This is a genomic window from Helicobacter sp. 12S02232-10, from assembly GCF_002272895.1.
GTDB lineage: Bacteria > Campylobacterota > Campylobacteria > Campylobacterales > Helicobacteraceae > Helicobacter_J.
The window spans coordinates 1-57671 of record NZ_MLAQ01000007.1 but is presented as its reverse complement, the minus strand read 5'-3'; the positions used below and the strand labels follow the sequence as shown (position 1 = coordinate 57671).

The window sequence follows — 57671 nt, the reverse complement described above, 5'->3', positions numbered from 1 at the left end:
TAAGGGCAAAACACTCTTTCCGCTTATCCCACCCCAATCAAGAGCTAGAAGCAAAAAACAAACTCCAAAAATTTTATAAACCCTCTTAAAATAAATCAGCGCCCACACTCCTGAAACAATGCAAAAAAAACTCAACTTATCCACACCAAATACGCTATAAGAAAAAAAGGAATCAATCACAAGCCAATCAAACCCAAAAGGATGGATATAGCTCATTACCATCAATGTAAAAATTCGATAAAAAGGCGAGTTAAAAAACAATAAAAAATAAAAAATAATCCCATAAACCAAACCCACAAAAACCATTACAAAGGGGATCAAAAACACTGATGGAGAATATCGAAAGCTAAGTCCAGTCCAATAAAACAACCCCAATCCAACAAAAAAACCAAACCAGAACCCTAACTTTTTTGGCACTCCAAACCAAACCCCTATGCTTAGAAGAGCAAAAATACTCTCATAAATAATCAAACCAATTTTCCAATCTTTATAAAAAAACAATGCACTCCCATACACCGGAATTAAAAAAATTGCCGCCAAAACAAAAGAACTTAAAAGATAAATGCCCAGAATTTTGAATGAAAATAAGGTTTTTAATCCCATCTGTCTTTGCTTTAAATCAATTGATTTTATCTTGCTGTCCATATCTCTCTCAAATTTAATATCTTGATGCAAAAAACAAAATTTCAATTTTTGGGTCACAATTTTTATTTTTAGCTTATTTATTGTAGAATGATAGCCTTTTAAAACTGAAAATTACAGGTAACAAATGAGCTATATAGACTTGATATTGATCGTTATCATCATAATAATAGGACTAAGAGGGTTTTACAACGGGTTTGTAAATGAAATTTCGGGCGTATTAGGCATCGTACTTGGAGTTTTTTTCGCTTCGAGATTTGCCTCTAGTATGGGGAATTGGTTCACAACAAATATCCATAATTTCAATAGTGTTTCTCTTGCAAGCCTCATAGGTTTTGTAATTATTTTAGCAGTTATTTGGGTGACTTTTTTGATTTTGGGCGTGATTATTGGCAAATTCGTTAAAATCAGCGACTTTGCAATTGTAGATAAAACACTCGGTTTCATTTTTTCGTGTTGCAAGGTATTTTTAATCATCGGTTTTATTCTTTTTGGAATTTCCAAACTGAATTTTATGAAAGAACTTGATGTACATATGAGTCAAAATAGTAAAATCTATGGCATTATGAACACAATCTCTTCCTCTGTTATGAAGCTCCAAAGCGTTCAAGAAACTGCAAACAATATAAAAAATATTAGCCAACCTGCAACAGATTCAGCCCAAAAAACCATAGAAGAAACCAACCAAAACATCACCGATTCCATTAAAAATTCAGCCGAAAGCATCTATAAAAACATTCCTTCTCAAATCAAAGAAAAAACGCAGGAATAAAGCTATGTTCGAAAACCAATACATAAAACAAAGAATTCAAAAAGCCCAAGATTTAAAGCAAGAGAATAAGAATCCTTACCGAAATGATGCGAAAAAAACAATTTCAAACGCTGTATTTATCCAAAATTTCGAACATCTCAAAACCCTTGAAGAGCCAAAAGACCCTTCAAAAAAATACTCTGTCGCTGGCAGGGTAAAATTTTTGCGCTTAATGGGCAAGGCTTGCTTCATCAAGATCGAAGACCAAAGCGGCATTCTCCAAGCCTACTTGTCTCAAAATGATCTTGGAGAAGATTTTATTTTGATAAAAAAAAATCTTGAAGTTGGCGATATTGTAAATGTCTATGGCTATCCTTTTGTTACTAAAACAGGGGAACTCAGTATTCATACTTTAGAATTTAAAATACTCACCAAATCCATCATTCCTTTGCCTGAAAAATTTCACGGTCTCACTGATATTGAACTCAGATATAGACAACGCTATCTTGATCTCATTGTCAATCCCAATGTAAAAGAAATCTTTAAAATACGTAGCCTCATCATCTCCAATATAAGAAAATTCTTTGAAGAAGAAGGATTTTTAGAGGTTGAAACACCGATGTTGCACCCTATTCCTGGAGGAGCAAACGCCAAGCCTTTCATCACTCATCACAACGCTCTTGATGTCGAAAGATATCTAAGAATTGCCCCTGAACTCTATCTTAAGCGTCTTATTGTGGGTGGTTTTGAAGCCGTATTTGAGATCAATAGAAATTTCAGAAATGAAGGGATGGATCATTCACATAACCCTGAATTTACAATGATTGAATTTTATTGGGCATATAAAACTTATGAAGACTTGATTGGACTGACACAAAAACTATTTGCTTATCTTTTAGAGAAGCTCAATCTACCTAAAAAAATTCAGCACGGGCAACATCAAATTGATTTTGAAGATTTTAAAATTATCCCTTATAAAAAAGCCTTAGAAGAAATTGGAGGCATCTCAAAAGAAGTTATCGAAAATGAAACCAAACTCAAAGCTTTCCTCCAAAGCCATCAAATAAAAATCGATCCTACAATGACTTATGGAAAACTTTTAAGCGAAGCATTTGATGAATTTGTCGAACCAAAGCTTATTAACCCCACTTTTATCACACAATACCCCATTGACATCAGCCCTTTAGCACGAAGAAACGACACCGATCCTCAAATTGCTGATAGATTTGAACTCTTTATTGGGGGAAAAGAAATTGCCAACGGCTTTAGTGAGCTTAACGACCCTTTAGATCAACTCGAAAGATTCAAAGCCCAAGTTAAAGCCAAAGATGCTGGAGATGAGGAGGCTCAATATATGGATGAAGACTATGTTTGGGCATTAGGATACGGAATGGCTCCCACAGCAGGGGAAGGTATCGGTATTGACAGACTTGTAATGTTATTAACCGATTCAAAAACAATCAAAGATGTGATTCTGTTTCCTGCAATGAAGCCAATTAAAATGAATTATGATGATTCAATCACACAAGAAGAAAAGGAATAGCCTATGGAATACTCTATGCAACATTCAGACAAAGAAATTTTCACCCTTATTGAAAAAGAACTTCAAAGACAAAACGATCATTTAGAAATGATTGCGAGTGAAAACTATACGTTTCCAAGCGTTATGGAGGCAATGGGAAGTGTCCTTACAAACAAATACGCCGAAGGTTATCCTGGAAAAAGATACTATGGGGGTTGCGAATTTGTAGATGAAATAGAAACGATTGCCATCAAAAGGGCTAAAGAACTATTTGGATGTGCATTTGCAAATGTCCAACCACATTCAGGCAGTCAAGCCAATGGCGCCGTCTATGCTGCCTTGCTCAAACCCTATGATAAAATATTGGGAATGGATTTAAGCCACGGCGGGCATTTAACCCACGGAGCAAAAGTAAGCGTAACAGGACAAATCTATCAAAGTTTTTTCTATGGAGTGGAGCTTGATGGAAGAATCAATTATGAAAAAGTAGCCGAATACGCTAAAGTCATTAAACCTAAAATGATCGTATGCGGATTTTCAGCCTATACACGCGAACTTGATTTCAAAAAATTCAGAGAAATCGCAGATAGTGTCGGGGCTTTACTGATGGGGGATATAGCCCATATTGCAGGTCTTGTAGTAGCAGATGAATACCCCAATCCATTCCCCCATTGCCATATTGTAACCACAACCACTCACAAAACCCTTCGAGGTCCAAGAGGCGGAATAATCCTTACAAATGATGAAGAAATATCCCAAAAAATCAACAAAGCAGTATTTCCAGGTCTGCAAGGGGGTCCATTGATGCATATTATTGCTGCAAAAGCCATAGGTTTTGGCGAAAATTTGAAACCTCAATGGAAAGCCTATGCCAAACAAATCAAAACAAATATCAAAAAAATGGCAGATGTATTGATCAATAGGGGTTATAATCTTGTAAGTGGCGGCACAGACAACCATCTGATTTTGATGAGTTTTTTAGACAAACCTTTCAGTGGTAAAGATGCCGATATTGCTCTTGGCAATGCAGGGATCACCGTCAATAAAAATACCGTTCCAGGCGAACATAGAAGTCCTTTTGTTACTAGTGGAATCAGAATAGGTTCCCCTGCACTCACAGCTAGAGGAATGAAAGAAAACGAATTTGAATGGATCGGCAATAAAATTGCTGATATTCTTGACGATATTAACAATGCATCATTGCAAAGCCGTATTAAAGAAGAAATCAAACAAATGACAAAAGGATTTAAAGCTTATGAAAAACCTATTTTTAAAGTGAATCTATGACCGAAATGGATTTAAAACTGATCAAAATGAACACATCTTGTTATTATCAGAAAAAAGATGGATTGGGTAAAAAGATTGCCCATATGGGCAAAACTTTTTTTGACAAATTTGAAAAAGTGGATTCTATGCTCACAAGCTCTCTAATACAGAAACATTTTAAAAAAGAAATAACAATTGCTCATTCTCTGATACTTCAAGAAACAAAAGTTGAAAACATTGTTTTTGATTACAATGGAAGAAATACTGAAAAGTTCTACCACAAGGCTCAATTAATGCTAAGAGAAGAAGGTTTTATCAACTTTACGGCCTATCATTCAAAAAGTCCAGGTCATCTTCATCTTTATATCCACAAAGGTCACACCGAATTGGGAGAAGGAAAAAGACTTGCTAGAATGCTTTCAATGAAACTTTCTCAAACTTTTCCGATAGAATGGAGGGTATTCCCCAATGATGAAATGCCTCAAGAATTCAACATATTAGTATTGCCCTATGAAGTTTATGCAAAAGAACGCGGTGCTTCGTGGGCCAGACATCTTTAATTTATGACAAGGAGTAGAAAATGGAAGAAAAAAAAGAGTTAAATAAGATTTTATTAGGTGATGAGAACAATCATCAATCATCAAAAACTAAAAAAATGATCTTAATGATCATTATAGCGATTGTGGTTATCTTGATTTTATTGATTATTTTTTGGAAAATGACTCGAGAAGAACCCAAAGAGCAATCAATGACTACAGATACTTCTATTGAAAAAATGGATGCGTTGCATAGCAATGAAGCTCTTGATAATAACGATGATTTTGAAAATATGTCCATTGATGATATGTCTAAAACAGAAGAGGAAAATAAGTTTGACAAAATCGTTCAAGATATCAAATCAAAACAATTAGCCAACAATCAAGAAGCTTCACAAAATAATACCGATCAAGCAAAAGTTCAACCAAAAGAAGAAAAGCCCTTAGTGTCTCAAAATGTTCAAAGCAATGCCCCTGAACAAAAGCCTCAGGCAAAAGAAACTCTCAAGGAGACTAAAAAAGTCACAAAAGAAACCAAACAACCCACCAAACAACCCCTAGCTTCAAAAGCTCACGAAGACAAAAAAGTCCAAAAACAAACCCCTCCTCCGGCACAAAAACCCAAACAAAAATCTACAGCAACTACACCAGTAAAAACATCAAGTGCCAAAAACGGATCTGCAGCTTCACCTGGGCATTACTTGCAAATTGGTGCATTTACAAAAACACCCAACAAAGAATTCCTTGAAAAAATCAGCAAATACAACTACCGCACACAAACATCTCTCATCAATGGACAAACCATTACAAAATACCTTATAGGACCCTATCAATCAAGAACAGATGCAAATAGAGATGTTTTAAAAATTACTACTGAGATTGGCAAACCTGTACATATTCAAATCAAATAAATCTCACAAATGAGATTTATTCAAAGATTTCAAACTATTTAGAAATCTTTGAAAGTGCGTCCAATACCCCATTTATAAACTTAGGGGCATTGTCCCCACCATATATTTTTCCAAGCTCTACAGCTTCATTGATGATCACAGGAATGTCTGTTTGTGTGAATTTGATCTCATAAGCACCTAAACGCAAAATAGATCTCTCCATACCCCCAAGTCTTTCAAAATCCCAATCTTTAAGCTGGCTTTTAATGATCCCATCAAGTGCTTCAAGATTTGTTAAAACACCCTCAAAAAGACCTAGTGCAAATTCTTGTTGTTTATTTTTAATCTTTTTTTCTTCCAACATACTCCCAGCAAAGTCTTTAATTTTCACATTCCCGCTGTCATAGGCATACAATAAACCTACTACAGCTTCCCTAGCCTGAGTTCTTGTCGCCATCTATCAAACCAACTGCTTATAGAGATTCACAAGCTCAATCAATGCATTCATCGCTTCAAAACCTTTATTCCCAGCCTTGCTTCCAGCTCTTTCAATTGCTTGTTCCACGCTGTCTGTAGTCAAGACACCAAAACTCACAGGGGTTGTATATTTAAGAGTCGTATTAGCAATGCCTTTTGTAGCTTCTGCACTGACATAATCAAAATGTGGCGTTCCTCCACGAATAATCGCTCCAAGAGTACAAATGCCATCGTATTTTCTGCTATCAAGCACCCTATCCAAAACAAAAGGCAATTCATAAGCACCTGGAACCAAAATCAAATCAAGTTTTTGCTTATCTCCATTATGACGCAAAAAACTATCTTCAGCCCCTTCTATAAGCCGATCTGTAATAATATGGTTAAATCTAGAAGCAATGATTGCAATCCTCTCATTTCCATTTAAGCCAATTTTACCTTCTATAGTATTCATTTCAAAACTCCTTGTATATCCAAAATTTGACCCACCAATTCAGGCAGTTTATCCGTAGGCACCATATTAGGACCATCACTTAAGGCATTTTTGGGATCTAAATGGGTTTCCATAAAAAATCCATCTACCCCCACAGCTGCAGCAGCTCTAGCAAGATAAGGGACAAATGAACTATCCCCTCCGCTTTTTCCTCCAGAACTTCCAGGCATTTGAACGCTATGAGTAGCATCAAAAATAACTGGGGCGAATTCACGCATAATAACCAAGCTTCTCATATCTACAACCAAATTTCCATAACCAAAACTTGATCCTCGCTCACAAAGCCAAATACCGTATTTTTCAGCCTCACTATATTTGACCTCATCCCCGCCTCTTGTACGAAGAGCTTTAAGAACAGAATATTTCATATCAGCAGGATTCATAAATTGACCCTTTTTGATATTCACGATTTTATCTGTTTTAGCAACCGCTACAATCAAATCCGTTTGCCTACACAAAAATGCTGGTATCTGAATAATATCGGCCACCATCGCTATTGTCTTTGCCTGATAGCTTTCGTGAATGTCTGTGATGATCTTATAACCAAACTCTTTTTTAATCTGTGCAAGCATTTCCATACCGCTCTCAAGACCTGGACCACGATAGCTCTCAAGACTCGTTCGATTTGCTTTATCAAAACTCGCTTTAAAATAAAAATCGATTTTTGGATCACTAGCTAAAGGCTTTAGCTTTAAAGCTGTAGCATAAAGATTTTCATAGCTTTCTATGACGCAAGGACCGCTTAAAAGTACCATTTTTTTCATTGCTTTTTCTCTTTATTGATAGGTTTAAATTCACGCGTAATCATATTGTAATTGAGTATTTCACCAGTTTCAATAATATAATACCAACCATAAATATTTAACTCCCCTCGATCAAAGCGTTCTTCTACAAAAGGATAAGTCATCAAGTTTTCAAGTTGTTGCTCAATATTAATCTGTTCAGTGAGCCAAATCTGCTTGGATTTACTGCTTGGATTTAAAGCGGCAACTTTTTTTTTCACCGGTTCTAAAAGTTCGATCCATTTTTTAACATAAGGGGCATTTTCAAGCTTAGCAGGAGGATCATAGATAGCACTGCAAGCCCCGCAATTGCTATGCCCGCAAATGATAATGTTTTTTATACCCAAAATATTAAGTGCGTATTCGATTGAAGCAGTTGTGGCTAAATACCCTGCACGAATCATATTGTCATTTTCCCTGTAAGGGGGGATAATATTTCCCATATTTCTCACAACAAACAAATCCCCTGGCAAAGTATTTGTGATCAAATTTGGCACCACTCTAGAATCCACGCAAGAAATAAATAAAGTATGAGGCTCTTGGTGTATTTTTAAACTTTCATAAAGATCTTTATATTTGATATAATCATCTTCTTGAAATTTCAATGCTCCTTCAAACAACTCTCTCAATCTGCACCTTTCTTCAAACGCTTTAAAAAGTCTTGAATTATACCAAAGTAATAGCATATAATACTAAACTTGCATTTAGCTCAATCTTGCGCATAAAGGACGGAGTTTGTCAGAAATCATCAGCTTTATCGTAGAAACTGTGGGGAGTTTGGGATATTTTGGTATCTTCATTATGATGTTTTTGGAATCAAGTTTTTTTCCTTTTCCATCTGAAGTGGTGATGATCCCAGCAGGCTATTTAGCATATAAAGGGGAAATGAATATTTATATTGCTATCGGATTTGGTATTTTAGGGAGCTTAAGTGGGGCTTTATTTAATTATTACCTTGCCTTAAAATTTGGCAGAAGTTTTATCGTCTCTTATGGAAAATACTTCTTTTTCAGTGAGAATTCAATGAAAAAGATGGAAAAATATTTTCAAAAACACGGCGAAATCAGCACCTTTTTAGGCAGACTTATCCCTGCTGTAAGACAATATATCTCCTTGCCCGCAGGTCTTGCAAAAATGAATCTGATCAAATTCTGTATCTATAGCATAGCAGGCGCAGGAATCTGGGTAGCGATCTTGACAATTTTTGGCTATTACATTGGCATATGGCTAGGTGATACAATCGATACTCAAAGCATCATTGAAGCATTTGCCACAAAGCCTTTAGGTGCAAACGAAACCGATATTAAATCACGCTTGCATTATATCGTGCTCATTACCCTCGTGATAGTTTGTATGAGTGCATTAGGATATATTTTATACCAAAAAAGAAAAAGGAAATAAATGCAGTTATGCGTTGCTTTAGACCTTGAAGAAAAGACTAAAAATCTGACACTTCTAAGAATTCTTAGAGGATTAGATATCTGGGTAAAAGTTGGATTGCGGGCTTATATTCGTGATGGCGCAGGTTTTATTGAAGAGATAAAAAAAATTGATATGAATTTTAAAATTTTTCTAGACTTAAAACTTTATGACATCCCCAATACAATGGCAGATGCTGCCCTAGAGTGTGCCAAAACAGGCATCGATATGATCACTTTGCACACAAGTAGCGGAAAAATAGGAATGCAAAGCGTGATGGAACGCCTGCAAAATTCCTCCAAACGTCCTTTGGTATTTGGAGTAACTGCTCTCACAAGCTTTGATTCACAAGATTTTCAAACCATTTATAATACATCTTTAGAAAAACACGCGCCTCTCTTAGCAAAAATAGCGTATGAAAGCGGGATTGATGGAGCAGTATGTTCGGTTTATGAAAGCCTTGCAATCAAACAAGCAACAAGTCCGAATTTTTTAACTCTCACCCCTGGAATTCGCCCTTTTAATGAAAGCACAAACGATCAAAAACGCGTTGCTGATCTTGCACAAGCAAAAAATGCTCTTTCGGATTTTATCGTTATCGGCAGACCCATTTATCAATCTGAAGATCCCCTTAAAACCGTTCAAAAAATCCTTCAAACCATACAAGGACTAAAAGAATGAAAACCCTACTTCTTCCCACAATCAAAGACCTCATCAGCTATCAAAAAACCTTGAATCAAAACTCTTACATCGGACTTGTTCCTACAATGGGAGCTTTGCACGAAGGTCATTTGAGTCTCATTAAGGCCTCCAAACAAAAAGATACCCACACGATTGTATCGATCTTTGTCAATCCTACTCAATTTGGACCTAATGAAGACTTCAGCAAATACCCTAGAGATATGCAAAAAGATCTACGTTTATGTGAAGAAAATGGAGTTGATGCAGTATTTGCTCCCCAAGTTTCTGATATGTATCCCAATCACGATGAAATATCTCTCAATCCGCCCAAAAATATGGGGTATGTCTATGAAGGTTTTATTCGTGAAGGGCATTTTAACGGCGTATTGGCAATCGTCTTAAAACTTTTTCATCTCATCAAACCCCATCACGCCTATTTTGGACAAAAAGATGCACAACAACTATTGATCATCAAAAGAATGGTGCAAGATCTTTTTCTCCCGATTCAAATCATTGCCTGCCCAACCCAAAGAGATGCCGACGGATTGGCTATGAGTTCAAGAAATATTTATCTCAGTCAAGAAGATAGAAAAAACGCCCTCAAAATCCCAAATGCTCTCAAAATTATCTCTCAAGCCATTGAAAGAGGTGAAACAAAATGTGCTTCACTCATTGAAGCGGGTAAAAAAGTACTTGAAAACATTGAGTTGGATTATCTTGCCATATGTGATTATAATCTCGCCCCGCTTGAAGAAATTCGAAAAAATGCAAGCATTGTCTTATTAGCTGCAAAAGTAGGCAAAACAAGACTGCTTGATAATTTGTGGATATGAAAGGAAATTTGTGAAAAAATTCTTAAAAATAGCTTTTCTTTGCACGCTGGGTCTTGACTCTGCTTATAGCTACGACAGCATTGATGAAGCTCTCAAAAACGGTGTCTCCAAAGGAGATGTTATTTTTTATGGAGACTATCAAGGATTGGGCAAGGGTCAAGCAACAAGCATCGGCAAAAATCTTGCCACTTACAGCTATCTTGGAAATACAGGTTACTTTTTGGGAAGCGTTGGCTTAAGTTATACTTCAGGATTCTATAAAAATATTCGTGCCGCTGTGGGTTTTAGAGCAGCTGCCCCATTTTATAATGCCCATAAAAACCTATTAATACCCCAAATACCCAATATCAGAAATGCTGGAAAAGGAGATGCTTCTAAGGATTTTTTTAACCACAATCAAGCCGCACTTGCAGAATCTTTTTTGGAATATTTTGATGGAGACACAAATATAAAAGCTGGAAGATTTATCATTCCCAATGAATGGATCAATACGATGAGCGATGGAGTTTGGATACGCAATCGCTCTATTGATAAATTAATGCTTGAAGGATTTTGGATCAATGATTATGGACGAATTGCCTACTATCAAATGACAGAATTTGACAGGGTCAATCCCTATTCGCGTTTTGGGCTTCTTAATTTAGCTCTCAAATACTATATTACCGAAACACTAACCATTAAAGCTTATACATTTTTCACTCCGAAAGTTTTCACTGCACTAGGAGCAAGGGCAAACGGAAAATTCAATATTTCAAGATTTTTTATCGGTGCAGATGTGGGCTATGCCTATAGTTTTGAAGGGAGTGAGCGTTATAGTGGCTATACCCATAATGCTTCAGCTTTGGACGCAAAAATTTTTTTTGGAATGGATTTTTTTGAAGTCGCAGCAGGCTATATCCATACCTCAAAAGATTCAGGATGGGGAAATCTTGATATTATGGGCGATAGCATTGATCCTTTTTTTATATGGGGTGGCAAGGCAATCAAAACTCAAAAAAATGGAAATCTGATCTATGCTGCCATCAGTGCAAACGTTAAAAGATTCAAATTTTCTCTAGCTTATGGCAGTACCTCTTATGGCATTTCTTCAAGACAAAATGAAATTAACTTTTCCACAGAAATCGGCTTTACCCATAATGTATTTGGGATTTTAAACGTTCTAAACACCCATAAAAGCTCTACTGGTATCCCAACCACTACTCAAATCAATGGCGGTATTCGATTGTCTTTTTAAAAATATAATAATAATTAATCTTAATTAGTTATAATTTTAAAAAATCCAAAAATCAGAGAATTGAATAAATGGAAGAAATTACCATAGTGCTTGTCGGACAGCCGAATGTAGGCAAAAGTTCTTTAATCAACAGCGTCAGTGGCGCACATCTTAAGGTTGGCAACTTTACGGGCGTTACCGTTGAAAAAGCAGAAGCTTCCCTATATTACAACGGCACAAAAATCACCATTATCGACCTTCCAGGAACTTATTCCCTAAGTGACTTCACGCTGGAAGAAAAAGTAACCAAAGAATTTTTAGAAAGCGGATCTTACGATATCATCTTAAATGTTCTTGATGCAACTAATTTGGAGCGAAATCTTGCTCTAACAACTCAAGTATTAGGGTTAAACAAAAAAACCATAGTTGCCTTAAATATGTGGGATGAAGCCCAAAAAGAAAAAATCATCATTAATGAAAAGCTCCTTTCAGAAATACTAGGAGTGCAATGTATCCCAACTTCAGCAAGCAAACACTTTGATATGAATTTTTTACTCCAATCAATCATTGATCTTTATAAAGCTGATTTCAAACCACCAAAAAGAATTTATACAGATTTTATTGAGACCCAAATCCAAACGCTTGTAAATTTCCTCACACAAAAATCATACCCTGAAATTTCAGTTTTTTTAACTCACGATAAAAATAAAGAACACTTCACCCTAAGACAAGTTGCTGTAATGCTGCTATCCCAACAAACCTTTATTTATTCATATTTACACGATAAGGCCTGTTGGCTTGAACTCTCTAAAGTTGTCAATTCTTCTATCCAATCCCTTTATAAATGCTCTGGAGAAAGCAATGTCCAAAATATATTTGCTTCAGATGCACTTGCTTTTGGTAAAGGAGCAGCTCAAGAAGTGATTTCATTCCCCAAAAAATCCTTGCGCCAAGCCCAAAGTATTGATTCGATTTTGCTAAACCAATATTTTGGCTTGCCTATTTTTTTACTCTTTATGTTTATTCTTTTTTACCTAAGCTTTATCATTGGAGGAACACTCCAAACCTATGCCGAAGATGGCATAGGATGGTTTGGTGATTGGGTCAAATCAAGCATACCTGATGAAAACTTTGCCTCTTTAATAGGAGATGGTATCATCGGGGGCGTAGGAGCAGTCATTTCATTTTTACCTTTGATTATCATCTTATATTTTGGCATTTCACTTCTAGAATCCACCGGTTATATGTCACGTGTCGCTTTTTTGCTCGATGGAATTTTTCATAAATTCGGGCTTCACGGAAAAAGTTTTATTCCACTTGTTACAGGATTTGGATGTAGCGTTCCAGCCTATATGGCGACCCGCACCCTCCAAAACAAAAACGAACGACTCATTACCTTATTTATCATAGGGTTTATGAGCTGTAGCGCAAGACTTCCGATCTATGTCCTATTTATCGGTTCTTTTTTTCCTGATAAATACGCTGGAATCGTGTTATTTTGTATCTATTTTTTAGGTTCTTTGGTTGCTCTTTTAATGGCAAAGATCCTAAAACTCAGTGTCTTTAAAGGAAAAAACGAACCTTTTGTAATGGAAATGCCCAAATATCGACTTCCAAGCTGGAGAATAGTCTGGTTTAGCATTTATACAAAATCCCTAATGTATCTCAAAAAAGCAGGAACTTTTATCCTGATAGGTTCGATGCTCGTATGGTTTGCATCCCAATACCCTAAAAATCCTGAACTAAAAAAGCAATACGACGATAAAATAACCTCTGTAGAAAAAAACAAAAAAATTCCTCAAACCAAAAAAGAAGAAATGATTATAGACCTTAAAAATGAGCTTGAAGAATTCAACTTACAACAAAGCTATGCCGGACAAATAGGAATATTTTTAAAACCAATTTTTGCACCAATGAATTTTGATTGGCGGCTTTCCATTTCTCTTGTAACAGGATTTGCTGCAAAAGAAGTTGTAGTTTCTACTCTTGGAGTGCTTTATTCACTTGGAGACAGCGAAGATGAAAACTCTCAAAGCTTCAGAGAAACCTTAAGGAAAAACGTCAGCATTCCCTCTGCCATCGCTTTCATTATTTTTATTATGTTTTATATTCCCTGTTTTGCAGCTACCATCACATTTGGCAGAGAAGCAGGCGGGGTTAAATTTGTTTTTTATCTTTTTGCATTCACGACAATCACAGCTTATGTGTTTTCTCTACTTGGTTTTTATGCGACAAAATACGCTATGCTTTGGATTTTTTAAACATTTTTGAAAGTTTTTCAATCTTGGCTTTCCTTGACAAAAATAACAGGGTTTGAGTATAATTCCGCCTTACAACTTTTTGTCGGGGCGTAGCGCAGTCTGGTTAGCGCACTTGGTTTGGGACCAAGGGGTCGAAGGTTCGAATCCTTTCGCCCCGACCATTTTGGTTTAAATGACAATTCTTTATGGTGGGTGTAGCTCAGTTGGTTAGAGCATCAGGTTGTGGCTCTGAGGGTCGTGGGTTCGAGCCCCATCTCCCACCCCATAAATTTAATTTTTAATCAATAACTTCTGCGTTCGTAGCTCAATTGGATAGAGCACCAGACTTCGGATCTGGGGGTTAGGGGTTCGACTCCCTTCGGGCGTACCACCTGACTTAAATTTTAACGCGCTCGTAGCTCAGTTGGATAGAGCAACAGCCTTCTAAGCCGTAGGTCGCAGGTTCGAATCCTGCCGGGCGCACCACTAAACCCTATATTTCAAATCTTACTTATGATCAATTCTGATTGCAAACTTTCATAATCATCACAAAATCCAAATCTTTTTTACAATATGATAATCATTCTCATTGTTGTAACAATATGTAACATAAAAAATAGCCTTTATGATTTAATATAATTATTTATTGACAATAAAATAAATTTTTTATATAGTTATTACATAAATCAATTATATTTTATATAGTTAATTTAAAATTAATATAAAAGGACTTAAAAAATGAAAAAAGTTTTACTAATTTCATTATTAATTTTTGGTATCGGAGGCAGCTTAAGCTATGCCCAGCCTGCCTATAACTCAAACCCATCTGGGGCAGCTTTGACTCAGGAATTAAGCCCATCGGATATGGATGCAATTTTTGGTGGTCAGGTCAATGTAAGTCCATTGAGCTTAGATGAAATGAAAAGCACACAGGGCTTTGGCTTTTGGAATGACTTTAAGCGCGGATTTAGCTGGGGCACTGGATTTGCACTGGCACTCTTGCTTCTTTAAGGGATTATGATGAAAAAATTGACCTTTTTAGCCCTTTTTATTTCACTTTTCATCGCAGGGGTAGCTCACGCCACCCCACCCATAGAAGGTGATGTGCTTGAAAGTAATAATTTTACATTTGGCGTCGATGTTTCTGCAATGGCACTTAATAGGGTTGAAGATACTGCAGTACCTTTTGCATACCGCAACTCGATCAATCCCCAATACATTCCCCTACCCTCTTATCAAAAAGACAATCCCAAAACATCTCAGGTATTCTTTAATGCCAACATCAACGCTCGATATGGGATTTTAGACCGCTTGGAAATATCTGCCAATGCAAACGGCTACTACCAACATAACGCTGCAAAAAGTGATGACAATGTCGCTGGTTCTTTTGCTTTCAACTCCGCTAACATCGGTTTGATGGGCAAAATATATCAAAGTGAGACTTATAAATTTATCATCGGGGATAATTCAGACATCATCAGCAATAGCTTGTTTGAGAATACAAATACCCATATGAACTTTTTCAAAGGACATACATTATTTTTTAACATCGTCAAAGAAAAAAAGAAAGATGATAAGTTTGTATCCGCAATAACACAAATCTACTATAGGCTGAATCTAACTCAAAATTACAAAGATATGAGTTTCAGAAACGGCGATGAGGTTGGTGTAAGACTTTTATTGCAAATGAACAATGGGAATCATATGAGTTTTCTCGGGTTAGGCTATTCCCAAAAAGATTCAGATACGCTCAATCATATCAGATTGCATAAAAATGGTTTTGAATCCTATGGTGTAGGTATTGAAGGAGGAGGAAAATACGATTTCAATGAGCATTTTGGTTTTAAATATGGCATAGAAATAATGACTCAAGCTTTCAACTCTAATGTCATTGCTTACAATGGAACTATAGGGATATATTTCAAATAAACAAAGAGATTTTCTCTTTGTTTCTAGATTACAATACTATCTTTAAAAGTCATAAAATTTAATTTTTTATCAATAGAATTTCAATCAATCATCTTTCTTCGTTCTTATGATGATGTCAATCTCATAAAATCAAAAAGGCGAGAGGGCGGAGGAATCGAACCTCCCAACATCCAGACACCTGAACGCTCTATGGGTTTGAAGCCCAAGGCACGCACCAGCTATGCTTGCCCCCCATTAAACAAAACTTAAAACCGCTTTCATTATAATTATATTTATTTTAAAATCCCATAAAAGGACTGCTTTGAGAGAATCATTATCCCAACTCCCAAAAATTGACAAACTCCTCAAAGAACCCCGATTTCAAACTAAAAATATTTTTCTTTTAAAACAAATCGCCCAAGAACAAATCCAAATTTTACGCCAAAAACTGCTTGAAAATCAAATCTTACCCCCTTATGAAGATATTTTAGAAACCATCGCCAAAGCCTATGAAAAACTTTTAACCCCCGATTTAAAACCCTTGATAAACGCTACGGGCGTGATCCTTCAAACAAATCTTGGAAGAAGTATTTTTTCCAAAAAACTGCTTGAAGAAGTTTTTCCACTGATGGGCGAATACAATAATCTTGAATACGACTTACAAAAAGGTCAAAGAGGAGAAAGATATGCGCACATTAAAAAATTTATCTGCACACTTTTTGAATGCGAAGACGCCCTTGTAGTCAATAATAACGCCGCTGCAGTCTTGCTCATCATCAGCACTTTTGCTAAAAACAAAGAAGTGGTTATCTCAAGAGGCGAACTCATTGAGATTGGCGGGAGTTTTCGTATCCCTGAAATCATACTTTGTGCCGGAGGAATTTTAAAAGAAGTCGGGACAACGAACAAAACGCATTTACAAGACTATGAAAATGCACTCAATGAAAATTGCAGCCTCCTTCTTAAAGTCCATCAAAGCAACTTCAAGCAAATCGGCTTCACTCAAGAAGTCCCATTTCAAGACTTAAGCGCGCTGGCAAAAAAGCATAATCTGATTGATTACTACGATGTCGGAAGCGGTTTTATCGCTCCGATTCCTGAAATTTCTGAACCCTCTTTGATTGAGATTGCTTCCAAAAATCCAAGCTTAGTGAGTTTTAGCGGGGATAAGCTTTTAGGAGGTCCTCAAGCAGGGATCATTTTTGGAAAAAAAACCCTGATAGAACAGCTCAAAAAAAATCATCTCTTACGGGCATTGCGTGTTGATAAATTTACTATTTTTGCCCTTATGGCAACTCTAAAGGCCTACTTGGAAAACAAGATCGAAATGATTCCTACTCTCTCAATGTTGCATCAAACCCAAGAGCATTTACATCAAAAGGCGATTGAACTTTCTAAAAAACTCACGATTTTACCAAACCTCAATTGTAAAATCATCGCTTTGACCTCAAAAGCAGGCGGAGGAGCATTGCCTGAAAAAGAATTTTCCTCATATGGGATTTCTTTAAGCCATAAATTCATAAAAACACAAGCCCTCAATGAAAAAATACGCTCCAAAGGTCTGATTGCAAGAATCCAAAGCGACAAAATTCTTTTAGATACGCGTTGCTTAAATCCCTCTCATTTCAAACAAATTCAAAATATTTTCCTTGAGATAGAAAATGAAAAATGACCTTATTATAGGGCTTGGCGGGCATATTGATCACGGCAAAACAAATCTTATTAAAGCCTTAAATGGATTTGATGGAGATGGGCAGCCTGAAGAAAAACAAAGGGGTATCACTCTAGATATCAGTTTTTCAAACCTGTCCCTTCCCCCAAGATCAGACGATGATAAAGGCAGGAATATCGCTTTCATTGATGTTCCCGGTCACGAAAAACTCATCAAAAATATGATTGCTGGGGCATTTGGCATTGATGTTTTTCTCCTTGTCATCAGTGCAAATGAAGGGATTATGCCCCAAACCATCGAACATCTCCAAATCGCAGATATTCTTGGAATAACACTTGGAGTTTGCATCATCACCAAAATTGACTTACTCAAAGATGCAGAGGCACTGACGGACTTAAAAAAAGAGATCCAAACTTTATTTTCCAAACTCAAAAATATCAAGCTTTATAAAATTGCAGAATTCAGCATTCATATCCAAAGCACAAAAGAACAGCTTATCAATCTACTTTATGCAATTCCAAAACCCCAAAAAGAATTCGCTGCATTCTTCAGATATTACATCGATAGAGTTTTTAGTGTCGCAGGAGCAGGGACTATTGCAACTGGAAGTGTCCTAAGCGGAAAAATCTCCAAAAACGACTCCGTTTATATCTGCGATCTTGATACGGAAGCAACCATCAAAAACATCACCAACCATAACGTTTTCATCGATGAAGCAACCTCAGGACATCGGATCGCTTTTAACCTCAAGGGAATAGAGTCTTCTGCACTAAAAAGAGGTTTTTTACTTAGCAAAAAAGGATATATTAGAGGGTTTGATACAATCGATGTTATCATTTATCCATTACTTCAAGCTGACTTCCATAATCTAGAGGTACAATTTTTCATCGGAACCAAAAAATGCAACGCAAAAATTTCCCTATTAAACCCCTCTATAGATAATGCCGATAAACCCTACTTGCTCGCGACCTTAAAAACAGATGAAAAAATTTTCAGCGTTTTTGGCGAAAAATTTATCCTAAGAAATGGAGATAAAACCATAGGCGGGGGAGAAATCTTAAATCCAATCACTGATCCGATGAAAAAAAAGCAAAAATACGCATACTGCAATTTTTTACTTCAAAAAGATTTTAAAAATGCTTTTTTATTTTGCTCTTGCGCACATAAAAAAGGCTTTGCTCTAATCAGCTCCCCGCAACGATTTAACCTTTCTCACGAAGAATGCTTAAAAATCGCCTCTTTAATCCCTGAAGTTTTTCTTGATTCCAAAAACCTTGTGATCTATCACCCCCAAACATTTGAAATGATTAAAAACGATATCTTAGAAACTTTTGGAAAAAACAAAAATGCGATCCTATCAGCTGCAAGTATCCGACAAAAAATCAAATGGGCATCTTTGGATTTCATTCAAAAAGCCCTATGGGAATTAGAGAAAGAAAGATTTATCTACCAACAAGATGGGCTTTATCTATCTAAACAAAATAACATCAAAAACATTGCCGAATTTCTTCAAGAAACACTTTTTACAACCATTCTTTCTCAAAAATTCTCCCCGATTGCCCCTTACAATATTTATGATGATCTTGATATCGATACAAAAAGCGGGGACAATGCCCTAAAAAAACTATGTGCAAGCAAAAAAATCATCCGGCTCCAACATAATCTTTTTATCGCCCAAAGTGCCTTAAAAGAACTACACACTCTAATGCGTACGCTCATAGAACAGCACGGCTATATCGATGTCACACTTTTAAAAGCTAAGCTCCCTTTAAGTAGAAAATACCTGATTGCCTATCTTGAGAACCTCGATCAATTTGAAGATATTCAAAACATTCAAGGCAAGCGAACCTTTAAATATAAAGGAAAAAAATGAGACTGGATTTTTTGCAAAACTACCCCACAAACTCACAAGCCAATCAAATCCTTATTTCTTTGACCCAACCCAATCTTTCTCCCATAGACCCCGAAGAAAATGCACGCTTAATGCAAGACTCCAAAACGCTTGCAACGATTTTTGGGGGTGAATACAGCATACCGTTTGGCTTTCTTTGTGCCCATTGGACAGAATTATTTTTAAGACTTGCCAAGTTTTATAAAATCGCGTGTGCCATTAGCAACCATCAGCAGAGTTATGAAGCGCTCAAACTCCTGAATTTTCCTATTCATAAGCTCATTCCAAATAAAAAAAGTGGCTTGATTGAAGTTGAAAACGTTTTAGAAGCCATCCAAAAAAAATATGAATGTTTTATCATTCCTCTTGCCAATGAAGATATCTTGACACGCAATCCCATCGAAGAAATCAAACTTGTATTAAAAAAGCACTTAAAAAAATTTGTTCTGATTGTTGATATCAGCTATGCTTCAAGTCTAAATCTCCCCATACCTGATATCTTGGATGCACACACTCTATTTTTGCTCAATGGCGAATCTTTGGGCGTTTTGCGTTCTCACGGAGTCATCATTGCCAAAAATTTCTTTGACACGCAAATATTCCCAAAAACCTTGCCAACCCCAAAACTCTTCGCCTCATTGATTAAAGGTCTTAAAGATTTGCAAGAAACTTCCCAAGAAGATAGCAAAAACGCATTTTATCAAGACTTAAAAGAAAAACTTAAAGATAATTTAAATTTATTTGCTCCCCTTGAAAACACGCTTCCAAACTCACTCCCCCTAAGGTTTGCCTCCATAAAAGCAAGAAATCTCTTGCAAGCACTCCTGATCCAAAAAATCTATGCTATCAACGGAACGCAATGCCTTTATGGTTTTTTCTCTCCCTCCTTTGTCCTCCAAGAGATGGGCTATACAGAACTTGAGGCAAGAGAATTGCTAAGTGTGAGCTATAAGAAAAATCCAAAAGCACTTTGTGAGACCTTAGCCCAAACATACCATCAAATCCGAACACTAGAAATCTAAATAATCCCGTTTTTATAGAGCTTATAAAATTCCTTTGCGCTTCTCCCACTCCTATTTCCTTTGATACCTGCATAATTCATCGCTTGATTTTTGATGGATAAAAACTCTTCTTCAGTAGCGCATAAGCTTCTCACAATCGCCAAATATTCCTCTGCTCCAAGCGCATAAACCCCCATAGACAGCCCGAAACGATCACTTAAAGAGATCAACTCATCAAATACATCATTTTGATGGATCTCTAAAACTTCTTCACTCTCAGCAACCAAATGGCGCCGATTGGAAGTCGCATATACCAACACGTTTTCAGGTTTCTTCTCAAGCGAACCCTCCAAAACGCTTTTAAGGGCTTTGTAACTTTTATCACCGACTTCAAAAGACAAATCATCACAATAAATCACAAATCGGAATGATCGCTCTCTTAAATCATCTATCAAAAAAGGCAGGATATGAATGTCGTTTTTTTCTATCTCAACCAAACGCAAAGGTGTATCAACCTCATAGAGGTATTTTGCAAACACTCCTTTCATCATTGAGCTTTTGCCACAGCCCCTCGCTCCCCATAAAAGGACATTAGAAGCACTTTTTCCCTCACAAAATGCTAAAGTGTTTTTTTCAAGTTTTTTAATCTCTGCCTCTAATCCCAAAAGCCCTCTCAAATCAACCCTGTCAAATTCTTTGATCAGATGAAAATACCCACCTAAAAAGTTTCGGAATACGCAAGCTTTACTCTTTTCCCAATCGCATTTTAAATCCATACTTTTACCCCACTTAAAAACACCATTTAAAATCTAAAAAACTCATCTTTGCAAATACTCTTCATAACTGCCTCTAAAATCAATCACTTTTGCCCCCTCTTGGCTTGGAACAAGCTCAATGATCCGATTGGCATACGCATCAATCAGCTCCCGATCGTGACTCACACAAATCACACAACCCTCAAACTTATAAAGTGCTTCCCCCAAAGCAATGATAGATTCCAAATCCAAATGATTCGTTGGCTCATCAAGCACCAAAAAATTACCTCCCTCAAGCATTAGTTTTGAAAGCACCATCCGATGCTTTTCCCCACCACTTAAGGCATCGATACTTTTTTCTTGCTCTTCCCCGCTAAAAAGCATTCGCCCTAAACTCGTCCTAATTTCAGAAGATTCTATTTTTTTGTCAAAACTGCGAAGCCATTCATAAAGACTCTCTTTGCCTTTGATTTCTTCGCTCACATTTTGAGGAAAATATCCTCTTTGCACTGTTGCTCCCCATTTTACACTACCTATATCAGCAGGAAGCTCTTCTACAAGGATTTTACATAGTGTGCTTTTGCCCACTCCATTAGGTCCTATGATGGCAATCTTATCGCTTGGCATTACCTTAATACTCACATTTTTAAGCACAGGATGATCTCCGTAGCTTTTAGAAACATTCTCACATTCAAGTGCCTCATTCCCAATCAAGCGTTTTGGTTTGAATACAATGCTTGGATCGCGTCTAGCTGAAACTGCCAAGCTTTCGATATTGAGTTTTTCAAGCTGTTTTTGCCTAGAAGTGGCTTGTTTGGCTTTACTTGCGTTAGCTGAAAAACGTGCGATAAAAGTCTCAAGCTCTTCTTTTTCCTTAAGCTTTTTATTTCTTTGGGCTTCTTGTTGTTTTGCAATGAGTGTAGAAGCAATATACCAATCATCATAATTCCCGCTAAACTCTCGCACGGTATGAAAATCCATATCCAAAATATGCGTACAAACTGCATTTAAAAAGTGCCTGTCGTGGCTGATGACTACCATTGTCCCTTCGTGATGCTTCAGATTTTCTTCCAGCCACGCAATAGAATGCAAATCAAGGTTATTAGTCGGCTCATCTAAGAGTAAAATATCAGGCTTTGGAAAAAGCACTTGCGCCAATAAGATTTTGAACTTATCCCCGCCTGTGAGTGTCCTCATAGGTTCTTCGTGCATCGATCTTTCAAATCCTAAATCCTCCAATATTTTTTCAATCACAACTTCTGCTTCATACATCGGATCTTCTTCAGCACAAATCATTTCAAGCTCTCCTAAACGCTCATTGATTTTTTCATCACTCAAATCGCCTTGTTCATAAAGCTTCTCTTTTTCCTTAATTGCCTCATAAAGCCTCTTATTCCCAATCAAAACAGCATCTTTAAGGCTAAGATACTCAAAAGCATATTGATCCTGCCCCAAAACACCCAAACGCAATCCTGATTCAATCACCACTTCCCCACTGCTTGCCTCATTTGCCCCACTTAGGATTTTTAAAAATGTACTTTTTCCTGCACCATTAGCCCCTATAAGCCCGTATCGCTTATTTTTGTCCAATTTAATATTAACATTTTCAAAAAGTTTTTTGGTAGCATAACGCATTGTAAGATTGATTGTCTGCAACATCAAAGGATCCTTCGTTTAAAATTTTGAAATATTTTGATCAAATTTTACCAAAACCAACAAGAATATAAATCTAAATTTTAAGACAAAAGTTATACAATGCGAGCCGTTTGAGTTAAAATCAAAAGCGTTAAATGCCAAAGGAATTTCAATGATAAAGTTATTTTTTCTAAGTCTCATCGCACTGGGGGCAATCCTAAACGCCCAAACCTTAAATGTCTATGGTCCAGGAGGTCCTGCCCCTGCCATCAAAGAATTGGCAAAAACTTATGAAGCCAAAACGGGAAATCAAATCAACATCATCGCAGGACCAACTCCGATTTGGAAAGAAGAAGCACTCAAAAACGCTGATATTTTCTTTAGCGGTTCTTCATTGATGATGGATGAATTTGCCAATATTTTTTCATCAAAAATCAATCTCAAAAACACGCAAGTCCTCAACATTAGAGAATCAGGAATTCTTGTGCGTCCAAACAATCCCAAAAAAATCCACTCTTTTGATGATCTTTTAAAACAAGGGGTGGGTGTTTTGGTCGTAGATGGTTCAGGACAACCCGGATTATGGGAAGATATGGCACTTAAAAACGGGAATATAAGCAATCTAGAAAAACTCCGAAAAAATATCCTCGTATTTGCAAAAAATAGTGCCGAAGCACTGAAATCTTGGAATCAAGACAAAAACATCGATGCAATGATCATTTGGAAACATTGGCAAAATGATGGGGCAAAATTCATTCCCGCAGGAAAAAACTATGTGATTTATCGTGCCGCAGAAATCGTCATTGCAAACGATGCTCAAAATAAAAAACTCGCTCAAGAATTTATCGACTTTATCCGCTCCAATCAAGCCCAAAAAATCTGGGTACAAAAAGGCTGGATCGCCCGATAATTCGTAATTTATAAAAGCAGCCCTTCACGATTGCTGCAAAACAACCTATCTTCTTCTAGAAGATAACCCAACCATACAAAGGAGAGATGATGGACTCGCTTCCAAACAGCACTTTCTATCGAAAAAAACGTTATTTTGTTTATTTTATCATCACCATAATCGCCATAGTCCTGCCCTTTATCAAAATCAATGGGAACCATATTTTTTTGCTGTCTTTTGACCGAATGGAACTCCATTTGGTTGGAATTGTTTTTAACGTCCAAGAGTTGTATTTAATGCCTTTTTTGCTCATCATTTTATTTGTGGGTATATTTTTTATGACAACGCTAGGAGGACGAATCTGGTGCGGTTGGAGCTGCCCACAAACAATATTTCGCGTGATTTATCGCGACCTTATAGAGACTAAAATCTTAAAACTACGCAAAAAAATCTCCAACAAACAAGAAAAACCCAAGCTCAATCTATTTTCCAATGACATTAAAAAAATCGTCGGGATTTTGATTTTTGCCCTGATTGCCTTGATGGCTGCAGCGGTATTTTTATTTTATTTCGTCCCGCCTGAAGATTTTTTTACCTATCTTGCCTCGCCAAAAGACCATAAGGTATTATTGGCATTTTGGCTTTGTATTGCGATTTTTTTGATCTTTGATATCACTTTTATAGCAGAGAATTTTTGCATTTATATGTGCCCTTATGCCAGAGTGCAATCCGTGCTTTATGATGATGATACCATCACTGCCATTTATGATGAAAAGCGTGGCGGTTCCATCTATACCCAAGAAGGAGAAAAAATCCATTTGCCCCCGCAAAAACGTGACGCAAATGCCGAATGTATCAACTGCGAAAAATGTGTTCGTGTCTGCCCCACTCATATTGATATCCGCAAAGGAATGCAACTTGAGTGTATCAATTGCCTTGAATGCGCCGATGCCTGTACAGCCGTGATGGGCAAACTCGGAAAACCCTCATTAATCGGTTGGATCTCTCCAAATGCCCTAAAGACAAAAACTAAAGTCAAGTATTTCAGATTCAAAACCATCGGCTATATGGTCGTGCTTGGTTTTGTTTTTGCCATTCTTTTAATCGTAGGGGGCAAAAAAGAGCATATGCTTTTAAACATCACGCGTACCACTGAGCTTTATGAAATCAGAAATCCAAGTACGATCGATAATGATTATGTCTTTTTATTCCAAAATACCGATAAGAATGATCACCGATACGCTTTCAAAATCAAAAATCGCGACGATATTGAAATCATTCGCCCTACAAGCGATATCCCTCTAAAAGCAGGGAGCAAAATCAAAGAAGTCGTAATTTTGAGAGCAAAAAAACCTTTAGGGGACAATACCAATAAAGATATCACAATCCCTATCACCATTGAGGCTTTTGCCACCGATGAACCTGACAAAATCCGCATAGAACGAAAAACGGTTTTTGTCTATCCTCGTGCAGATATCTTACAACAACACTGATGTCTGATATCTTAATGTCTTGATTGAAAATACCCTTAAAACAAGGGTTTGACACATTTGATAAGCAAGACTACTTGCTTTCATTTGAAATATTCATCATTATGAGTTATAATAAATAAAAATATATGTTGTATAAATAATAAGGATATTTTCAGGGGCAAAAAGAAATGGTATATGATGAAATATTTTGCTTTAAGGCTTTATTTCAAACATTGTTTTACTATAATAGGATCAAACAATGATAAAAATTCCTAAACTAGTCTTTTGCTTTTCTTGTGCATTTTTGTTCAACGATCTGGTTTATGCAGAGACTAACGCAACAAATGATTTTTACTATCTTTATGGAAAAACTTATAATGATAACGGATACATCAGTGGTTTGAGCACAGGCTCTAGTAAGACTTATACTCCCACTTATAATTTTGGAAACCATTATCTAGCTATCCGAAATAAAAATTATATCGGTCCGGGTTATCTAGGTCATCAATCTGTAACCATCATTGCTAAAAATATAAATTTTGAGGCAAATTCTTTGCTCAAAATGGGCAATGGATCCCTAGTAGGATCGAGTTCAGATCTAACAATAAACGGCGATGTTTCAATGGCAAGCGGGAGTATGTTGGAGGGTCAAAGAGGAAGTATAACAATTAATGGCAGTATCTCAGGAAGCGGAAAAATTCAAACCGATTCTGGATATGCTCTTAACATTAAAGGAGCTACCGATATTGCTTTGGATACGCTGAACACAACAGGTACTGCAACCCTAAATGCTTCAAACAATATCACAATAAATAATTTTACATTATCTGGAAATACCAATACATTAAGTGCTAAAAATCTAACCATTGCCAACACACTTAATCTTTATGAAAATGCCACATTAAATGCCTTGGGCGTAAGTGGAAATATCACCATAGGAACCTTGACCAATGCAACATCAATAGCAGCTTCCTTTCGAACCGGCACTTTAGATACCCACGCAAACGTTACCATCACTGATATCAATCTAAACAACTTTACCAGTGGGCGTTCGCTTGCTGTGAATACACACGGCTATGGCGATATTACATTAAACGGAGCTCTTAAATTAAACGGCTCTGCAGGGGGAATCGGACTTGCAGGCTCCACAGGAGTTTTTAATCTCAATGGTAAAAATATCACATTCAATCAAGATGTGACCTTAGGCTATTATACCAGTCTCAAAGTCTCAGGTACAGGAACTTTTAATGCACAAAAAATCAATGTGGGCAACGGTTCGACAACAGGCAATACAACATTAGATTTTTCAGGAATTCAAGGTGCTACAACCATAAAAGCATTGGAACTAAGCACTGCAAGCGTCTATGGATCTAACTTTACCATCGGCTCACTAACAGCACATAAAGGCGCTTCAAGATCAATTTTTTACAACAATATTGGCACAAGCACTATTGACACACTTTATTTAGCAGACAATGGAACAAGTACCGTTGATAACTCTATATTGGAATTTAAAGGTGGTGGCACTTCATTGGATGTCAAAACCCTCAAAACAGATAAGTGGGCAATATTGGATGCTTCTGTCATCTCTAAACTTACCATAGGCACTCTAGAGTCTAACTATTCGACCATCAAGGCCAAAGATTTAACCCTAAATAACGGCACTTTCAGTAGTGGGGCTACCTATCTTTATGCTGACACCACCACTTCCAATGGCACAATTTCACTTGATAACAGCGCGGAATTATGGCTTAAAAGCGGTCAGTCATTTACTGCCGATACGCTCAATATGAAAAATAGCTCCAAGCTTTATGCCGCAAGTGACAATGGCGGAATGAAGGGAACGACCACAATCAACCATATCATTTTTGACAATTCCCAAATCTATGCCAACAACCTCACTACCCAAGATATTCAAGTAAAAAATAACGGAAGCGTGACTTTGAGCAAAGGAAGCGCTTACACCAATCAAGGCGATTTAAACATTACAGATGGGAGCTATTTAGAGATCCACAATGGTGACTTTATCAATAACGGAGAGCTAAATATTACGCTTGGAGCCGATCCGAAAAAAAATGCCAAAAATCTCATCAATGTATTGGATGGGTCTTTTACCTTTGATATGACCAAATACTCTACAGGCAAAACAGATACCTATAAAGACGCTTCAGGCATACCTGAGTATTTTTCCAAAGACACTGATGCAAGCGATCCAAAAAATCCCTACTACGCTACTTTTGAGCTAAAAGATGCAGACGGAAAAGTAGTAAGTCGCCTCAATCAAAGCCAAATCAGCGAGGACAAAATCGTATCAGATAATCAAGGACACTACTATATCCCTCAAACAGATGCAAGCGGAAAAACAACAAATTATTATCTGCAATATATAGACGCTAACGGAAATGCAATTGGCACTGATGCTACAGGTTATTTCAACAAAAATACAGCACAAAGTGCTGGTTATAAGACCCTCACAGGCGATATCAAAGTCCCTAAGGCTGCAATCAACGTTACTCTAGACCCTAGCGGTCTGAGTGCAGGCACAACTTACAATCTCCTTACAACCAAAAGTGGCATCCAGTTTAAAGATGGCTCAATCATCTACAATTCTTCTACTTCACAATATGCAGGCTACAAAAAAGAGTTGAACCAAAGGGTTAATTTCACCACATCAGATGGTTCAACACTTGCAATCACATATTGGATGAGTGATGATAATAAAACCATTGGTTTTCAATACGATACAGGCAAACATTATATCGATGCCCAACCTTTCATCAAGCCTGGTACTTGGGTGCTTGGAATTGGATCAGGGGCTGCTGCATTTGGCTCTATGGGTGGCATACCTGGAGCGAGTGGTTTGGCAAAAAGCTATACACTCAAGCTCCAAGCCCAACAATGGCACAACAACGTAACAGGTCAAGATGAAAGCACTGTTTATTTCCTCCAAAACCTCAACTACAACAACTACGGCAACACAAGTGCTGTTTTCACTATAGATGCCATAGGGAGTGATTTCGCGCTAGGCAAGAACCAAGATATAGGAGGCATAGGCGGTGTGATCAACATTGGTCCTTATAATGCCAAATCTAATATGGTTCTCAAAGCTGATAATATTTATTTGGGAGGCACGATTAATCTAGGTGATGGAGCACTTATCAGTGGGCATTTGGATTTGGAAGCCAAAAATTCAAGCGGTAGTCTTGGTAAAATCTTAGGTGATGATCCCAATGCCATCATTAATGTCAAAAATCACTCTAGTCTAAAAGCTGTAGGGAGCAGTTTTGATTATAAAGGAACGATCAACCTAAATGGGAATAAAACCATTACGGATGAAGTTGGTTTGGATCTAAGTGGAATCACAGGAAAAATCACTATAGGCACTCTAAATGCAACGGCTGCAAGACCCAATAGCGTGGATAAAAACGCTGGGATCAAAATGAAAGATTTCACGATTACAAATCTCAATGTCTATAATGGAAATGGTGGAAGCATTAATAATTTTTATTCTGAATTCACCACAAATATCGGAGATTCTAGTATTGGCACACTGACTTTAGTAAAAGGAACAACTGGTGTAGATCAGGCTGGATTAAAATTCAGCGGTGGGGGGAACAGTCTTACTATAGACACTGCTAATATTAACGAATCGAGCTTTTTAGATGCAAGCAAAATCACCAATGTTTATATCAATAAAGCCCTCAATATCCCTGATTCACCAGAAATTACTTTTGATCGTGGGGTTCACGGCGTGATATTTGATAATCTCACGCTCAATGATGGCGCGATAATGAACTATGGCGGACCAACCAACCTTACAATCAACGGGGATTTTACCAATAAATACGGACTAATGAATGTGACACCCAAGGGAAGCACTATCCAAACCATCAACGTCAAAGGCAATGCCTCTTTTTATTTCAATGACAATGGAACTGATAGTAGCGGTATCGCCACCCCACTCATCAAAATCAGCGATGTCAAAGGTCTCAAACTCAATCAAAAATACACACTCTTAAAAACAGGTGGAACTATCACTTATATCTACACTAATTCAGAGGGCAAAATATTCAAATCCACTGATTCCAAAGATAATGCCAACAATCTATACAATGAAATGGCAGATAGAATTGCCCTACTCAACAGCGATGGATCTCAAAGCAAAGATGCAGAAAAAACCGTGAATGACAAAGAAATCTCTTTCATTATTAAAGAAGAAGACAAAACAAACCCTTATGATCCTAATGACATTCGATATTGGTTTTACAAAAAAGGCGGAAAAGTTTGGATCAATGATATTGGCAACACAGGGGCAAGCGTTATGGACTGGCTCCAAGTCTTAATGATTGATAAGCACAATGGCTTATGGGCAAAAGACAGAGTATTTTCAAACGATTTAAATTATTTCGTTCGTGTCTCTTCCCAACTCCAAAGCACAATGGGACAACTCTCATCAGTCAATCGTAAAAATAATTCCACAGCTGCTACAAGGCTTGCTACAGACGTCAATAAAATGAGTCGATTAGTAAAACTCTCAAGCACAAAAGCAAATATGCCCACATTTGCCGATATGTTAAGGGATTTGGAGAAAAAGCATTTTGCCGATGCTAGAAGTGGCAATATAAATGCGATCTATAAATACGCCAACAGAAACCTCTATAAAAACAACGTTTGGGCTACTGCTATTGGAACTGCTAGTTTCGTAGATGGAGGGAACAGCACTTTATATGGAATCAATGCTGGTTATGACAGATTTATCAATAATGTAATCATCGGGGGATATATCGCCTACGCTCAAGGAAAATACAATGGCGATATCATACGAAATAACTCTTATAACGCAAATGCAGGGCTTTATTCTAGAGCCTATATAGGAAATAGCGAATTTGATATCTCTGCAAGTGAAACTTTTGGCTTCAACAAAGAAGAAATCTATTCACAAGATATGATTCTAAGCCAACTCAATCAAAGCTATCATTACAATACCTACACCACCAATATTAACGTTAATTATGGGTATGTCTTTGGCATCAGTGAAAAATCAGTTGTTATCAAGCCTCAAATAGGCTTAAGCTATTATTACATCGCTGCTACCAAAATTTTGGGTAATATGGTCAATCCTGTAGATAATGATTTGCGAGTTGATGCCGATCCTGATCAAAAACAAGATGTTGCCCTCAATCTTGCTATCGAAACCCGTCAATACTTTAAAAACTCCTCTTATTGGTATTTTATAGCTGGTATCAGCCGCGACTTGTTTCTTAAATCCAAAGGCGATCAAGAAGTCAGATTTGTGGGCAATAATACCCTTAGCTACAAAAAAGGAGACCAACTCAATACCTATGCCTCTCTAACTGCGGGTGGTGAAATGGAACTTTTTAGAAGAATCTATGTAAATTTAGGTCTAGGGGCAAAGGCAGGGATGGCTTATAAAGACATCAATATCAGTGGTAATGTGGGAATGAGATACGTATTCTAAGCTTCCCCACCATTTACCTTGCTTTAGATATTAAATTTCTTGCGCTTTAAATTTTATATATAATATATTTATTCATTTAAAATATTCATAAACTTTAAAAAGGCAAAAGAATGAAGATAAATCTAGGTTTTACAGATCACAAAAGACCTCTTGGCAAGCAAGATATTAAAACCCTCTCCCTTTCCTCTCTTGGAGGGACATTGGAATTTTATGATTTTATTATTTTTGTGTTTTTTGCTCCTGTAATTTCGCATTTATTTTTTCCTGCTTCACTCAATCCCTTTTGGAGCTCTTTGAATACTTATGGGACATTTGCTGCAGGCTATTTTGCTCGCCCTTTAGGGGGTATTATTATGGCACATTTCGGGGATAAAAACGGGCGAAAAAATATGTTTATGCTTTCGATTTTGCTGATGGTAATCCCAACTTTTTTAGTCGGAATACTACCTGTTTATGAAAGTATCGGGTATTTTGCACCATTGATTCTTTTGCTTGTGCGAATTCTGCAAGGAATTGCAATTGGAGGCGAACTACCTGGCGCGTGGGTATTTATCTCTGAACACGTCCCAAAAAAACATCTAGGATTTGCTATGGGTGTGCTTACTGGCTGTGTCGTGGGAGGAATTCTATTGGGATCTGTGGTCGCATTTTTCATCAATATTTTTTTCACTTCCGTTCAAATTGAGGATTTTGCTTGGAGATTGCCCTTTATTTTAGGAGGAGTGTTTGGGATTATTTCTATTTTTCTACGCAGGTATTTGGAAGAAACGCCTATTTTTCAAGAAATGAAAGCAAGTAATTCTTTGGTCAAACTCCCGATCAAAAAAGTATTTGAAAGCGCTAAAACAGGTGTTATTATTTCCGCTTTAATGACTTGGGTGCTCACAGGATGTATTGTCGTGCTGATTCTTTTAATGCCTAATTTTATGAAAGGAGTTTTACAAGCTTCAAACACTCAAATCATTTTAATCCAAATGCTTGCTATTTTTGCAGTAGCCATTGGTTGTGTCATTGCAGGCGTTTTGGCTGATAAGTTTGGTGTTCTTAAGATTTGTTGTATTTTTGGGCTTGGATTTTGTGCTTCTTCTTTGATATATTTTTATGAGCTCTACCATCAAAGCCAAATTCAAAGTGTTTTTTTCTGGTATATAATCTCAGGAATTTTTGCAGGCGTAATGAACTTCACTCCTTTGATTATGGTGCGTATTTTTCCCTCCAATATCAGATTCAGCGGACTATCATTTTCCTATAATCTTGCTTATGCGATTTTTGGGGGATTTGCCCCAATTCTTGTAGTCAGCCTAAATGCCTATAATCCGATATGGATAGGATATTATCTAGGATTTTTGGGAATAGTGGCAGTTTTTGTCAGCCTTTATTTAAGATTAAAAAATCTTGGATAAAACGTAGTATTAATTTCTATGATAAAATATAATATCTGATAAATAAGAGGCAAGATGAAAATGACAATTTTTGGCGGCGGGGCTTGGGGAAGAGCTCTTGCATTTGCCTTTGGACAAAAAAACGAGGTTCGAATCATCTCAAGACGCGATATTACCTCTATGCTTAAACCCTTGAATGAAACCCTAAGCCAAAACTCCCGTCCAGCCATCTTGCAATCCTCTCTTGAAGAAGGTTTGAAATCTGAACTTTTTGTTATTGCCATCAGTGTTCAGGCATTAAGAGAATGGTTTGCTTGTGCGCATTTAGATCAAAAAGCAAAAACACTCATCGCAAGCAAAGGGATTGAAGAGGGTACGGGAGCCTTTGTAAGTCAAATCGCGCAAGACTTTATTTCTGAAGAAAATCTCTGCTTTTTGACAGGTCCAAGTTTTGCCAAAGAAGTTGCTTTAGGTCTTCCCTGTGCTTTAGCGATCCATTCAAGCAACCCCCTCCTTGCTCAAGAGTTTGCAAATAAAATGCCTACTTTTATCAAACCCTATGTAAAGAACGATATGATCGGAGGGGAAATCGCAGGCGCTTATAAAAACGTCATTGCGATAGCAGGAGGGATCTGTGATGGACTGGAACTAGGACAAAACGCCAAAGCTTCCCTTTTATCGCGCGGGCTTGTTGAGATGTGTCGGTTCGGGGAATATTTTGGGGCAAAAATGCAAACTTTTTTAGGACTCGCAGGCGCAGGCGATTTATTTTTGACAGCCAATTCTATCCTTTCTAGAAACTATCGTGTCGGATTGGGATTAGCAAAAAACAGACCTTTGGAAGATATTTTAAACGATCTAGGCGAGGTCGCTGAAGGCATCAAGACTTCTAAGGCAATCACTCAAATCGCCCAAAGAGAAGGCATTTATACCCCTATTGCCACAGAAGTTCAAGAAATTATTCAGGGCAAAAGCCCATTAGAGAGTATGGGAACTTTGATGAAAAGATAACCTTAATAAAATCAAAATTTTAACAAAGGAATTTTATGAGCTCAAATGAAAACAGCTTTTCAGATATCTTACTGAAACTGCAAAATTTTTGGAAAAATCAAGGTTGTCTGATTGTTCAGCCTTATGATATTCCCGCAGGAGCAGGAACATTTCACCCTGCCACTTTGCTTAAGAGTCTTGAAAGCAAGCCTTGGAGTGTCGCCTATGTAGCTCCTTCGCGCCGCCCTACAGATGGAAGATATGGAGAGAATCCTAATCGCTTAGGGAGCTACTATCAATTCCAAGTCCTCATCAAACCAAGTCCAGATAACATTCAAGAACTTTATCTAAAAAGCCTTGAAGCCTTAGGGCTTAATATCAAAGAACACGATGTCCGTTTTATCGAAGACAACTGGGAATCTCCGACTTTAGGGGCTTGGGGGCTTGGATGGGAGGTTTGGCTTGATGGAATGGAAATCACACAATTCACCTACTTTCAACAAGTTGGGGGCATAGCCTGCGATCCTGTCCCCGTAGAGATTACCTATGGCGTCGAACGCCTAGCAATGTATATTCAAGGCGTAGAATCCATCTTTGATATACAATGGGCAAAAAACCCAAATGGAGAAAGTGTCAAATATGCAGATGTGCATTTAGAAGCTGAATATGAATTCAGTAAATACCATTTTGAAATCGCAGATACAAAAATGATTTTTGAAATGTTTGAAAAAGCCCAAAATGAAGCCAAAAGATGCTTGCAAGCTTCACTTCCTTTGCCTGCATACGATTATACGATGCTTAGTTCGCATTTCTTCAATATTTTAGATGCAAGAAAGGCGATCTCTGTAGCCCAAAGACAAAGCCATATTCTCCAAATCCGAGAAATCGCCAAAGGTTGTGCCGCGCTTTATAAAGAACAAGAGGAAGAAAGAGAAGAAAGAATCAAAGCGCATTTAGTATGAAAAAAGTTTGTGAAATTTATGATGTCTTAAATTCTATTTCTCCTTTTGAATTGCAAGAAAAATGGGATAACAGCGGGTTGAATCTAGGAAATGAAGATGAAGATGCCAAAGAAATTTATTTGTGTTTGGAGGTCACACCTGAAATTGCCCAAAGTGTTTCACCCCAGAGCCTTATCATTGCGCATCATCCCTTATTTTTTAAACCTTTAAAATCTTTTTCTTACAATTCCTATCCTGCAAACATCGCTAAAATTCTGATAGAAAAAAATTGCTCCTTAATCTGTATGCACACAAACTTCGATACCACCCACCTCAACCCTTATTTTGCACAAAATATTCTAGGATTTGAAGGTCTCAAAACAGACGGCATTGCTTTAAGTGGTGCCATACAACCCATAAAATTTTCACTTTTAGCTGAAAAAATCAAGCAAAAGCTAAATTTGCCCTCAATCAAATGCGCTCAAAGTTCTGATATAATTGACTTTGTCTCTATCGTGTGTGGTGCAGGCTCTTCCCATCTGTATCAAAACAGCTTAAAACAAAATTCGTGTCTGATAACTGGGGACATTAAATACCACGATGCAATGATTGCAAAGTCACTCAAAATCAGTCTGATTGATGCAGAGCACTATCAAAGTGAAAAAAATTTTCCTCAAATCTTGCAAACCATTTTGAAAACTAAGGGTTATCAAGCTATAATTAAAGATTGTAAAAATCCATTTACACATCTATAAGGATAAGAATATGAACAAAAACCTCCAGCAGCTCATTCAAATATCAAACCTTGATAAAGAGATTGACAACCTAGAGCCTAAAATCGCACAAAAAAGAAGCGATCTTGACAAAACCATTCGTTCCAAAGAAATTAAAAATTTGGAATTTCTAAATCTAGAAGAAGATAAAAAGGACATTAAACTTCAAATCTCAAGAAATGAACAAGTTTTGCAAGATGTGAGTGCCAAACTCGAAAATATTTATAAAAAAATCTCGGAAGTGAGATCAGAAAGAGAACTCAAAGCACTTAATATTGAAGAAGAGATTGCCAAAGAACAATCTGCTCAAGCCAATCAAGAAATCCAAAGGCTTGAAACTGAATTCGAACACAAAACCGAATTGCAAAAATCTGTCGAATCCACAATCACTGAACTTGAAAAAACAATCACTGAACTTGAAGAAAAAGTAAGCAAGGACATCGAAGAGATCAAAGATCAACAAGAAAAAATATTTGCTCAAAAACAAAAACTCATCGTTACTATGGATCAAAAACTCATCAGTTTTTATGAAAAAGTCAGAAAATGGGCTAAAAATGCCAGCGTTGTTCCTGTCAGAAAACAAGCTTGCGGGGGTTGCTTCATCAGAATCAACGATAGAGTGTATGCAGAAATCATTCAAAGCAACGACATCATTACCTGCCCACATTGTGGGAGAATTCTTTATATTGAGGAAACGGTATAAAGTGTTTTTATGTTTGAGGTGGCTTATTATTTAATATTTTTGATCGTTTATGTCATTTCAATCCCATTATTGATTTTGACATCGTTCAAATCAAAGCATAAACGATCAATCCCTGCAAGATTTTTTCTAAAAAATTTTTCTCTTCGCTCTTTGCCACATTTTTGGTTTCACGCCTGTTCATACGGAGAAATCAAATCATTAGAACCTATCATCAAAGCAATGCCCCAAAAACCGATATTACTCACCGTCATCACACAAACAGGTTTTGATCTTGCAAGCCTGACCTACAAAGACTATCCCCATATTGAAATTAAATTTCTACCTTTTGAGATATTTATCCCTTTTTGGAAAAATGCCTTAAAATCTCTGAAAACCCTCGTGGTTACAGAAGCTGAACTTTGGTATTTGCTCTTTAAAAGTGCAAAAAATGCTGGGGCAAAAACAATGCTCATCAATTCTAGAATCTCCACGCGTTCTTTTCCCAAATATAAAAAATTTGCCCGATTTTATAAAAAAGTCTTTGGACAAATTGATGAAGTTTTAGCCCAAGAAGCTACAGATGGCGCAAGATTAAAAATTCTTGGAGCACAGCATATTGAAATATTTGGAAACCTAAAACTCTTGTGCCTTCCTCTCAAAAGCATCGATTATCCCAAAAGTCCCGATCTGACAATTGTAGGTGCAAGCACGCATTATGGAGAAGAAGAGCTTATTTTAAAAGCATTTTTAAACCTTAAAAGCACTTTTCCCAAATGCAGACTTATCCTCGCCCCTAGACATCCTGAACGCTTTGAACAAGTCGAAAGACTCATCAAAAAAATGATCTCTGCAACCCCTCATACATACAAAGTTTTTTCCCGATCGGGCTTTTCTCAAGACTGCGATATTTTTCTCATTGACACCTTAGGCGAACTGAATAATTTCTATGCAATCGCAGACATTGTTATTTTGGGCGGATCTTTTGCTAAAATAGGCGGGCATAACCCTCTTGAACCTGCATTTTTTCATACCAAACTCATTAGCGGGCCTTATATTTTCAATCAAAATGCCCTTTTTGATGCAATTGAAGGTTATAAAATCGTGAATGAAAATGAACTCCAAGAGACTCTCAAGGATTTTAAATCCCTTCCAAATACCACGATGAAAAATAAAGAAGACAAGCTTCAAATCCTTGTCTCAAAAATAGTAAATTCTAAGGACTTCAATGGATAAAGCTTATAAACTCCTAAGCATTCAAGAAAAAATTTCAAACAAAAAAGCCAAATCACTCATCGATCAAGGACTTGTAGTCTGCAATGGTAAAAAGCTCACCATTGCACGCGCTGATCTTCCCAAAAATTCTGTTTTCGAAATCTCTACCCTCCAAGAACCTAAAATCATTTTTGAAGATGAAAATATCCTTGCGATTGATAAACCTGCTTTTATAGAAAGCTACCAACTCACCCAAATATTTCAAGACTGGGTTTTATTGCACCGACTTGATAAGGAAACTAGCGGAATTATCTTGCTTGTAAAAGAAAACAGCTCTTTTCATTTGGAAGCAAAAACAGCTTTCAAAAAACAAAATGTTTATAAAGAATACCTTGCATTAGTAGATGGAATGGTTGCTGAAGAATGTGAAATCAATAAACCTATCCTTACAATCAAAGGCACCTATGCTAAAAGCAAAATCTCCAAAGATGGCTTAAATGCCATTACATTTATAAAACCCTTGCGCATTATCGGAAAAAAAACATTGCTTGAAGTCCTAATTAAAACAGGACGCACCCACCAAATCAGGGTTCATCTTGCGAGTATCGGTCATCCCGTTGTAGGTGATACTTTTTATGGAGGCTCAAATGCCAAACGCCTAATGCTTCACGCCCATAAAATCTCTTTATTGGGGTATGAATTTACCTCTAAAGCCCCTGATGCATTCAAAAATCTTTAATGTGAGTGCGGATTTTAAATCCATAGATAAGCTCATTAAAAATCTTCCTGTTTTTTCGCTTACAAAACACCAAGACATCACTCTAGTATTATTTGAAGTCCTTTCAAATATCCTTGAACACGCTATTTTTGGCAATGAAAAAAATGAGATTTTTGAAGGAAAAATAAAAAAAAGTCTCCAAAAAATCAATCTCAGTTTTTTCCATCAAAGCAATAAGCTTGAAGTCATTATCCATTACCGCCGCATTCCTTATACAAAAAAATCAAGATGTTTTTTTGGTGGCAATGGCAAAAAGATAATAAAATATCTCTGCAAAAACTACTCTTATGGGAACATAGGAAAAATGGCTTATGAAAAAATATCTTTTTGTTTAAAATAGGCGGAAAAAAATGAACATAACCATTTCAAAAACTGAAAAAAACGAAATGTTTATCAAATGTATCGGAAAAATCAAAACCTACGATGAATTTTTAGAATTCAAAGAAAAAATTCGTCCCGCACTCAAAGAAGTCAATCAGGATTCAAGCAAAATTCTTTTTATATTTTTTATCAATTCTTACCCTATCAATTCCTACACGATAGGCTATCTATTAAAACTAAAAGAAAATGATTTTATCGATGTAAAAATTTATACCAATGATATGAAATTATTCAATTTATTCAAAATTCTAGAATTGATTGAAAAATTTGAAATCTCTATCAAACAAAGCGAATAAGGATCTAAAATGTATAGCAAATGGAACGAAATTTATAGCCTCTTCAACCCCGTTGCCTTTGAAATTTTTGGAATTGCAATCCATTGGTATGGAATTGCATATGTGCTTTCCCTCCTTGTTGCACTTTATATGGCAAAACGAGCCATCAAAAAAGATCCTAAGCGATTCCCGATTTCAAGTAAAAATCTTGAAAGCTATTTTATTTGGGTCGAAATCGGGGTGATTTTAGGGGCAAGAATCGGTTATATAGCCATTTATGATCCAAACAGCCTGTATTATTTCACCCATCCTTGGCAGATTTTCAACCCTTTTGATTCACGCGGTGATTTTGTAGGCATCCGCGGTATGAGCTATCACGGAGCATTGATAGGATTTTTGATCGCCTCAATCGCTTTCTCTTACAAAAAACGCCAAAACTTTCTGCTTTATATGGATTTGGTCGCTATAAGCGTTCCATTAGGCTATGTCTTTGGAAGAATCGGGAATTTTCTCAATCAAGAACTTTATGGAAGAGTCGTGCCAAAAAATGATTTATGGGGACAAAAAATCGGCATTCTTGTTGATGGGACTTTAAGATACCCTAGCCAGCTCATTGAAGCATTTTTAGAAGGTATCATCGTCTTTATTTGTGTATGGATAGCCAAAAAAACACTCAAAACTCAAGGCTTGCTCATTGTCGTATATGGGATTTCTTATGCCACAATGCGTTTTATTGCAGAATTTTGGCGCGAACCCGATCCACAAATGGGTCATTATCTGTTGGGGCTTAGTATGGGGCAGATTCTCAGTGTGATTATGATTGCAATATCTCTAGGTTTATTGTTTTACATCAAGAGTCAAAAAAATGCTTAAATTCAAAGCGTGGGCGTTTCTAATGATTGCCATTATGGCAGAAGTTATTGCAACTATCTCTCTTAAGGCTGCTTCAGGAGAAGGATGGGGGTATGCTTTAATGACAGCTTCAATCATTCTTTCCTATTACTTTATGGGGCTTTGCGTGCGTATTATCCCTATAGGGATTGCATATGCAATGTGGGAAGTATTGGGCTTATGCTTGATTGTAAGCTTTAGCATATTTATATTCGGAGAAATGCCAAATATTTATCAAAAAATAGGGATTGGGCTTGGCATTATCGGAATTGTATTGATCAATCTGGGTGAAAAAAAATGAATGCTTATTTTATTTTTGTAGTTTTTGCAGCTCTTCTTGATGTCTTGGCGAATCTAATGCTTAAAAAATCTGATGGTTTCAAAAGAAAAATATTTGGCTTTGGTTCAATCGCTCTTGTATTGTGTGCTTTCATATCTCTATCTTTTGCAATCCAAAAAATTCCTTTAAGCGTGGCTTATTCAGTATGGGGTGCGATTGGAATCATTGGGACTATTCTTGGGGGATACTTGCTTTTTAATGAACGACTCAATGCCATCGGGTGGATAGGCGTTGCGTTTGTAGTGAGTTCGGTTGTCTTATTGACGATTTTTTGACTACCTTACCTCTTGTTTGACAATAGAAATATCTTTCAAATCTTTAGGAATAGATTTCAAAGAAACAATTTCTTTGATTTTTTCAAGTGTGTATGTTTTATGGTTATATACAACAATAGCAACCACATCGCCCTTTTTTAAGAATCTTGTCTCAGCAAGATGGGTATAGCGTGTCGCTCCGATGGCGATGATAATTTTTGAAGGATAATTTGACTCTTTAAGTATTTCACTCAAATCCTCTAAAACAGCGTGTTCTTTTTGAGTATTGAGCTTGTTTTTTATCCAATCAATCAGTTTTTGATAAAAATAACTATATCCTGTGAGCTCGCTATTTTCTCCATATAACTCCGTTTTCTGATTATAAATCAAAAAAGAAGCAATGGAATAATCATCACAAATCCCTCCGGGGGCAAAACGATCGATGGGAATTTTTTCCCCCAATGCTTTTGAGCCCTCTGAAAAATTTTTCTTTTGAGAGAGTTTTTTAGCACTTTTATCATTCCTTACTGAAGCATCATTAAAAGCCATAAAATAATTTGGAATCACCTCAAGAACCTTTCCGTCCTTGTATTTCAAATCGCACTCCAAAGCGACCTCTGGCTCTGCTTGAACATTAAAGGAATCATTTTGGGGTAAAATAATAGTTTCATTGTTGATACAGTATCTTCCCAAATGCGTCGCACTATGAGGAACATAAAAAGGAAAAATTCCTTTTGGAGCATCTTTTTCATCTCCTATGATATCGGCAAAATCATTTGATTCTCCGGCCTGCTCCAAATGATTAGCAAAATTTCCTGCGACACCAAACCACGCATATTCTTTCATTTATAAATTCCTTAAAATTTTTGATGGAAATCATACTTCAATTATAAATAAATTTTGATAAAAAAATCAAACTCATTGCAAGAAATTTAAAACTTAACCTATAATAACAAATATAAAAAGAAATACAAGGAGACATTATGACAGAAAGTGAGCTTTATCAATGGCTTGGAGAATATGGAATTCAAACGCCTTCATATAAGGTTGTAGGGATGACAGAGGATATCTGTGTTGATTTTTTTCCAGCGGTATTGAAAATCCAATCCCCTAAAGTAGTCCATAAAAGTGATGTAGGTGGAGTAATCTTAAACCTCAATTCCAATGAAGAAATCATAAAAGCCCGAGAAAAAATGAAAAAAAACATTCAAGAAATCCATAAAATTCCTTTAGATGATAAAGATTGTTTCATAATTACACAAATGCTCAACGGCGAAGAATTATATATAGGTTCAGCAGAAGATCCTGTTTTTGGAGATGTGATTCTTTTTGGAAAAGGCGGGATCTACCTTGAGCTTTATAAAGATATTTGCTACATTGATTCCCAAGCTCCAGAAGAAGAAATAGAACGTGCGTTCAAAACCACCAAAATTTCCAAACTCTTTGAGGGTTACCGAGGGAGCAAGCATCAAATGAGTGAGGTTATAAAGCTTGTTAAAAATGTCCAAAAACTTCTTCAAACCAACCCCGATATCAAAGAACTTGATATCAACCCTTTAAAATTGACTCAAAATGGTCTTATAGCTGTTGATGCACGAATTCGCAAAGATTCCTCAAGCACCCCAAGCCGATCAAAACCCCGCCAACGCCCCAATTTTTTAGACAATCAACGCATTGCCATTATTGGAGCAAGCACAGACAAAACCAAGGCAGGTTATGTAGTCGCAAAGAATTCAATCGGATTTAAGGGAGAGTTATTTTTTATCAACCAAAAAGGCGGCGAACTTTTTGGCAAGCCTCTATTTAAAGACATATCAGAAATAAAAGGGGATATTGACACAGCTGTATTAGCCATCCCAGCAAAATTCGTTATATCCACCATCAAAGATCTTGTGAAGAAAAATTTGAAAAACCTGATTGTCATTACAGCAGGTTTTAAAGAAAGCGGTCACGCAGAAGAAGAGATTGAAATCGGAAGACTTGCACGCGAACATAATTTTAACGTGTTGGGTCCGAATTGTTTGGGGTATTTTAACAATGCTCAAAATCTAAACCTCACCTTTGGAACAGGCAATCTTAAAAGCGGGGATTTGGCTTTCGTTTCACAATCAGGAGCAGTTCTTGCAGCACTGATGGATAGTGCCAATGCTCTTAATATAGGATTTTCCCATATCTTTAGCACAGGCAATGCAATCGATTTGGAAAGTTCGGATTTGATAACAATGCTAGAAAAAGACCCACATTGTAAAAATATTTCTTTATATTTAGAAGGTCTTAGCAAAGGCAAAGAACTCTTAGAAAATATCAGAAGTTGCCAAAAGCCTATTTTTCTCTTCAAATCAGGAAAAAGCGAAGAAGCAGCTAAAGCCGCATTTTCTCACACAGGAAATTTAAGTGGAAACTATGAAATGTTTGCTGGACTGATGAAAAGCTTAGGAGTGAATATCGTCGATAATATCGAAGCCCTAATCCTCAAACCCCTGTTTCGTGACAGCAAAGAAATTGCTATTGTCACCAACGCTGGAGGTCCTGGAACGGTTCTTACTGATGCAATTGTCTCAAAAGGAAAAAAACTTTATTCGCTAACCCCTCAAAATATAGAGGCTCTCAATCAAGTTTTACCCGAACATTGGTCACACAATAATCCCATTGACATTATCGGAGATGCTTTAGCAGACAGATATAAAGCTTCATTGGATATTATTGACACATTCCAAGGGGTTGATTTCATCTATATGCTCATCACCCCACAAGATATGACAGATCCTTTAGGAAGTGTGCAAATTCTAAAACAAAACCCTTACAAACATAAAATCATTCCCATTCTTATCGGCGGGGATATGGTTGAGGAAGCCAAAGAATTTTGCAGAAAAAATAAAATCCTATTTTTTCCAAGCATCACCGAAGCAACATCTTTCCTATAATAAGAGAGGGGCAAACCCTCTGCAATCAAATATCTTGATTCAGAGATTTTTGCCATCGCAAAAAGAATGTGCTTCCCTCCCCGATACGACTTTTACACTCAATCTCAATCCCATAACAACAACACAGCTCTCCAACAAGTGCCAAACCAATCCCAAACCCCCCTTGTGAAGTATTGCATCGCGTATAACGTTCAAAAATTTTGCGCGTTTCTTTCTCATTGATACCACACCCGCTATCACTCACAGATAAACAAAAAGGTTCGAGTTTGATTTTAATTTCTCCGCCTTTTTTATTGTATTTGACCGCATTGCTTAAAAGATTATCGATGATACATCTAATCCCATCTTTGTTCGCATAAATTTTGGCCGAATCCAATGAGGTTTTAATATTTAGATTCTTATGCGCAAACAAGGGAGTGAAAAAATCAAGCCTTTGTTCTAAAATTTCTTTGATATCAATACAGATTTTCTGTCCAACATTTTCGGAAAAATTATGCAAAACTAGATTTTGATAGACATTGGCAATGGTTTTAGCAGCAATATGAATGCGGTTGAATTTTTTTAAATCATCATCGGCAATCTTTGCTTTATTTAATCTTTCAATACTCATCAAAATCACACTTACAGGCGTATTGATTTCGTGGGTGGTGTCTTTGATGAAACGATTTAAAAAAGCGATCTTATCTTTAAGCGGTTTGAGAGAAAGCTTCAGTAAAAAATAAGCGATGAAACCCACCCCACTCAAACATAACAATAAAAATCCCATTGTCTTAAGCCGAAGATGCCAAATATCAGAAATGACACAATCCCCTCTCATAATGATTTGATAATCAAAAGAAGATGGGGGAGAAGAAAAAGAGTTTTTCTTATGGTGTTTATGTCTTCTGATAGGATTAAAATCAATCAAAATATAACCACTAGATACATAAATTCCACTTTTTTTGATCTTATTTTTAGGCAATTCCATACCTAAATGATCATATAAGAGATTGCCTGATTTATCATAGATCATAAAATTCGTATTCAAATCAAGGGTTTTTATTTCTTCAAACACTTTTTCATCAAATTTGCCGTTTTTATCAATCACTCGACTAAGGGCTGCATAATCTTCCCGCAAATCATTAGCTTTTTCGTGGATAATCAAATCATATCCCCTATTATAATAAAGACTAAAAAGTATGCTCAAAAAAATAGCAGTAGTCAGAAGATAGAGCAAAAGGATTTTAACCATAACCGATCTTTCTTCATAGTTTGACATAACAATAACCATTTCCTCTTTGATTGATGATCTTATCTTTTCCAATCAATGCACGCAGGTTCTTGATATATACCCGCAAACTCATATCACTAGGTTCTTCATAATAACTCCAGAGTTTTTCAAAAATCTCTTGTTGGGAAATGAAGCGATTGGGATTTTGAAGAAAGATATTTAAAAGCTCCACTTCTTTTTTTGGCAAAAAAATAAGATCCTTGTTTTTATAAATACTTTTTGTCTGAAACTCAAACCTCACCCCATTTCCAAAATCTTCAAAATCTGTGTTCATATGCGCAAAATTTCTTTTCAAAAGCGTTCGAATCCTTAGCAAAAGCTCCTCAAGCTCAAAAGGTTTGCGAATATAATCATCGCATCCACTCTCATAGCCAAGCTCCAAATCTTGAACACTTGAAAGAGAGGTAATAAAAATAGCTGGGATTGTCTTACCTCCATCTCGAAGCATTTTAAGCACCCAAAACCCATCACCCCCTGAAACCATCACATCAAAAAGATAAAGGTCAAAATTATTTTCATACCCCATATCTAAAGCTTCAGTTGCATTTTCACAATGGCAAACTTCAAAATGATGTTCGCTTAAAAATTCAAAGACGATTTCAGAAAGCAAAGGATCATCTTCAAGTAAAAGTATTCTGTGAGACATCTTAACCCCATCAATCAAAAGTTATCGCAGCAGCCTTTTAAGCATCAAAATACTCAAATAGTGATTAAAAATTACGCAGTCTTTCCATCTTCAAATCAAAATTGACAATGCTGATGGCTCTGAAAAAGTTAATTTCCATTAAGCTATAATACCAAAAAACCAAGAAGTGAAATAATGCAAATCGGTATTATCAATTATAATATGGGAAATCTTGCAAGTGTTCAAAATGCATTTGAAGCAATCGGTGCTAAAGCCCAAATCCAAAAAGACCCCTCAAAACTATCCAATTACGACAAGCTTATCCTTCCGGGTGTGGGGGCTTTTGGAGATGCTGCAAAAAATCTTGAAAATACTGGAATGAAAGAAGCTGTGCTTGATTTTGTAAAAAGAGGTCGGTATGTGCTTGGAATTTGTCTAGGAATGCAATTACTTTTTGAAAAAAGTCAAGAATTTGGAGAACACAAGGGATTAGGACTCATCAAAGGGGAAGTAATCAAATTCCAAATCGAAAAATCAAATCTAAAAATCCCCCATATGGGCTGGAATCAATGCATCTTTTCTGAAAATGCAAGCAAACATCCCCTATTAAAAAATATTCAAGATAAAACTTACCTTTATTTTGTCCATAGCTACCACGCCTTATGTGCCGATCCTCAAAATTTGCTTGCAAAATGCATCTATGGGTATCCTTTTGCTGCTATCGTCGCCAAAGATAATATATTTGGACTCCAGCCCCATCCTGAAAAATCTCACCACGAAGGACTTAAAATTTTAAAAAATTTTGTTACGCTTTAATCTGAAAGATGTTACTTTTTTGCTTCATAAAGTTTTCATAAGTATTAAAAAAATAAAAAAATAATCGATCAAAAATATTTTATGCAATAATCTGAAAATACTTTAAAACTTTTGCAAACTAACTGAAGAAAGGTCTTTAATGCCGCTGAAAACTCTAAGCAAAAAACAAAAAATTACTTCCATTATCGCCGCCTCTTCTGGCAATCTAGTCGAATGGTATGACTTTTATATCTATGCCTTTAGTGCCCATTACTTTGCTCATCAGTTCTCTGGCTCAAGCAATCCAACTATAGCACTCATTGCAACATTTGGTGTTTTTGCATTAGGCTTTTTAATGCGACCTATTGGGAGTTGGCTGTTTGGATCGCTCGCAGACAAAATCGGACGAAAAAAGTCGATGATTTATTCAATCATACTGATGGCAATCGGCTCTTTTTTGATAGCGATTTTACCCACAAAAGATAGCGTCGGGGATATGGCAATTATCTTTTTATTAATCGCTCGACTCATTCAAGGTTTGAGTGTTGGAGGAGAATACGGGATTGCAGCCACTTATCTTTCTGAACTTGGCAGCAAAGGGCATAGAGGATTTTATTCTTCTTTTCAATACGTTACCTTAATAGGAGGCCAACTTTTAGCAGTTTTTTCAGCTGTCATAATGGAAATCCTATTCACTCCAGAGCAGCTTGGTGATTATGCTTGGAGAATCCTCTTTGCACTTGGTGGGATTTTAGCACTGCTTTCGTTACTGGTGCGAAAAAATATGCACGATACCACTCAAGATATCCAAAAAAACAAAAACAGAGGAAGTATCAAAGAATTATGGAAGTATAAAAAACCTTTTTTGATGGTGCTTGGCTTCACTGCAGGAGGGTCTCTTTGTTTTTACACATTCACAACTTACACAAAAACTTTTATGATTAACACTGCAGGCTTTGCATCACAAACTGCCAATTATATTATGCTTGCAGCACTTTTTTGTTATATGATTTTTCAACCCCTTTTTGGCGCACTCGGGGATAAAATCGGACGAAAAAATTCATTGATTTTATTTTCGGTACTTGGAGTTCTTGGTTCTTATCCGATTTTAAACATCTTATCAGGCACACAAAACCCTTTGGCTGCATTTGGAATCATCACGCTTTCTTTGGTCATTTTGAGTTTTTACACTTCAGTAGCAGGCGTGATAAAAGCCGAGCTTTTTCCTGTCCATATCAGAGCACTTGGAACAGGATTTTCCTATGCAATTGCAAACACAATTTTTGGAGGAACTGCACCCTATTTTGCCCTGCAATTTAAAAGCCACGGGATAGAAAACGGATTTTTTGTCTATATGACAATAACACTTATTGTTTGCTTGATCATTGCGTGTCTTTTGCCTAAAAAAACGGAACTTGATTAAATCCGCTTTTTAGGATTTGCAAAATAAGTTTATTTAAAAAATAAAAATTGTCTTGCTTCTTCTTTGTCATAAGGGCTTAAAAGCAATTCCTCTTTACCGATCCGCACAAGATAGCTTTGATCTTTTTGACTTTTGCCATACCCTAGCGTGATTCTTCCAGCAAGCACCTTATCTTCAAAGCTAGCTTGAGACTCTACTAAGCCTATAGGACCGGCGCATTCAAGCAATTCTATTTTTTCCATCAAAGGATGAGAAAGATCAAGTTTAGAGTTTTCTTCTTCATTTCTAGCCACAACACATCTCGCCCCATCTTTTAAAACCATATAACGCCCCACTTTTACAATCGCACTATCTTCAATAACCATTTTTCGATGTGCGCTCAAATCTTTGAGTTTTAAGCTAACACCCACATCTGTAAGCAAACATCCCCCGCCGGGATTCTCATAATATTTCCAACCAAAATCTTTAAGCATCTTTAACTGCCTGTTTCTTCCCCTACCATTCACATCAAGAAGTTTTTCTCGATCAACCCACAAAGCCCTTTCAGGAAACGTAGGTTCTAAAAGCTTTGCGCTCATAGGTCTTAAAACCAAATCATCTAAATATACTGGCTTAGAAACATCACTCCCATCTCTGCTTAAAATCTTATCGAAAATAGAATCTTTTCCAATCTCTCTAACAAGCTTCCTTACCTGATCTAAAGCTTCTCTTCTTTGACTCTTAGGTCTTTGCCCGATCACTTCACCACTAATAACAAAATCAGCTCCCATTTCCAAAAGCAGGTAAAATGCATTTCTAAACATATTAGCGTGGCAGTCAATACAGGGGTTAAAAAATCTTCCATACCCGTATTTGGGCGTAAAAAGAATCTCATCAAAAAACTGGTTTCTAATATCACACACCTGAAGTTCTACACCGACTTGAGCTGTGGCATTTTTAAGATATTCAAGTTTGTCTCGATTACCCCCAAACCCAATGTTAAAATGCAGGGCTATGACTTCAATCCCCTGATCTTTAAGCAGTTTCATACTAATCATACTATCAAGCCCGCCGCTAAATAATGCCAATGCTTTTTTCATATCGAAATCAATTCTCCTTTTCGTAATTTGATAATAGTATTTTTGATTTTTCGGATTTGAAAACTCTTTTCTTCGAAACTCAAATCAAGGCTTTTGCTCATATTTTCAAGGCGATTTTGATAGTACCTCAAAACTAACATCAAAAGCTCTTGCTCAAATCCGTTCTCACGCAATAAAAGCCCCTCATCAATCGCTATGCCAATCAATGCAGGATTTTCAAAATCACCCCTACAAAGGGCATCAAATTCTTTTGCTCTGTATAGGAATGCGCTGCTATCAACATATTCTACAGCCTTATCCAAAAGCGTCCTATCTTCTAAAATATATTTAATGATCAAACTTTCAAGCTTATCAAAAGAGTTCCCTTGAGGAAAACCAACGCCTAAAGACTTAGGATAAACTTTAGCACTTCCCCTATATCTTGGAGCGATCAAATTTAAAGGGATGTTTAAAATTTCAGCCACAAACCCTCTGTATTCTTCTTGCAAAAGCGGAGAAAGTCCGTGTAAAAATTCTGCTGCTTCCTTTAAAGCACTTTCTTTTTGAAGCGGATCGCTCAAATCAAATCGCAAAGCAATCTGATGGAATACAAATTCGATAAAAGGGGTGGGTGAGGAAAAAAGTGATTCCAATTCATCTGTTTTTTTCTTAACTACCATATCTGCAGGGTCAAGCCCATCTTTAAATATAACCACACCTCCTGCCTTACTCTCTTTGGCAAGGATTATTGAGGCTTTAAATGCAGCATTGATTCCAGCCTTATCTCCATCATAACTAAGAATTATCTTTGGATTCCCTTTTCCAAGCAATGGCAGATGTTCGGAGGTAAGTGCTGTTCCAAGCGTTGCTACTGCAGTATTGAAGCCAGCTTGGTGCAGCATAATCACATCTAAATATCCTTCTGTAACAATGATTTGATTGTATTTATAAATATGCTCTTTAGCAATATGATAGCCATAAAGCAGCTTTGACTTATTGAATTGCCTAGTTTGTGGGGAATTGATATATTTAGCCAATCCCTCTTTAAGGGTTCTGCCTCCAAATCCTACAACCTTGCCATTTGGAGAACAGATAGGAAACATAATACGCTCTGAAAATCGTGCGTAAATACGTGCATTATCTTCGCCAAGCACGCCCAAAGAAACAAGCTCTTTTTTATCCAATCCATTCTCTTCAATAAATCTCACACTCTCAAAACTTGGACCACAAAATCCCAATCCAAACTTTTCAATCGAAGAAGCACTCACCCCTCTTTGGAGTAAATAATCTTTACAATGAGGCAATTCCATCAATCGCCTTTGATAAAATCTTGCAATCATCTCCAAAAGTTTGGAGTCATCTTTTTTAAACGCTGTGTTTTTTTCATATTCAAGGGAAAAATTACAAATATCAGCGATTTTTTCCACCGCCTCGACAAAACTGATTTTTTCATACTCCATTACAAACTTTATCGCATCTCCACCGACACCACAACCATAGCAATGATAAAGCCCTTTTGCACGATTGACAATAAAACTGGGTGTTTTTTCATCGTGAAATGGACAACAAGCACTAAAATTACTCCCGATTCTTCTAAGCTCAATATATGAACCCACCACATCAACAATATCAATCGTTTGTTTTAAGCCCTCCAAAGAGGCTTGAGTAATCATTTTTCTTCCCTAGATTTTTTAATTCTAATTTTATCAAAAAATATTACCCCCACTCTTAAATCACAGACTCCAATGCTAAAATTATAAAAAGTTATATGCCAATAGCATATTAATATTTAGTCTATATGACTAATATATTTTGATATATTTACCATAAGCGTCTTGACTTGTTTAATAAATCCAAATATAATTATGGCACTTAAATTTTTTAAGTGCTAATTTTGACGCTATTAAATTAAACTTGAAAACAAGGAGAAAAAATGAAGTTCAAACCACTAGGCGAAAGACTCTTAGTCGAAAGACTCGAAGAAGAAAATAAAACAAGCTCTGGAATCATTATCCCTGATAATGCAAAAGAAAAACCATTAATGGGTGTTGTTAAGGCTGTCAGCAAAAAAGTAGCAGACGAATGCAAATGCGTTGGCGAAGGCGATACAATCGTTTTTGGAAAATACAAAGGCAGCGAAATCAAACTTGATGGCAAAGAATATATTGTTCTTGATTTAGAAGACGTTTTAGGCGTTTTAAGCAAATAAATTAAATTTATAGTAAGGAGTAAAAAATGGCTAGCAAAGAAATAAAATTTTCAGATTCTGCAAGAAATAAACTTTTTGAAGGTGTGAAGCAACTCAGTGACGCAGTCAAAGTAACAATGGGACCTAGAGGTCGAAACGTATTGATTCAAAAAAGCTATGGCGCTCCTGCGATCACAAAAGATGGCGTAAGCGTAGCAAAAGAAATTGAGCTTGCAGATCCTATTGCAAATATGGGCGCACAGCTTGTAAAAGAAGTGGCAAGTAAAACAGCTGATGCTGCAGGTGATGGGACAACTACAGCAACCGTTTTAGCTTACAGCATTTTTAAAGAAGGCTTGAGAAATATCACTGCAGGAGCCAATCCTATCGAAGTAAAAAGAGGAATGGACAAAGCAAGCGAAGCCATCATTGCTGAACTTAAAAAAGCAAGTAAAAAAGTCGGAGGTAAAGACGAAATTGCTCAAGTTGCTACAATTTCTGCTAATTCCGATGAAAAAATAGGCGCACTCATTGCAGAAGCAATGGAAAAAGTTGGCAAAGATGGCGTTATCACCGTTGAAGAAGCTAAAGGTATTAATGATGAACTCAGTGTTGTAGAAGGAATGCAATTTGACAGAGGTTACCTTTCCCCTTATTTTGTAACCAATCCTGAAAAAATGACAACCCAACTTGAAAACGCTTACATTCTTTTAACAGATAAGAAAATTTCAAGTATGAAAGACATCCTTCCTTTACTTGAAGCGACAATGAAAAGCAGTAAGCCACTTCTTATCATCGCTGAAGATATTGAGGGTGAAGCACTCACTACTTTAGTTGTAAATAAACTCAGAGGCGTGCTAAATGTTGCAGCTGTAAAAGCTCCAGGATTTGGCGACAGAAGAAAAGAAATGCTCAAAGATATTGCGATTTTAACAGGCGGTCAAGTCATTTCTGAAGAACTTGGTAAGACACTTGAAAACGCTGAAGTAAGCGATCTTGGACAAGCTGCTAGAATTGTCATCGACAAAGATAACACAACAATCGTAGATGGCAAAGGCAAAAGCAGCGAGGTTAAAGATAGAATCGCTCAAATCAAAACTCAAATCGAAGCCACTACAAGCGATTACGATAAAGAAAAACTTCAAGAAAGATTGGCAAAACTCAGTGGTGGTGTTGCAGTTATCAAAGTAGGTGCAGCTTCTGAAGTTGAAATGAAAGAGAAAAAAGACAGAGTAGATGATGCCCTTTCAGCTACAAAAGCAGCTGTTGAAGAAGGTATCGTTATTGGTGGAGGTGCAGCACTTATCCGAGCAGCACAAAAAGTCAATCTCAAACTCAATGAAGATGAACTCATCGGCTATGAAATCATCAAACGAGCTATCAAAGCCCCTCTTGCTCAAATTGCTGCGAATGCGGGTTATGATGCAGGTGTGGTTGTGAATGAAGTTGAAAAAAATAAGGAATCTTTCGGATTCAACGCAAGCAATGGCGAATATGTCGATATGTTTAAAGTCGGTATCATCGATCCGCTTAAGGTTGCTAGAGTAGCACTTCAAAATGCAGTATCCGTATCAAGCTTGCTTTTGACTACAGAAGCTACAATCAATGAAATCAAAGAAGACAAACCTGCTCCTGCTATGCCAGATATGGGAGGAATGGGCGGTATGGGAGGAATGGGCGGTATGATGTAATCCACCCCTCCTTGCTTCTACTTCAAAACTGCCTAAAAAGCAGTTTTGAAAATTTTTTATCTTCCAAATTCATATTATTGATATCATTTATTTAAAATCAGTTTTTAAGTCCTTAATGTTGTTTAGCTGTGGCATTATCCTTCAGTCTGGCTTTATTTGCCAATCAATTATCCTCAAGAGGGTAAAATTATCTTTATTAAACAAGGAGTTTTTATGCAAAATGATTTTACCACCCAAAGAATCCCCGCTAAGGGGTATGCCGTGTCTTCCAAAGATGACAAATTCCAACCCTTTACATTCAGTCGCCACCCTGTTGGAGAAAATGATGTTTTAGTAGAAATCCTCTATGCAGGGATCTGCCATAGTGATATCCATAGTGCGCGCAGTGAATGGCGTGAAGGCATTTATCCGATGGTACCTGGTCACGAAATCGCTGGACGCGTGGTTGCTATAGGAAATAAAGTGAGTAAATTTAAAGTCGGAGATTATGCAGGTATCGGCTGTATGGTCAATTCCTGCGGAGAATGCGAAGCGTGTAAAAAAAGTCAAGAGCAATTTTGTGAAAATGGTAAAACCGTTTTTACTTATGATTGTTTGGATTGTTTTCACGATAATGAACCCCATTATGGTGGCTATTCTGACAATATTGTCGTGAATGAAAAGTTTGCCATCAAAGTCCCACAAAACGCTCCGTTAGAAAAAGTTGCCCCCTTGCTTTGTGCAGGTATCACAACCTACTCCCCCTTAAAATTTTCAAAAGTCAAAAAAGGCTCAAAAGTCGGAGTAGCTGGGTTTGGTGGTCTTGGTAGTATGGCAGTCAAATACGCCGTTGTTATGGGTGCGGATGTAGGTGTATTTGCAAGAAATGACAATAAAAAACAAGAAGCTTTTGATATGGGTGCTAAAAGCTTCTATACTTCCACAGATGGAGTCAAAGAAAAATTTGATCTGATCATCTCAACCATACCCACGCCTTATGATGTGATGGCTTATGTCAAATTACTCGGATATGGCGGAGAATTAGCAATTGTCGGTCTGCCTCCTGCAGCAGTCTCTCCAAAAATCAATATTGCCAATCTTGTTTGGTCTGCTAATCGGCGTGTTTATGGCTCTTTGATTGGAGGCATCAAAGAAACCCAAGAAATGCTTGATTTTTCTTTAGAAAATAAAATCTATCCTGAAACTGAAATCATCTTAGCAAAAGATATTGACAAAGCCTATGAAAATCTCACCACAGGCAAAGCCAAATTCCGCTATGTCATTGATATGAAAAAATCAAGCTAAGTTTTATACTGCTTGAAAAAAAGGGGGAGGGGTGAGCCTCAATCTTTTATCTTTGAATACACGCTTGCAAGTATGCCCCCTGAAACATTGTGCCACACACTAAAAATCACAGCTGGAACAGCTGCAAGCGGATACATTGCAAAATGAGTGACAGCAAGGCTTGCAGCCAATCCTGAATTTTGCATTCCCACCTCTATAGAAAGTGCCTTTGTCTTCGATAGAGAAAACTTAAATACCCTGCCAATGAGAAATCCAAAAAGATACCCCAAAAGATTGTGTAAAATCACAACAAATAAAATCACAAATGCACTTGATAAAATTCTCTGCGCATTTGCACTCACGATTGAAGCGATGATAGCCACAATACCTATCGTAGAAATCAAGGGTAATATTTCTTCAAAACGTTTGGAAAATTTTGGAAAAAATTTATGCACACTCACGCCTAAAATTATTGGGATTAAAATAACTTCAATGATAGAAAAAAACATATTCCATACATTCACTTCTATGCTTTGATTAGCAAGCAAATAAGTCAATAAAGGCGTCATTATCGGTGCAAGCAAGGTCGTACAGCTTGTGATTGCCACAGAAAGAGCCACATCACCCCGCGAAAGATAAGTAATAACATTTGAAGCTGTGCCGCCTGGACTTGTTCCGACTAAAATCACCCCTAAAGCCAACTAACAGGCAACGCAAAAATCTTAATCAAAACAAAAGCCAAAGCAGGCATCACAATAAACTGCGCTAAAACGCCAATAATAACAGCTTGAGGCTTCAAAAATAGCATTTTAAAATCACTAATCCTAATGCACAACCCCATACCAAACATTATTACTCCAAGTAATGGAGGGATAAAACTAGGCTTGATAAATTCAAAATATTGGGGCAAAAATAACGCGATTGCACTGAAAAAAACAACAATAAGTGCCAAATACTTGCCCGAAAAGAAAGCACATTTTTTTAAAAAATTCATTTGAGCGCTCCTTTTATCTCCATTCATACCTTAAAGGAAGAATACGCTCTGAAAATCTTAAGATCAGACCCCTCTATTCTTCTCAAAAAATCTCAAATTTAAAAGCATTATTTGCCGATATAAACTTGTCTTGGACGTGTGATTCTTGCGTGAGGATTCTTGACGTGTTCAAGCAGTTGCGCACACCATCCTGGCATTCTGCCAATCACAAAAATAGGCGTAAAAAGCTGGGTAGGGATTCTCAAAGCAGTCAAAATAATGCCGGAGTAAAAATCCACATTCGGATATAGATTTCTCTCAATAAAATATTCATCACTCAAAGCTACTTCTTCAACCTTTTGAGCAATCTCGCTCAAATGGGCGTCCATTTTAATTCCTTTTTTATCCAACTCATCTTTGAGACCTTTAAGGACTTTTGCACGCGGATCGTAGTTTTTATATACTCGATGCCCAAAGCCCATCAATCTAAAAGGATCATTTTTATCCTTAGCCTTTTCAATAAACTTATCAACATTTTTCACATCTGCAATTTCATTCAGCTGTTTAAGAACTTTTTCATTTGCTCCTCCGTGTGCTGGACCCCATAAAGCTGAAATTCCTGCACTGATGGCAGCATAAGGATGAACACCTGTAGAAGCGACATTTCTAACCGTCGTAGTAGAAGCATTTTGCCCGTGATCAGCATGAAGCGTAAAGATTTTGTCCAATGCCTCCACTTCTAAAGCTGTGATGCCCTCTTCTCCATTGGTAGTTTGCTTGAGTCTTCCGTGAGGATAAGCCCGAAGCATATATAAAAAATTCTCAACATACGAACGCTTCACATCAGGGTAAATAAAAGGCGCACCCACCGCATTTCGATAACAAAATGCTACCATTGTAGGTATTTTAGCAATAATCCTACGTGCCATTGTTTGGTAATCATCTTCATCTTCCATATCCTTGTGGTCATAATACAAAGTTGAAAGTACTGAAACGGCTGAAGAAAGCGTTGCCATCGGATGAGCTCCATCAGGCAAAGCAGAAAAGAGGTTGATAAGCCCTTCGTGCAAAAAACTTCGATGGCGCAATTCTAAATCAAACTCCAAAGATTCCTTTTCATTTTTTGGAAGCTCTTCACTGATAAGCAGCTTGCAAACATCCGTAAATTTATATTTAGCCACAAGATCTTCAATCCTGTGCCCCTTATAAAGGAGTTCGCCTTTTTTTCCATCTATGTAGCTAATCGTAGATTCACATCCTGCTGTCGAACCATACCCTGGATCATAAGAAAAAATCCCTGTTGTTTCAAAAAGTTTTGAAAAATTTACTGCTTTAGGACCACGTGTGCATTCTATAATATCAAAGTCAAATTTCTGATTGGTCTCATTGTTGATTAAAGTTACTGTCGCCATCTTATACCTCATTCCTAAATTAAGTTTTGTATTTTTTGCCACATTTTATTGCCATCACTATTTTACACACAAAATATTAAAATATGTCAATGATAGCCTATAATTTAATATTTTTAGTGCTAAACTATACAATATTATTTCAACAATGGAGAAAAAAATGTCAAATTTTAACGGTTATAACCCCAAATTCCTCACATTACCTGAAAGTGGAGAGGCTATTACAATCACCAAAGATGGAAAACTCAATGTTCCAAATAACCCCATCATTCCCTACATTGAAGGAGATGGTATCGGCATAGATATCACCCCAGCGATGAAAAAAGTCATTGATGCCAGCGTTCAAAAAGCATACAAAGGAGAGCGAAAAATCTCTTGGTATGAAGTTTATACAGGCGAAAAATGCTATAACAAATTTAAGAATGAAAGTTCTTTAACTCCGATGGAACAATGGCTTCTTCCTGATACCGTAGATGCTATCAATTACTTTAAAGTCTCTATCAAAGGACCTCTAACCACACCCGTAGGAGAAGGTTTCCGTTCTCTAAATGTGGCTTTGCGTCAAATGATGGATCTTTATGTCTGTCTCCGCCCTGTCAGATGGTATGGTAGCCCAAGCCCAGTTAAAGAGCCTGCTAAAGTCGATATGGTCATCTTCCGCGAAAACAGCGAAGATATTTATGCAGGGATTGAATTCGCTCAAGGCACTCCTGAAGTCAAAAAAATCATTGATTTCTTGCAAAACGAAATGAAAGTTACCAAGATCCGCTTTCCCCAAACTAGCGGTATTGGTATCAAGCCTTCTAGTAAAGAAGGGACAATACGTCTTGTAAGAAAGGCTATTGAATACGCGATTGAAAACGATAGAGATTCTGTTACTTTGGTACATAAAGGCAATATTATGAAATTTACTGAGGGAGCCTTTATGAAATGGGGTTATGCTCTTGCTAAAGATGAGTTTGGTGCAGTCGAAATCGATGGAGGTCCTTGGTGTAAATTCAAAAACCCTAAAACAGGCAAAGAAATCATCATCAAAGATGTGATCGCTGATGCCTTCTTGCAACAAATCCTTTTACGACCTGCTGAATACGATGTCATTGCTACAATGAATCTCAACGGGGATTATATTTCTGATGCACTTGCAGCGATGGTCGGGGGTATTGGTATCGCACCTGGTGCTAATCTTAATGACACAGTCGCAATGTTTGAAGCGACACACGGCACGGCACCAAAATATGCTGGTCAAGACAAAGTCAATCCTGGTTCGCTCATTTTAAGCGCAGAGATGATGCTTCGCTATATGGGTTGGATAGAGGCTGCAGATTTGATTGTTTCTTCAATGAAAAAAGCCATAGAATCCAAAAACGTTACCTATGACTTTGCTAGACTAATGGAGGGTGCAAAAGAAGTTAAATGTTCTGAATTCGCTGATGTAATGATAAAACATATGTAAAATCTGCGCCAAAAACTCCTTTGGCGCCTTTCAAAAAACCCAAACCAAAATTTAAAAGAATATAAATGAAAAATTCTGCTTTACGTGGGCATATGCTTGCTGTTTTTACCATACTCGTTTGGGGTAGCACTTTCAGTGCAACAAAAGCTTTATTGGATGCATTCAGCTCGTATGAAATTCTTGTTTTTCGATTCTTGCTTGCTTATGTATGTCTTTTAGTCTTTTATCCTAAATTTCTCAAACCTCAATCTTTAAAAGAAGAAATACTTTTTGCATTGTGCGGTTTATTTGGGGTATGTCTGTATTTTTTGCTCGAAAATATCGCCCTTAATTATACGCTCGCATCAAATGCGGGCGTATTAGTATCTATAAGCCCTATTTATACGGCAATTTTAAGTTTTTTTATCCTAAAAAAACCACTTGGAAAATACTTTATCATCGGATTTATATTTGCCCTTCTTGGCATCATCATCATTATATTTCACGGAAACAGGTCTTTTCAAATCGATCCTTTGGGAGATCTTTTATGTATTTTAGCTGGCTTAAGTTGGGCATTTTATACGATTTTTCTGAATAAGCTATTTGAAATCAAAAAGAATGCCAACACACTTGCCATCACTAAAAAAATCTTTTTTTATGGGATTATTTTCAGTTCTCTGACACTTTTTTATGATGGAATCCATCTTTCAATGCAAAGGTTTTTGATTCCTCAAAATTTATTCAATCTGTTTTTTTTAGGGATTTTTGCTTCAGCTTTGTGTTATTTAACTTGGGGAATGTCTTTGAAAATTTTAGGCACACTCAAGACAAGTGCTTATCTTTATACAATTCCTATTGTTTCAATTCTAGTCGCCTCTTTTACTCTAAAAGAACCTATCACCTCTTATATCCTCATTGGCAGTGTGCTCGTCTTATTGGGACTTTTTTTATCCCAAAAACAAACATAATCATTCCTGCTCTCATAAACTCTGATAATACTGCGAACTAAATATCAGAAGCACTATTATTATGCTTCTGATTGGATTTCAGATAATCCTATAAAAAACTTATTAAAGCCTTGTAGTATTCTTGCCATTTAACAAGCCCCTGATATAAACTAGCTAGAGCAATCAAAGGCTTTAATAAAATGTTATAATCCCCACATTTCTAATCCCCCTCCCCCAATATCAAACTGAATCTGAAAAGGATTTGTTTATTTGTTGGAAGCAAGCTGTTATCCAATCTAAGAATGTTGCAACAATCATTGCAACAATATG

Annotated in this window: 52 protein-coding genes, 4 tRNA genes and 1 pseudogene (1 of these 57 running past the window's edge); 42 read left to right on the top strand and 15 right to left on the bottom strand. The window is 36.8% G+C overall.

Annotated elements, in window-relative coordinates; translation table 11 throughout:
* Positions 1–603, bottom strand: the 5' portion of a protein-coding gene (locus BKH41_RS06635) for an apolipoprotein N-acyltransferase (RefSeq protein ID WP_095298349.1). It extends 672 nt beyond the left edge of the window; the window shows 603 of its 1275 coding nt (coding positions 1–603); its start codon is at positions 601–603; the stop codon falls past the left edge of the window.
* 166 nt (positions 604–769) lie between these two features.
* Here BKH41_RS06635 and BKH41_RS06630 point away from each other — a divergent pair, with 166 nt between their 5' ends.
* Genes BKH41_RS06630 through BKH41_RS06610 form a run of 5 tightly spaced genes read left to right on the top strand, consistent with a single transcriptional unit; the run spans position 770 to position 5628 of the window.
* Complete coding sequence (locus BKH41_RS06630) at positions 770–1414, top strand: CvpA family protein (RefSeq protein WP_095298243.1); 645 nt, start codon at positions 770–772, stop codon at positions 1412–1414.
* Between the two features lie 4 nt (positions 1415–1418).
* Positions 1419–2936, top strand: a complete 1518-nt coding sequence (gene lysS, locus BKH41_RS06625; RefSeq protein ID WP_095298240.1) for a lysine--tRNA ligase — start codon at positions 1419–1421, stop codon at positions 2934–2936.
* Positions 2937–2939: 3 nt separating this feature from the next.
* Positions 2940–4202, top strand: a complete 1263-nt coding sequence (locus BKH41_RS06620) for a serine hydroxymethyltransferase (protein ID WP_095298238.1) — start codon at positions 2940–2942, stop codon at positions 4200–4202.
* Complete coding sequence (locus BKH41_RS06615) at positions 4199–4741, top strand: DUF1882 domain-containing protein (protein ID WP_095298236.1); 543 nt, start codon at positions 4199–4201, stop codon at positions 4739–4741. Before BKH41_RS06620 ends, BKH41_RS06615 begins: the two co-directional genes overlap by 4 nt.
* A 20-nt stretch (positions 4742–4761) precedes the next feature.
* On the top strand, positions 4762–5628 hold the full coding sequence (locus tag BKH41_RS06610; RefSeq protein ID WP_095298234.1) for an SPOR domain-containing protein: 867 nt from the start codon (positions 4762–4764) through the stop codon (positions 5626–5628).
* Positions 5629–5662: 34 nt separating this feature from the next.
* Here the strand turns inward: BKH41_RS06610 and nusB are convergent, their stop codons facing one another.
* Genes nusB through BKH41_RS06590 form a run of 4 tightly spaced genes read right to left on the bottom strand, consistent with a single transcriptional unit; the run spans position 5663 to position 7985 of the window.
* Positions 5663–6064, bottom strand: coding sequence for a transcription antitermination factor NusB (gene nusB, locus BKH41_RS06605; protein WP_095298232.1), 402 nt, complete (start codon positions 6062–6064; stop codon positions 5663–5665).
* Between the two features lie 3 nt (positions 6065–6067).
* Complete coding sequence (gene ribH, locus BKH41_RS06600; RefSeq protein WP_095298231.1) at positions 6068–6535, bottom strand: 6,7-dimethyl-8-ribityllumazine synthase; 468 nt, start codon at positions 6533–6535, stop codon at positions 6068–6070.
* On the bottom strand, positions 6532–7338 hold the full coding sequence (kdsA, locus tag BKH41_RS06595; protein ID WP_095298228.1) for a 3-deoxy-8-phosphooctulonate synthase: 807 nt from the start codon (positions 7336–7338) through the stop codon (positions 6532–6534). Before kdsA ends, ribH begins: the two co-directional genes overlap by 4 nt.
* Positions 7335–7985: a carbonic anhydrase gene (locus tag BKH41_RS06590; RefSeq protein WP_095298225.1), complete on the bottom strand. Its 651-nt coding sequence runs from the start codon at positions 7983–7985 to the stop codon at positions 7335–7337. Before BKH41_RS06590 ends, kdsA begins: the two co-directional genes overlap by 4 nt.
* Positions 7986–8091: 106 nt before the next feature.
* Here BKH41_RS06590 and BKH41_RS06585 point away from each other — a divergent pair, with 106 nt between their 5' ends.
* The 14 genes from BKH41_RS06585 (at position 8092) to BKH41_RS06515 (ending at position 20235) form a co-directional block, all read left to right on the top strand.
* Positions 8092–8757 (top strand): DedA family protein, encoded by a 666-nt coding sequence (locus BKH41_RS06585; protein WP_257875432.1) that lies wholly within the window; start codon positions 8092–8094, stop codon positions 8755–8757.
* Positions 8758–9456: an orotidine-5'-phosphate decarboxylase gene (pyrF, locus tag BKH41_RS06580; RefSeq protein ID WP_095298223.1), complete on the top strand. Its 699-nt coding sequence runs from the start codon at positions 8758–8760 to the stop codon at positions 9454–9456.
* Positions 9453–10289: a pantoate--beta-alanine ligase gene (panC, locus tag BKH41_RS06575; RefSeq protein WP_095298219.1), complete on the top strand. Its 837-nt coding sequence runs from the start codon at positions 9453–9455 to the stop codon at positions 10287–10289. Before pyrF ends, panC begins: the two co-directional genes overlap by 4 nt.
* Before the next feature lie 10 nt (positions 10290–10299).
* Complete coding sequence (locus tag BKH41_RS06570) at positions 10300–11523, top strand: Opr family porin (RefSeq protein ID WP_095298217.1); 1224 nt, start codon at positions 10300–10302, stop codon at positions 11521–11523.
* Positions 11524–11591: 68 nt separating this feature from the next.
* A complete protein-coding gene (gene feoB / locus BKH41_RS06565) occupies positions 11592–13763 on the top strand; it encodes a ferrous iron transport protein B (protein WP_095298215.1) in 2172 nt (723 codons plus the stop codon).
* 83 nt (positions 13764–13846) lie between these two features.
* A tRNA-Pro gene (locus BKH41_RS06560) sits at positions 13847–13924 on the top strand.
* Between the two features lie 27 nt (positions 13925–13951).
* Positions 13952–14028: transfer RNA gene (locus tag BKH41_RS06555), tRNA-His, on the top strand.
* A gap of 28 nt (positions 14029–14056) precedes the next feature.
* Positions 14057–14133 (top strand) — tRNA-Arg (locus BKH41_RS06550).
* 18 nt (positions 14134–14151) lie between these two features.
* Positions 14152–14228 (top strand) — tRNA-Arg (locus tag BKH41_RS06545).
* A 252-nt stretch (positions 14229–14480) separates the two neighbouring features.
* On the top strand, positions 14481–14753 hold the full coding sequence (locus tag BKH41_RS06540; protein ID WP_095298213.1) for a hypothetical protein: 273 nt from the start codon (positions 14481–14483) through the stop codon (positions 14751–14753).
* 9 nt (positions 14754–14762) lie between these two features.
* Positions 14763–15671, top strand: coding sequence for a hypothetical protein (locus BKH41_RS06535; protein WP_095298210.1), 909 nt, complete (start codon positions 14763–14765; stop codon positions 15669–15671).
* A gap of 301 nt (positions 15672–15972) precedes the next feature.
* Positions 15973–17322, top strand: coding sequence for an L-seryl-tRNA(Sec) selenium transferase (gene selA / locus BKH41_RS06525; protein WP_095298208.1), 1350 nt, complete (start codon positions 15973–15975; stop codon positions 17320–17322).
* Positions 17312–19195 (top strand): selenocysteine-specific translation elongation factor, encoded by a 1884-nt coding sequence (selB, locus tag BKH41_RS06520; protein ID WP_095298206.1) that lies wholly within the window; start codon positions 17312–17314, stop codon positions 19193–19195. Before selA ends, selB begins: the two co-directional genes overlap by 11 nt.
* Positions 19192–20235 carry a nitrogen fixation protein NifS gene (locus BKH41_RS06515; protein WP_095298204.1) on the top strand — a complete coding sequence of 348 codons (1044 nt, stop codon included), beginning with the start codon at positions 19192–19194 and terminating at the stop codon, positions 20233–20235. The genes selB and BKH41_RS06515 overlap by 4 nt, the downstream gene beginning before the upstream one ends.
* Here BKH41_RS06515 and BKH41_RS06510 read toward each other — a convergent pair.
* Both BKH41_RS06510 and BKH41_RS06505 read right to left on the bottom strand, forming a co-directional pair.
* Positions 20232–20990: an ATP-binding protein gene (locus tag BKH41_RS06510; RefSeq protein WP_095298202.1), complete on the bottom strand. Its 759-nt coding sequence runs from the start codon at positions 20988–20990 to the stop codon at positions 20232–20234. The two genes, BKH41_RS06515 and BKH41_RS06510, sit on opposite strands and share 4 nt — an antisense overlap.
* Before the next feature lie 42 nt (positions 20991–21032).
* Positions 21033–22628 carry an ATP-binding cassette domain-containing protein gene (locus tag BKH41_RS06505; protein WP_095298200.1) on the bottom strand — a complete coding sequence of 532 codons (1596 nt, stop codon included), beginning with the start codon at positions 22626–22628 and terminating at the stop codon, positions 21033–21035.
* Between the two features lie 148 nt (positions 22629–22776).
* On the opposite strand from BKH41_RS06505, the gene BKH41_RS06500 reads away from it, so the two are divergent.
* The 15 genes from BKH41_RS06500 (at position 22777) to BKH41_RS06430 (ending at position 39364) form a co-directional block, all read left to right on the top strand.
* The gene (locus BKH41_RS06500) at positions 22777–23514 is read left to right on the top strand and encodes an extracellular solute-binding protein (RefSeq protein ID WP_095298198.1); all 738 of its coding nucleotides are present in this window, start codon (positions 22777–22779) and stop codon (positions 23512–23514) included.
* An 89-nt stretch (positions 23515–23603) separates the two neighbouring features.
* Positions 23604–24986, top strand: coding sequence for a cytochrome c oxidase accessory protein CcoG (gene ccoG / locus BKH41_RS06495; protein WP_095298196.1), 1383 nt, complete (start codon positions 23604–23606; stop codon positions 24984–24986).
* Between the two features lie 238 nt (positions 24987–25224).
* Positions 25225–30444 (top strand): vacuolating cyotoxin family protein, encoded by a 5220-nt coding sequence (locus BKH41_RS06490; protein ID WP_095298193.1) that lies wholly within the window; start codon positions 25225–25227, stop codon positions 30442–30444.
* Positions 30445–30554: 110 nt separating this feature from the next.
* Positions 30555–31847, top strand: a complete 1293-nt coding sequence (locus BKH41_RS06485; RefSeq protein ID WP_095298191.1) for an MFS transporter — start codon at positions 30555–30557, stop codon at positions 31845–31847.
* A 54-nt stretch (positions 31848–31901) separates the two neighbouring features.
* Entirely contained in the window at positions 31902–32837 is a 936-nt protein-coding gene (locus BKH41_RS06480) for an NAD(P)H-dependent glycerol-3-phosphate dehydrogenase (RefSeq protein ID WP_095298189.1), read from the top strand.
* A 35-nt stretch (positions 32838–32872) separates the two neighbouring features.
* Positions 32873–33778, top strand: coding sequence for a glycine--tRNA ligase subunit alpha (gene glyQ, locus BKH41_RS06475; RefSeq protein ID WP_095298187.1), 906 nt, complete (start codon positions 32873–32875; stop codon positions 33776–33778).
* Positions 33775–34512 (top strand): Nif3-like dinuclear metal center hexameric protein, encoded by a 738-nt coding sequence (locus BKH41_RS06470; RefSeq protein ID WP_095298185.1) that lies wholly within the window; start codon positions 33775–33777, stop codon positions 34510–34512. The genes glyQ and BKH41_RS06470 overlap by 4 nt, the downstream gene beginning before the upstream one ends.
* Positions 34513–34522: 10 nt before the next feature.
* Positions 34523–35233: a zinc ribbon domain-containing protein gene (locus BKH41_RS06465; RefSeq protein WP_095298183.1), complete on the top strand. Its 711-nt coding sequence runs from the start codon at positions 34523–34525 to the stop codon at positions 35231–35233.
* A gap of 9 nt (positions 35234–35242) precedes the next feature.
* Positions 35243–36445, top strand: coding sequence for a lipid IV(A) 3-deoxy-D-manno-octulosonic acid transferase (waaA, locus tag BKH41_RS06460; protein WP_095298181.1), 1203 nt, complete (start codon positions 35243–35245; stop codon positions 36443–36445).
* Positions 36438–37163: an RluA family pseudouridine synthase gene (locus tag BKH41_RS06455; protein WP_095298179.1), complete on the top strand. Its 726-nt coding sequence runs from the start codon at positions 36438–36440 to the stop codon at positions 37161–37163. The genes waaA and BKH41_RS06455 overlap by 8 nt, the downstream gene beginning before the upstream one ends.
* The gene (locus BKH41_RS06450; protein WP_095298175.1) at positions 37144–37542 is read left to right on the top strand and encodes a hypothetical protein; all 399 of its coding nucleotides are present in this window, start codon (positions 37144–37146) and stop codon (positions 37540–37542) included. The genes BKH41_RS06455 and BKH41_RS06450 overlap by 20 nt, the downstream gene beginning before the upstream one ends.
* Before the next feature lie 10 nt (positions 37543–37552).
* Positions 37553–37879 (top strand): hypothetical protein, encoded by a 327-nt coding sequence (locus tag BKH41_RS06445; protein ID WP_095298172.1) that lies wholly within the window; start codon positions 37553–37555, stop codon positions 37877–37879.
* A gap of 9 nt (positions 37880–37888) precedes the next feature.
* Positions 37889–38731: a prolipoprotein diacylglyceryl transferase gene (gene lgt, locus BKH41_RS06440; RefSeq protein WP_095298170.1), complete on the top strand. Its 843-nt coding sequence runs from the start codon at positions 37889–37891 to the stop codon at positions 38729–38731.
* On the top strand, positions 38724–39050 hold the full coding sequence (locus BKH41_RS06435; protein WP_095298168.1) for an SMR family transporter: 327 nt from the start codon (positions 38724–38726) through the stop codon (positions 39048–39050). Before lgt ends, BKH41_RS06435 begins: the two co-directional genes overlap by 8 nt.
* On the top strand, positions 39047–39364 hold the full coding sequence (locus BKH41_RS06430) for an SMR family transporter (protein WP_095298166.1): 318 nt from the start codon (positions 39047–39049) through the stop codon (positions 39362–39364). The genes BKH41_RS06435 and BKH41_RS06430 overlap by 4 nt, the downstream gene beginning before the upstream one ends.
* Here the strand turns inward: BKH41_RS06430 and BKH41_RS06425 are convergent, their stop codons facing one another.
* Positions 39365–40189 (bottom strand): DUF5718 family protein, encoded by an 825-nt coding sequence (locus BKH41_RS06425; RefSeq protein ID WP_095298164.1) that lies wholly within the window; start codon positions 40187–40189, stop codon positions 39365–39367.
* A gap of 137 nt (positions 40190–40326) precedes the next feature.
* Between BKH41_RS06425 and BKH41_RS06420 the strand changes: the two genes are divergently transcribed.
* Positions 40327–42267: an acetate--CoA ligase family protein gene (locus tag BKH41_RS06420; RefSeq protein ID WP_257875431.1), complete on the top strand. Its 1941-nt coding sequence runs from the start codon at positions 40327–40329 to the stop codon at positions 42265–42267.
* A gap of 25 nt (positions 42268–42292) precedes the next feature.
* Here BKH41_RS06420 and BKH41_RS06415 read toward each other — a convergent pair whose 3' ends face one another.
* Together BKH41_RS06415 and BKH41_RS06410 are read right to left on the bottom strand one after the other, a co-directional pair.
* Positions 42293–43537 carry a HAMP domain-containing sensor histidine kinase gene (locus BKH41_RS06415; RefSeq protein ID WP_095298160.1) on the bottom strand — a complete coding sequence of 415 codons (1245 nt, stop codon included), beginning with the start codon at positions 43535–43537 and terminating at the stop codon, positions 42293–42295.
* On the bottom strand, positions 43512–44183 hold the full coding sequence (locus BKH41_RS06410) for a response regulator transcription factor (RefSeq protein WP_095298158.1): 672 nt from the start codon (positions 44181–44183) through the stop codon (positions 43512–43514). Before BKH41_RS06410 ends, BKH41_RS06415 begins: the two co-directional genes overlap by 26 nt.
* A gap of 174 nt (positions 44184–44357) precedes the next feature.
* Here BKH41_RS06410 and hisH point away from each other — a divergent pair, with 174 nt between their 5' ends.
* Both hisH and BKH41_RS06400 read left to right on the top strand, forming a co-directional pair.
* Positions 44358–44978 carry an imidazole glycerol phosphate synthase subunit HisH gene (gene hisH / locus BKH41_RS06405; protein WP_095298156.1) on the top strand — a complete coding sequence of 207 codons (621 nt, stop codon included), beginning with the start codon at positions 44358–44360 and terminating at the stop codon, positions 44976–44978.
* Between the two features lie 145 nt (positions 44979–45123).
* Positions 45124–46380 (top strand): MFS transporter, encoded by a 1257-nt coding sequence (locus BKH41_RS06400; RefSeq protein WP_095298344.1) that lies wholly within the window; start codon positions 45124–45126, stop codon positions 46378–46380.
* 29 nt (positions 46381–46409) lie between these two features.
* Here the strand turns inward: BKH41_RS06400 and BKH41_RS06395 are convergent, their stop codons facing one another.
* The gene (locus BKH41_RS06395; protein WP_095298154.1) at positions 46410–47459 is read right to left on the bottom strand and encodes an argininosuccinate synthase domain-containing protein; all 1050 of its coding nucleotides are present in this window, start codon (positions 47457–47459) and stop codon (positions 46410–46412) included.
* Positions 47456–49111: a DNA primase gene (gene dnaG / locus BKH41_RS06390; protein ID WP_095298152.1), complete on the bottom strand. Its 1656-nt coding sequence runs from the start codon at positions 49109–49111 to the stop codon at positions 47456–47458. The genes BKH41_RS06395 and dnaG overlap by 4 nt, the downstream gene beginning before the upstream one ends.
* Before the next feature lie 260 nt (positions 49112–49371).
* Between dnaG and groES the strand changes: the two are divergent.
* The 3 genes and pseudogenes from groES to BKH41_RS06375 all read left to right on the top strand — a co-directional run.
* Positions 49372–49641, top strand: a pseudogene (gene groES / locus BKH41_RS06385) (co-chaperone GroES); the annotation flags it as partial.
* 32 nt (positions 49642–49673) lie between these two features.
* On the top strand, positions 49674–51317 hold the full coding sequence (groL, locus tag BKH41_RS06380; protein WP_095298148.1) for a chaperonin GroEL: 1644 nt from the start codon (positions 49674–49676) through the stop codon (positions 51315–51317).
* Between the two features lie 195 nt (positions 51318–51512).
* Positions 51513–52601, top strand: coding sequence for an NAD(P)-dependent alcohol dehydrogenase (locus BKH41_RS06375; RefSeq protein ID WP_180762764.1), 1089 nt, complete (start codon positions 51513–51515; stop codon positions 52599–52601).
* Between the two features lie 38 nt (positions 52602–52639).
* Here BKH41_RS06375 and BKH41_RS06370 read toward each other — a convergent pair whose 3' ends face one another.
* The 3 genes from BKH41_RS06370 to BKH41_RS06365 all read right to left on the bottom strand — a co-directional run bounded on the left by BKH41_RS06370 (position 52640) and on the right by BKH41_RS06365 (position 54965).
* Entirely contained in the window at positions 52640–53269 is a 630-nt protein-coding gene (locus BKH41_RS06370; protein WP_257875430.1) for a bile acid:sodium symporter family protein, read from the bottom strand.
* Positions 53270–53271: 2 nt separating this feature from the next.
* Positions 53272–53574 (bottom strand): hypothetical protein, encoded by a 303-nt coding sequence (locus BKH41_RS10135; protein ID WP_257875429.1) that lies wholly within the window; start codon positions 53572–53574, stop codon positions 53272–53274.
* Between the two features lie 107 nt (positions 53575–53681).
* Positions 53682–54965, bottom strand: a complete 1284-nt coding sequence (locus BKH41_RS06365) for a citrate synthase (RefSeq protein WP_095298341.1) — start codon at positions 54963–54965, stop codon at positions 53682–53684.
* 157 nt (positions 54966–55122) lie between these two features.
* Here BKH41_RS06365 and icd point away from each other — a divergent pair, with 157 nt between their 5' ends.
* Entirely contained in the window at positions 55123–56415 is a 1293-nt protein-coding gene (gene icd / locus BKH41_RS06360; RefSeq protein ID WP_095298144.1) for an isocitrate dehydrogenase (NADP(+)), read from the top strand.
* A 65-nt stretch (positions 56416–56480) separates the two neighbouring features.
* Positions 56481–57362, top strand: a complete 882-nt coding sequence (locus BKH41_RS06355; RefSeq protein ID WP_095298143.1) for a DMT family transporter — start codon at positions 56481–56483, stop codon at positions 57360–57362.
* The last annotated feature ends 309 nt before the right edge of the window (positions 57363–57671 follow it).

Coding starts and splice junctions, on each gene's coding strand:
- BKH41_RS06630 (WP_095298243.1), top strand. CDS start 770: ATGAGCTATATAGACTTGATATTGATCGTTATCATCATAATAATAGGA.
- lysS (WP_095298240.1), top strand. CDS start 1,419: ATGTTCGAAAACCAATACATAAAACAAAGAATTCAAAAAGCCCAAGAT.
- BKH41_RS06620 (WP_095298238.1), top strand. CDS start 2,940: ATGGAATACTCTATGCAACATTCAGACAAAGAAATTTTCACCCTTATT.
- BKH41_RS06615 (WP_095298236.1), top strand. CDS start 4,199: ATGACCGAAATGGATTTAAAACTGATCAAAATGAACACATCTTGTTAT.
- BKH41_RS06610 (WP_095298234.1), top strand. CDS start 4,762: ATGGAAGAAAAAAAAGAGTTAAATAAGATTTTATTAGGTGATGAGAAC.
- nusB (WP_095298232.1), bottom strand. CDS start 6,064: ATGGCGACAAGAACTCAGGCTAGGGAAGCTGTAGTAGGTTTATTGTAT.
- ribH (WP_095298231.1), bottom strand. CDS start 6,535: ATGAATACTATAGAAGGTAAAATTGGCTTAAATGGAAATGAGAGGATT.
- kdsA (WP_095298228.1), bottom strand. CDS start 7,338: ATGAAAAAAATGGTACTTTTAAGCGGTCCTTGCGTCATAGAAAGCTAT.
- pyrF (WP_095298223.1), top strand. CDS start 8,758: ATGCAGTTATGCGTTGCTTTAGACCTTGAAGAAAAGACTAAAAATCTG.
- panC (WP_095298219.1), top strand. CDS start 9,453: ATGAAAACCCTACTTCTTCCCACAATCAAAGACCTCATCAGCTATCAA.
- feoB (WP_095298215.1), top strand. CDS start 11,592: ATGGAAGAAATTACCATAGTGCTTGTCGGACAGCCGAATGTAGGCAAA.
- BKH41_RS06540 (WP_095298213.1), top strand. CDS start 14,481: ATGAAAAAAGTTTTACTAATTTCATTATTAATTTTTGGTATCGGAGGC.
- BKH41_RS06535 (WP_095298210.1), top strand. CDS start 14,763: ATGAAAAAATTGACCTTTTTAGCCCTTTTTATTTCACTTTTCATCGCA.
- selB (WP_095298206.1), top strand. CDS start 17,312: ATGAAAAATGACCTTATTATAGGGCTTGGCGGGCATATTGATCACGGC.
- BKH41_RS06515 (WP_095298204.1), top strand. CDS start 19,192: ATGAGACTGGATTTTTTGCAAAACTACCCCACAAACTCACAAGCCAAT.
- BKH41_RS06510 (WP_095298202.1), bottom strand. CDS start 20,990: ATGGATTTAAAATGCGATTGGGAAAAGAGTAAAGCTTGCGTATTCCGA.
- BKH41_RS06505 (WP_095298200.1), bottom strand. CDS start 22,628: ATGTTGCAGACAATCAATCTTACAATGCGTTATGCTACCAAAAAACTT.
- BKH41_RS06500 (WP_095298198.1), top strand. CDS start 22,777: ATGATAAAGTTATTTTTTCTAAGTCTCATCGCACTGGGGGCAATCCTA.
- ccoG (WP_095298196.1), top strand. CDS start 23,604: ATGGACTCGCTTCCAAACAGCACTTTCTATCGAAAAAAACGTTATTTT.
- BKH41_RS06490 (WP_095298193.1), top strand. CDS start 25,225: ATGATAAAAATTCCTAAACTAGTCTTTTGCTTTTCTTGTGCATTTTTG.
- BKH41_RS06485 (WP_095298191.1), top strand. CDS start 30,555: ATGAAGATAAATCTAGGTTTTACAGATCACAAAAGACCTCTTGGCAAG.
- BKH41_RS06480 (WP_095298189.1), top strand. CDS start 31,902: ATGAAAATGACAATTTTTGGCGGCGGGGCTTGGGGAAGAGCTCTTGCA.
- glyQ (WP_095298187.1), top strand. CDS start 32,873: ATGAGCTCAAATGAAAACAGCTTTTCAGATATCTTACTGAAACTGCAA.
- BKH41_RS06470 (WP_095298185.1), top strand. CDS start 33,775: ATGAAAAAAGTTTGTGAAATTTATGATGTCTTAAATTCTATTTCTCCT.
- BKH41_RS06465 (WP_095298183.1), top strand. CDS start 34,523: ATGAACAAAAACCTCCAGCAGCTCATTCAAATATCAAACCTTGATAAA.
- waaA (WP_095298181.1), top strand. CDS start 35,243: ATGTTTGAGGTGGCTTATTATTTAATATTTTTGATCGTTTATGTCATT.
- BKH41_RS06455 (WP_095298179.1), top strand. CDS start 36,438: ATGGATAAAGCTTATAAACTCCTAAGCATTCAAGAAAAAATTTCAAAC.
- BKH41_RS06450 (WP_095298175.1), top strand. CDS start 37,144: ATGCATTCAAAAATCTTTAATGTGAGTGCGGATTTTAAATCCATAGAT.
- BKH41_RS06445 (WP_095298172.1), top strand. CDS start 37,553: ATGAACATAACCATTTCAAAAACTGAAAAAAACGAAATGTTTATCAAA.
- lgt (WP_095298170.1), top strand. CDS start 37,889: ATGTATAGCAAATGGAACGAAATTTATAGCCTCTTCAACCCCGTTGCC.
- BKH41_RS06435 (WP_095298168.1), top strand. CDS start 38,724: ATGCTTAAATTCAAAGCGTGGGCGTTTCTAATGATTGCCATTATGGCA.
- BKH41_RS06430 (WP_095298166.1), top strand. CDS start 39,047: ATGAATGCTTATTTTATTTTTGTAGTTTTTGCAGCTCTTCTTGATGTC.
- BKH41_RS06425 (WP_095298164.1), bottom strand. CDS start 40,189: ATGAAAGAATATGCGTGGTTTGGTGTCGCAGGAAATTTTGCTAATCAT.
- BKH41_RS06420 (WP_257875431.1), top strand. CDS start 40,327: ATGACAGAAAGTGAGCTTTATCAATGGCTTGGAGAATATGGAATTCAA.
- BKH41_RS06415 (WP_095298160.1), bottom strand. CDS start 43,537: ATGGTTATTGTTATGTCAAACTATGAAGAAAGATCGGTTATGGTTAAA.
- BKH41_RS06410 (WP_095298158.1), bottom strand. CDS start 44,183: ATGTCTCACAGAATACTTTTACTTGAAGATGATCCTTTGCTTTCTGAA.
- hisH (WP_095298156.1), top strand. CDS start 44,358: ATGCAAATCGGTATTATCAATTATAATATGGGAAATCTTGCAAGTGTT.
- BKH41_RS06395 (WP_095298154.1), bottom strand. CDS start 47,459: ATGAAAAAAGCATTGGCATTATTTAGCGGCGGGCTTGATAGTATGATT.
- dnaG (WP_095298152.1), bottom strand. CDS start 49,111: ATGATTACTCAAGCCTCTTTGGAGGGCTTAAAACAAACGATTGATATT.
- groL (WP_095298148.1), top strand. CDS start 49,674: ATGGCTAGCAAAGAAATAAAATTTTCAGATTCTGCAAGAAATAAACTT.
- BKH41_RS10135 (WP_257875429.1), bottom strand. CDS start 53,574: ATGAATTTTTTAAAAAAATGTGCTTTCTTTTCGGGCAAGTATTTGGCA.
- BKH41_RS06365 (WP_095298341.1), bottom strand. CDS start 54,965: ATGGCGACAGTAACTTTAATCAACAATGAGACCAATCAGAAATTTGAC.
- icd (WP_095298144.1), top strand. CDS start 55,123: ATGTCAAATTTTAACGGTTATAACCCCAAATTCCTCACATTACCTGAA.
- BKH41_RS06355 (WP_095298143.1), top strand. CDS start 56,481: ATGAAAAATTCTGCTTTACGTGGGCATATGCTTGCTGTTTTTACCATA.